The organism is Geodermatophilus saharensis (genome assembly GCF_900188205.1).
GTDB lineage: Bacteria > Actinomycetota > Actinomycetes > Mycobacteriales > Geodermatophilaceae > Geodermatophilus > Geodermatophilus saharensis.
In genome coordinates, this window is record NZ_FZOH01000008.1 from 228,880 (window position 1) to 273,476 (window position 44,597).

Sequence of the window (44,597 nt, forward strand, 5' to 3'; positions counted from 1 at the left end):
GCCGCCGGCGGCCCGGAGCTCGACCGCCGCCGCATCGAGCTGCCGAGCAGCATCAAGACCACCGGCCAGCACACCGTCACCGTGCGGGTGCACCCGGAGGTCACCACCCAGCTGGCGATCGAGGTCGTCGCCGGCTGAGGAAGGACCCCGCTGCCCCCCACCGCTCGCACGCTCGCGGCGGGACCCTGCAGCGGGGCCGTTCCAGCACGTCGCCAGGAGGGGCGCCGGACGTCGTCCGGCGCCCCTCGCGTCGTCTCCGGCCCCGGCGCCGGACCGGCGCCACCGACGGGCGCACCGCGGTCACCACGGCGCCGACGGGACCGCGCTGTCCCTCCGGGTCACTGGGGCGCCCGACGGGCCGTGGCGGCCCGCTCACGGCCCCGGCGGCGCCACTGGGCCCTCCCCTGCAGCGGCCCGGCCCACCGGTGCACGAGGGGTTCACCGGCCGCGGGGAGCGTCCGCGCGACCGTCGGCGGGCCCGCCCACCCGGTGCCGCGACGGTCCGCCGTGTGCCGTCACCGCCGGTGCTGTGACGGCTGCGCCGGGCGGGACGACACGACACGCCCGGGCGTGCGGCGCGCCGAGTTTCTCGTGTCCACAGCCGGTGGGCGGACCCGGCGCAGGTGACACCCCCAGGACCACGGGATGTCCGGCCGGTGTCCCGCCCGTCTCCACATGTCGACTCGGGCTGTCCACCGACTTGTCCACAAGTTGTGCAGAACGCGGTGCACACGGGGTGTTGGACGGACGCGCCGTCGCTTCCTACGGTCCTCTCCGGCGCCGGGAACTGCGAGAACTGTCGGTGGCTCCCGGTACCACGGACCTCGAACGGGCGTTCGAGTGCAGGCGACGCGCGTCCTGGTGCTTCCCCCACCGGGCCCCGGCCGGGCAGGCCGGGGCTGGTCAGCGTGCGCGTGAGCGGAGGGAGGTACCCAGGTGGCGGTGGCCGACGACTTCAGCCGGCCGCAGGCGACGGCGCCGGCGTACGACCGGCAGCCCCCGCAGGACGTCGCGGCGGAGCAGTCGGTGCTCGGCGGCATGCTGATGAGCAAGGACGCCATCGCCGACGTCGTGGAGCAGCTGACCGGCAACGACTTCTACCGGCCGGCGCACCAGGTCATCTACGACACGATCCTCGACCTCTACGGCCGCGGGGAGCCGGCCGACGCCATCACCGTCGCCGCGGAGCTCAACCGCACCGACCAGCTGTCGAAGATGGGCGGCGCGGTCTACCTGCACACGCTCATCGCCTCGACGCCCACGGCGGCCAACGCCGGCTACTACGCCCAGATCGTGGCCGAGCAGGCCACCCTCCGCCGGCTCGTGGAGGCCGGCACCCGCGTGGTGCAGCTCGGCTACGGCGCGGCCGGCGGGCGCGGCGACGTCGACGACATCGTCGACCGCGCGCAGCAGGAGATCTACGAGGTCACCGAGAAGCGGATGAGCGAGGACTACTCGCGCCTCGAGGACATCCTGCAGCCGACGATGGACGAGCTCGACGCCATCGCCTCCCGCGGCGGCACCGCCCGCGGCGTGCCCACCGGGATCCGCGACCTGGACGAGCTCACCAACGGCCTGCAGGCCGGGCAGATGGTCGTCATCGCCGCCCGTCCCGGTGTGGGCAAGGCGCTGGCCCTCGACACCCCCGTCCCCACCCCCACGGGCTGGACGACGATGGGCGAGATCACCGTCGGCGACCGGGTGCTGGGCGCCGACGGCCGCCCGACGACGGTCGTGGCCGCCACCGGCGTCATGACCGACCGGCCCTGCTACGAGGTCCACTTCTCCGACGGCTCGATGATCGTCGCCGACGGCCAGCACCAGTGGGTGACCACCGACCGCGCCGCCAGGCGGCTCGGCGCGCGTGGGCAGGCCCGCGTCCGCACCACGGAGGAACTGGCCCGCACCCTCCGCTGCGCCACCGCCGACCGGCGGCTCAACCACGCCGTGTCCAACGCCGCCCCGCTCGACCTGCCCGCCGCCGACCTGCCCGTCCCGCCGTACGCGCTCGGTGTGTGGCTCGGCGACGGCACGTCGGCCGCGGCGCACTACACCAGCGCCGACCCGGAGATCGCCGCCCACATCGAGGCGGAGGGCCTGGTCGTCGTGCCGACGGGCGTCGACCGGCGGTACTCCCTGCGGCTGCCGGCCCGCCCCGGGGCGGCGCAGCGACCGTGCCCGATGTGCGGCCGGCCGTTCGTGCCGCGGACCTCGCAGGTGCAGACGTGCGGCAAGACCTGCGGCGGCGCGCTGCGGGCCGGTGGGGGGATCGGCATCCAGGCCACCTGCCCCGACTGCGGCAGCCCGTCCAGCGGCCTGGCGCCGTGCCAGGGCTGCCGGGACGACCACGGCACCGTCACGGCCCTCCTCCGGGGCCTGGGCGTGCTCGGCGACAAGCACGTCCCGATCGCCTACCTGCGCGCGTCGGTGGCCCAGCGGCGGGCGCTGCTCGCCGGCCTGCTCGACACCGACGGCACCGTGACGGGCGGGGGCGCGGTGCAGTTCGCCGTCACCAGCCGCCGGCTGGCCGAGGACGCCCGCGAGCTGATCGCGAGCCTGGGCCACCGCGTCCGGATGAGCACCAGGCGGGTCCGCGGCCGGAACGAGGCCTCGTCCACCTGCTACACGCTCACCTTCAGCACCGACGACGAGGTGTTCCGCCTCGAACGCAAGAAGCTGCTGCACAAGGAGCGGGGTGCTCGGACGTTCACCGCCCGTGGCGTCCGTTTCATCACCGACGTCCGGCCGGTGCCGAGCGTGCCCGTGCGGTGCATCCAGGTCGACGCCGCCGACTCCCTCTTCCTCGCCGGCCGCAGCTTCGTCCCGACGCACAACTCGACCCTCGGGCTGGACATCGCGCGGTCGGCAGCGGTCAAGCACCACATGGCCACGTGCATCTTCTCGCTCGAGATGAGCAAGCACGAGATCACCATGCGTCTGCTGTCGGCCGAGGCGAAGGTGCCGCTGCACCACATGCGCGCCGGCACGCTGTCCGACGAGGACTGGTCGAAGCTGGCCCGCCGCATGGGCGAGGTGGCCGACGCGCCGCTCTACATCGACGACTCGCCGAACATGACGATGATGGAGATCCGGGCCAAGGCGCGGCGCCTCAAGCAGCGCAACGACCTCAAGCTCGTGGTCATCGACTACCTCCAGCTCATGACGTCGGGCAAGCGCGTCGAGAGCCGCCAGCAGGAGGTCTCGGAGTTCTCCCGTGCCCTCAAGCTGCTGGCCAAGGAGCTCGAGGTCCCCGTCATCGCCATGTCGCAGCTCAACCGTGGGTCCGAGCAGCGGCAGGACAAGAAGCCGATGCTGTCGGACCTCCGCGAGTCGGGGTGTCTGCCTGCGGGGACCCGTGTGCTCCGGGCCGACACGGGCGCCGAGACGACGATGGGTGAGCTGTTCACGGCCGGTGCGACCGACGTCCCGGTGTGGGCGCTCGACGACAACCTCCGCTACGTCCGCCGTCACCTGACGCACGTCTTCTCCACCGGCCGCAAGCCCGTCCTGGCGCTGACCACCGCGTCCGGCAAGACGGTGCGCGCCACGGCCAACCACCCGTTCCTCACCTACGACGGGTTCCGGCCGCTCGGGGAGCTGGTGCCCGGTGACCGCATCGCGGTGCCGCGGCACGTGCCCGCGCCCGACCGGATGACGGTGTGGGAGGACGAGCGGGTCGTCCTGCTGGCCCACCTCATCGGCGACGGCAGCTTCGTCCGGCGCCAACCCCTCCGCTACGCCTCGATCGACGAGGAGAACCTGCGGGCGGTCACGGCGGCGGCGCTGCACTTCGGTGTCGTGGCGGTGCGGGACGAGTACGCCGCGGCCCGCTGCACCACCCTGCGGCTGCGGTCGCCGTTCCCGCTGACCCGCGGCCGTCGCAACCCGATCGCGGCGTGGCTCGACGAGCTGGGGCTGTCCGGCCTGCGCAGCCACGAGAAGTTCGTGCCCGAGCCGGTGTTCTCCCTGCCGAAGAAGCAGATCGCGACGTTCCTGCGGCACCTGTGGGCCACCGACGGATCCGTCACGGTGAACGGGAACGGCCGGGGTGGGCGCGTGTACTACGCCTCGACCAGCCGCCGGCTCGTCGACGACGTCTCCCGGCTGCTGCTGCGGTTCGGCATCTCCTGCCGCATCCGCCGGGTCCGCAAGGCCGGCTACCGGGACGGCTGGACGCTCGACGTCAGCGGCTGCGACGACCAGCGGCGCTTCCTGGGCGAGATCGGCGTCCACGGGTCCCGCGGGGCCGCCGCCGAGCGCCTCCTGGGGATCGTCCGGGAGACGTCGGGCAACCCGAACGTCGACACGGTGCCGGTGCAGGTCTGGGAGCGGGTGCGGGCGGTCCTGGAGGAGAAGGGCATGAGCCACCGCGCCTTCGCCGCCGCCATGGACTCGGCCTTCTGCGGGAGCGCCACGTGGAAGCACGCGCCCAGCCGCGAGCGCCTCGGGCGGATCGCGGCCGTCCTGGACGACGCCGACCTGGAGATCCAGGCGGTCAACGACCTGCAGTGGGACGAGATCGTCTCCGTCGAGCAGGGCGCCGAGGAGGAGGTCTACGACGCCACGGTGCTGGGCGGGCACAACTTCGTCGCCGAGGGCATCGCCGTCCACAACAGCATCGAGCAGGACGCCGACATGGTCATGATGATCCACCGCGAGGACATGTACGAGAAGGAGTCACCGCGGGCCGGCGAGGCCGACATCATGCTGGTGAAGCACCGGAATGGTCCGACCGCGAACGTGACCGTCGCCTTCCAGGGCCACTACAGCCGTTTCGTCGACATGGCGAACTGAGCGCGCCGCACCGGGTCCGAGGGTCCGGGACCGTCACGGTCCCGGGCCCTCGTGCGCCGTGGGGACGCCGGGCCGGCGCCGCCGGACGCGCGGTGTTCCACGTGGAGCACTCCGGCCCGGTGGTCGAACCGCGGGCGGTCGAGTGACCGGCCGTGGCGGGACCGCTGCGGATTTGTGATCCGGATCTCGGTCGACTAGGAAGGGGCGTCCTCCCTCAACCTGGAGAAGCCTGTGCAGCAGCGACGCTGGCACCGGGCGACCTCGTCGCTCCTCGGTGCACTGACCCTGACCGCCGCCGTGACGGTCACCGCCACCCCCGCCCTGGCCGCCCCGGACAAGCCCGAGCCGCTCTCGGTCTTCCCCACCGACTCGCTGACCGTCCGCGACCCCGCCCAGCTGACCGGACGCCGGGTGGCGCTGCCCACGGACGGGTGCGGCGCCCCGATCGCCTGCGGACTGGTGCAGCAGCTCAACCAGCTCGACGGGTTCGACCTCGACCCGCGGATCGCCGTGCGGTTCAGCGGCCCGGTCGACCCGGCCGCGACCGCCGCCCGCATCACCCTGCAGCCGGCCGGCACCGACGCCCGCATCGGCGTCGACCGCGTGGTGTGGGACCCGGCGACCAACACGCTCTACGCCCACCCGGCCGAGCAGCTGGCGCCGTCGACGACCTACCGGCTGCGCGTCCAGGGCGGCCCGGCCAACAAGGCCACCCACGACACGTTCACCACGATGAGCGCCACCGACGGCCTGCTGGACATCCAGCGGCAGCTCGACAGCGGGGACGCCTTCGCCGCCGTCGGGATCGACGACCCGGCCCTGCAGGTGCAGGGCGCCTTCCCTGCACGGGGGACGACGGTCGCCTGGGCCACCGACCGCGGCGCCACCGACCCCGCGCCGACGCCCACCCCCGTCCCCACGGCCGCCCTCGGCGGCACGATCGTCTTCGGCTCGTTCCAGGCGCCGTCCTGGCTCACGCCCGACGTCACCATCCCCCAGACGCCGACCGGGGACGCCGGTCCGCGCCCGGTCGGGGCCGAGCAGCTGCCCTTCGTCGCGGTCCTGCCCCCCGGCACCCCGCCCCCCGGCGGCTGGCCGGTGGCCGTGTTCGGCCACGGGTTCACCAGCTCGACCAACGCCGTCTTCCTCGCCGCGGTCGAGAACGCGAGGAACGGCATCGCCACCATCGGCACCAACGTCGTCGGTCACGGGTACGGGCCCGAGAGCGGCTGGGTCGTCACCAGCGGGGGCACGACGACGACCATCCCCGCCTACGGGCGCGGGACCGACCAGAACGGCGACGACGCCATCGAGTCCACCGAGGGGTCCTCGGCCACCGGTGCCGCCGCGGCGCAGTCGTCCCGGGACGCCCTGCGGCAGACCGCCGCCGACAACATGACGCTGATCCGCTCGCTGGGCGGCACCGACGTCGACCGCGACGGGACGCCGGACCTCTCCGGCGAGGACGTGACCTACTTCGGGCAGAGCTTCGGCGGCATCTACGGCACGATGCTGACCGGCGTCGACCCGGCGGTCACCCGATCGGTGCTCAACGTGCCCGGCGGGCCGGTCGCCGAGATCGCCCGGCTGTCGCCGTCCTTCCGCCCGCTCACCGCGGCGGCCCTGGACGCGGCGGGCCTGCTCAACAGCGACGACCCGACCCGGAACGGCTTCCAGGAGCAGCTGCCGCTGCGCGGCGAGGGCCCGGTGACGGTCACCGTGCCCGGTGCGGTGGAGATCCAGGAGTACCTGGCCCGGTCGACCTGGCTGTCCCGCCCGGGCAGCCCGGAGACCTTTGCCCCGCTCATCGAGCCGGAGCGGGTGCTGGTGCAGGTGGCCTACGGCGACCAGACGGTGCCCAACCCGACGTCGTACACGCTGGTCGACGCAGGGGACCTGTGGTCGCGGACCAGTCTCTACCGCAACGACCGGGCGACGCCGCCGCTGCCCAACCCGCACTCGTTCCTGCTGGTGCTGCCGCACCCGTCCTCGCCGCAGGGGCAGGCGCAGGTGGCGGCCTTCCTCGGCCGCGGTGAGGTGGTCGACCCCGACGGGGACGGGAACGTGTGGGAGGTGCCGGTCGAGGACCCGTCGGTGCTGCTCTCGCTCAACTTCCCGCAGCCGGCGCTCCGGCCCTGACCGGCCGCTGACCACCGAGGGGCCCGGGACGATCCGTCGTCCCGGGCCCCTCGTCCGTGTCCAGCGATCAGGCCGGCGCCAGCGAGCCGGGGTCGAAGTGGTCGAGGAAGTCGCCGACCGGCCGGCCGAACCAGCGGTGCGCGCCCTGCACGGTCACCGGCGGCCAGTCCCACCACGCGACGCGCAGCAGGCGGTCGACGACGTCGTCGGGGAAGCGCCGCCGGATCACCCGGGCGGGCACCCCGCCGACCACGGAGTAGGGCGGGACGTCGGCGTTGACCAGCGCCCGCGCGCCGACGATCGAGCCGGTGCCCACGGTGACGTCGCCGAGCAGCGTGGCGCCGTAGCCGATCCAGACGTCGTCGCCGACCACCAGCCGCTCACCGGTGACACCGGGCGGTGGCTCGTCGTAGGGCTCGTCGGGCACCAGGATCCCGATGGGGAAGGTGGAGGCGGTCTCCGGGCGGTGCAGGCCGCGCTGGTCGAGCACGAGCTCCTCCCCCGCCCCGTCGTACACCCGGCCACCGGGCAGCACGATGCGCACGTCGTCGGCGATCGAGCAGTAGCCGCCGAGCTCGACCCGGTCCAGCGGGGTGAAGGTCTGCACGAGGGTGCGCTGGCCGGCGTAGGTGCCGGGGCCGGCGACGACGCCGGGGCTGCCGCCGAAGGGCCGGCGCACGCGCTCGCGCAGGCTGCCCGCGCCGGCGCAGGGCGTGACCGGCACGCCCTCGGCCAGCGCGCGGCGCACGAGGCGGGGCACGGGGTCGGCCGCCTCGGCGTCGTCCCCGGGGCCGGCCCACCGCCGCAGCAGCCCGGCGGGGGCGGCGACGTGCGGTGCGGGGTCGTCGGGTGCGGCGACGGCGACCCCGCCGGCGCGGGCGGCGGCCTCGGCCAGGGCGGTGACCGCCGTCGGGACCGCGCAGCCCTCGGTGCCGCCGGCCCACACGACGTCGCCGTCGGCGCGGTCCAGGCCCAGCAGCAGGGCGGTGGCGCGGTCGGCGCCGGGGGCGCGCACCACCTCCGCGCCCTCGACGAGGCGGAGGAAGTCGGCGACGTCGAAGCGCCCGGAGCTGTCGACGACCACCGTCTGGACCGCGTGCCCGGCGGCCTCGGCGGTGCCCACGGCGGCGACCAGCGCCTCCAGCGACGCCTCGACGGCGGAGACCCGGGTGTCGGCCACGAGGACGATGCTCACCAGCACGGGCCGACGGTAGGTGCCGGGCGTGCCGCGACGTGGCCCGGACACGCGAGAGGGCAGCTGCGCAGGCTGCGGTGACCAGGGCAATGGTGAACTTGACCAGACGATCTTCCCCGGGATCAGCGCGGCACAGTCATCGACGACCCGTAGGAGCGAAGGAGACGTGCCGGACTCGTCCGGCTACTCGAAGAAGTCCTCGTCCAGTTCAACCAGGTGGTACGTGTGTCGAGTCTGGACCCCGACGCCGTATTGGATCATCAGCCGGGCCAGTCGCTCGCCGTCGATCAGGATGACGCGAGCGTTGATCGTCGCCGCGTAGTCCAGTGCGTGCTGGGTGAACCGGCTCGTGGTGATGAAGATGCCCCGGCTGGCGTGTCGGCCGTGCAGGGCGCCGACGAAGGCCTGGATCGTCTCGCGGCCGACGATGTTGTCTGTCGCGTAGCGCTTTGCCTGTACATACACGCGGTCGAGGCCAAGTGGGTCTTGGTCGATCACGCCGTCAACTCCGCCGTCACCAGAGCCACCCAGCCGACGGACCTGCTTCTCGGCGCCGCCGTAACCCATGGCCACCAACAGGTCGAGCACGGCTTGTTCCAGGAAGGCCGGCTCTTGGGCGCGAAGCCGCTCCACCAGTTGTTCGGCGATGTCGGCGGTGTAACGAGTGACGCCCTGATCGATCTGCTCGAGCGGATCAAGATCTGTGTCCGCTTCCGCGGCAGTCTCTTGCGTGGGAGTGACTGCTGCTCGGCGGGGTGGGCGGTAGCCAGGAAACAGGATGCGTTCGGTCAGGCCCTGCGGATGCTGACTCAGGAGGGCGCGACCGTGCTCATTGATGACGTACTGCCCGCGGACGGGACGGTCGATCGCCCCCGAGCGGGCCAGCCCGGACAGTGCCCAGCCGATTCGGTTATCCACCTTGGTCTGGCCAGACGCAAGGATCTCCGCCCGCTGCTCCTCGGTGAGGCCGACTTGATCGGCGACGAGCTTCGACATCTCCCGCCGACTACGCACTCGTCCGTCCGAGAGCACTTGAAGGACAGGGACGAGGAACCCCTCCCACACTGGCATCTGCATCGGCGCACTCACCCCTTCGGCGGGCGCGATCCTGAAGTCTCGCCACCGGCTGTTCGAGTTCCACCATGGACAGACGTCGCTTGATGATTCCTTGTTACCGTATCCAGGCGACTAGCGACCTCCTGCGTCAGGGCCAGGGGACGCTGACTGGTAAGGGGCTGGGCCGACCCTCCGTAATTGTCTCCAGCCCAAACAGGAAAGGGGCCGGGTCCTTTGTGGACCCGGCCCCGGTCACCGAGGCGTACGGCGCGCGTCAGGCGGCGGCCAGGGCGGCCTGCTCACGGATGAGCCGGCGGCGGACCTTCGGCTCGCCGGTGGTCATCTTCCACAGCTTGGCCAGCTGCGACGGCAGGTTGCGGGCCGTCGTGTTCTGGAGCCAGCCGTTGGGCAGCGACAGCCGGATGATCTTGTGCCAGGCGGAGCCGACCTGCCGGGGCAGCGGCGCGGTGTGGTAGTTCAGCCCGTAGCGGTCGAACAGGTCGCGGATCTTCGGGGCGATCTCGGCGTACCGGTTGCTCGGCAGGTCGGGGAACAGGTGGTGCTCGATCTGGTGCGACAGGTTCCCGGTCAGGACGTGCATCGCCTTGGAGCCGGAGATGTTGGCCGAGCCGAGCATCTGGCGCAGGTACCACTCACCGCGGGTCTCGCCCTCGATCGACTTCTTCTCGAAGGTCTCCACGCCCTCGGGGAAGTGCCCGCAGAGGATCACCGAGTTCGACCACAGGTTGCGCACGATGTTGGCGGTGAAGTTCGCCGCCAGGGTGGCGAAGAAGTTGGGGCCCGACAGCAGCGGGTGGACGAGGTAGTCCTTGCGCGCCTGCTTGCCGATCTTGACCAGCACGGCCCTGGCGCGCTTGCGGAACTCCGGGTCGCTCGTCTGCTTCTTCGCGAGGACCGCGCCGAGCTCGAGGTCGTAGGCGGCGATCCCGTACTCGAAGAAGCAGGCGTTGATGAAGCTCCACAGCGGCTGGCCGAGGTACATCGGCGTCCAGGGCTGGTCCTCGTCGACGCGCATGATGCCGTAGCCGAGGTCGTTGTCCTTGCCGATCACGTTCGTGTACGTGTGGTGCAGCTCGTTGTGCGAGTGCTTCCACTGCTCGACCGGGCTGGCCATGTCCCAGTCCCACGTCGTGGAGTGGATCTTCGGGTCGCGCATCCAGTCCCACTGCCCGTGCAGGATGTTGTGCCCGATCTCCATGTTCTCGAGGATCTTGGCCACCGAGAGCCCGATCGTCCCGAGCACCCAGGCCGGGGGGAAGCCCGACGCGAGCAGCACGGCGCGGCTGCCGAGCTCGATCTTGCGGTGCACGTCGATGACCCGGCGGATGTAGCGCGCGTCGGACTCGCCGCGGCTGTCCATCACCTCCTGGCGGATCTCGTCGAGCTCCTTGCCGAGGAGCTCGACGTCGTCGGCGGTGAGGTGGGCGATCGGGTTGTCGGTCTTCTTCTGCACGACGGTCATGCGTGTCTCCCAGCGGTCTCGGGGGTCAGTGGTCGATGTGGCAGGCGCCGGCGGCGGCGCTGATGCAGGTCTGCACGAGGACGCCGTCGCCGGGGACGGCGGTGGTGACCTCGCCGGTGCGCAGGTCGCGCACGGCGCCCTCGCGCAGCGGGAGGACGCAGCCGTAGCAGATGCCCATGCGGCAGCCGCTGGGCATGAGCACCCCGGCCTCCTCGGCGGCGTCGAGGATCGGGGTGGCGCCGTCGGCCTCCAGCGACGTCCCGTTCTCCGTGAAGGTGACCGTGCCACCCTCGCCGGTGACCAGCACCGTCGGGCGGAACCGCTCGGTGTACAGGCGGTCGGCCATGCCCGCGGCGGCCCAGTGCTCCTCGAGCGCCTCCAGCATGCCGACGGGGCCGCAGGCCCAGGTGGCGCGCTCGGCGAGGTCGGGCACCAGCGCGGCGATCGCGGCGGCGTCGAGCATCCCGGCGGTGTCGGTGTGCTGCTCCACCAGCCGGATGCGGCCGGCCGCGGCCATCTGCCGCAGCTCGGCGCCGAAGACGACGTCGTCGGCGGTCGGCGCGGAGTGGACCAGGACGACGTCGGTGAGCTCGGGGTGGTTGCGCAGGATGCCCATGACCGGGGTGATGCCGGAGCCGGCGGTGACGAACAGCGCCTTGGCCGGCCGCTGCTCGGGGAGGCAGAACTCGCCGGTGGCCTGGTCGAGCCGGACCAGGGTCCCCGGCCGCGCGCGGCGCACCAGGTGGTTGCTCACCCTGCCGTCGGGGATGGCCTTGACGGTGACGGTGAAGCAGCCGTCGGTCCGGCCGAGGTCGGAGGTGATCGAGTAGGCGCGCCACATGCGGACGCCGTCGACGTCGATGCCGATGCGCACGTACTGGCCGGGGCGGTGCGGCTGCCAGTCGGCGCCGGGTCGGATGACGATCGTGGCGGCGTCCGGGGTCTCGGGGAGCACCGCCTCGATGCGGCCGCGCAGGTCCGTGCCGGCCCGCAGGGGGTGGAACATGTCCAGGTAGTCGGCGGGCAGGACCGGGGTGGTGACGAGCTCGGCGACGCGCAGCACGCGGTCGCGCAACGCCCGGAGAGCCGGCCGGGCCGGAGAGGGGCGAGGAACGGTCGCGGTCATGCCCTCCACGGTTCCCTGCCGAACGTCTAACTACCTGTGCCCTGGACGTGAACGTTTCGCCGGATACTGTCCCCAGCGCACAACCGAGGTCACGGGGAGGTCACGGTGACACCCGAGCAGGGGACGTTCGCGCCGGAGATCGCGGCGGCGATGGTCGCCGAGCTGCCGTCGGTGGCCGAGCGCACGGTCGCGGCGATCGTGGTCGAGGTGCCCAGCTACGCCGAGGCGTTCCGCGGCCCGATGGGCCGCAAGATCGAGAACGCCGTCCAGCTCGCCCTCGCGGGCTTCCTGGAGCTGGCGACGTCGGCCGGGGGCGCCGACGCCAGCCGGCCGGTCGACCCCGCCATCGAGGGCGCCTACTCCCTGGGCCGCGGGGAGGCGCGCACCGGGCGGCCGATGGACGCGCTGCTGGCGGCCTACCGGGTGGGTGCCCGCGTGGCCTGGCGGCACCTGAGCGAGACGGCGGTGGCCGCCGGCATGCCCGCGGGGTCGCTGGCCCGCTTCGCCGAGCTGGTGTTCGCCTACATCGACCGGCTGTCGGCGGCCAGCGCGTCCGGCCACGCCGACCACCTGGCCGCCAGCGGCCGCGAGCGCCGCCGGCACCTCGAGCGGCTGGCGGCGCTGCTGGTCACCGGAGCGCCGCCCTACGAGCTGCACGCCGCGGCGGAGCGGGCGGACTGGACGCCCCCGCGGACGCTCACCGCCGTCCTGCTGCCGGAGGCGGTGGCGCGCGGGGCGATGGGCGCGCTGGACGCGCGGACGCTGCAGGCCGGCGAGGACCTGCCCGGCGCCGAGCCGTCGACCGAGCGAGCCGTGCTGCTGGTGCCCGACGCCGACGGTCACGCGCGGGCGGCGCTGCTGACCTCGCTCACCGGGCGCGGCGCCGTCGTCGGGCCGCCGCGGCCGTGGCAGGACGCGCGGTCCTCGTACACGCGGGCGCTGCGGGCGCTGCAGCTGCAGCTGCTGCCCGACGGCGACGCCCCGGTCGACACCGAGCTCCGGCTGGCCGACCTGGTGCTGCGCGCCGACGCCGAGGCGCTGACCGACCTGCGCACGCAGGTCCTGGCCCCGCTGGAGCGGCTGGCCCCGGGGCCGCGGGAGAAGCTGCTGGAGACGCTGCGCTCGTGGCTGCTGCACCACGGCCGGCGCGAGCAGGTGGCCGCCGAGCTGTTCGTGCACCCGCAGACGGTGCGCTACCGCATGGGGCAGCTGCGCGACCTCTACGGCAAGCGCCTCGACGACCCGCAGACGGTCCTGGAGCTGACCCTCGCCCTCGGCGCCCGGTGAAGGACCCGCTCGCCCCCGTCCCTCGCGCGCCCGGGCGGGACCCTGCGAGCGGGCCGTTCCCGCACGTCACCCGGGGCGCAGCACCGCGACGAGGAAGTCCGACTCGGCGGTGAACGGGTGCAGGTGCCAGCTCGACAGCAGCAGGTCCGGCTCCAGCCCCGCGGCGCGGGCGTCGGCGAGGAAGACGGCGAAGTCGTAGTCGCGACCCGCGCCGAAGCCGACCACCGCACGACCGCCCTCCGCCAGGTGCGTGCGGAAGCGGCGCAGCACCTCGCCACGGGTCGACGGCGCCAGGAACGTCACCACGTTGCCGGCGCAGACGATCGCGTCGAACCGGTCGGGCAGGTCGAGCTCGGCGAGGTCACCCACCAGCCAGCGCGGCCCGGGGTGGTCCTCCTCGGCGGCTGCGATCAGCACCGGGTCGACGTCGACCCCGACCACGGTGTGCCCCACCGACGCCAGGTACCCGCCCACCCGGCCGGGGCCGCAGCCGGCGTCGAGCACCCGCGAGCCGCGGGGCAGCATCGCGTCGACCAGCCGCGCCTCGCCGACGAGGTCCATCCCGCCGGCGGCCAGGTCCCGGAACCGCTGCACGTAGGCCGCCGAGTGGCCGGGATCGGCCTGCGTCATCCGCACCCAGGCGCTCGGTTCGGTCATGCCCCCATCGTCGTCGGCCGCCAGTCCGGCGGGTCGCCCGGGTGCAGCGCGGGGTCGTCGGCGGCCAGCGTGCGCACCGGCCCCGGCGGGGTGAGCGGTCCCTCGAAGCGGACGGTCACCCGGCCCAGCCCGCGGCCCCACACCCAGCCCGCGCCCAGCTCGTCGTGCACGACGTCCTGCCCCGGCCACCAGCGCCGGTCGGCCGGCGGCTCGGGCACGGCCGGGCTCTCGTCGGCGGCGTCCTCGACCTCCTCGGCGGCGTCCTCGCCGGAGAACAGGTCGCCCTGCGCGTACTGCGACAGCCCCGAGACGCCGACGCCGAGCAGCCGCAGACCACCGCCCGTGCCGGCCTCGGCGAGCAGCCGCCGGGCGATCGAGGCGACCTGCCGGGCGTCGTCGGTGGGCTGCGGCAGCGTCTGCGAGCGCGTCATGGTCGTGAAGTCGTAGCGGCGCAGCTTGACCGTCACCGTCCGCCCCGACAGCGCCGAGGCGCGCAGCCGCCCGCCCACCCGGGCGGCCATCGCGTCGACGAGCCGGTTGAGCTGGGCCAGGTCGGTGAGGTCGCGCTCGAAGGTCTCCTCCTGCGAGACCGACTTGGCCTCCCGCTCGGCCACCACCGGCCGGTCGTCCTCCGCGCGGGCCAGCTGGTAGAGCCCGCCACCGTGCGCCCGGCCGGCCAGCGCCACCAGGTCCGGCAGCGACTTGGCCGCCAGTTGCGCCACCGTGCCGACGCCGACCTGCCGCAGCCGCTCGGCCGTCGCCGGGCCCACCCCGCCCAGCCGGGTCACCGGCAGCGGGTGCAGCACGTCGAGCTCGGTGCCCGGCGCGACGACGACGAGGCCGTCGGGCTTGTCCAGGTCCGAGGCGATCTTGGCCATGAGCTTGGAGCTGCCGATGCCCACCGAGCCGGTGACGCCGCCGGTGGCCTCGGCGATGCGCGCCTTGAGGTCGCGGGCCAGTGCCGTGACGCCGTCGACGGACGGGTCGGAGCGCTCACCGGCCGCGAGGTCGACGTAGGCCTCGTCGATGGACACCTGCTCCACCAGCGGCGAGAGCTCGCGCAGCAGGCCCATGACCACCTCCGACGTCCGCCGGTAGGCGCCGAACCGGCCGCCGAGGAACGCCGTCCCCGGCGGGCAGCGCCGCCGCGCCTCCGCCGTCGACATGGCCGAGCGGGCGCCGTAGGCGCGCGCCTCGTAGGAGGCGGTGGCGACGACGCCGCGCCCGCCCGTGCCGCCGACGACGACCGGGCGGCCGCGCAGCGAGGGCTTGTCCCGCTGCTCGACGGCGGCGAAGAACGCGTCGAGGTCGAGGTGCAGCACGCTCGCCTCCCGCCGCACGCCCCCATCGTCCTACGCGGGACCGTGCCGGGACGCGAGCGTGTGCGCCCGCGCCGCACTCCGGGCCCAGGAACGCGGCGCGAGCGCACACGCCCGGGTCGGTGGCCGGCCTCAGGCGTCCGTGAGCGCGGCAGGCGGCAGCCAGTCGGCGTCGAGGAGGTCGGCGATCTCCCGCAGCGAGGAGGTGTCCGCGCCGGCCGTCGACCCGCTGACCGCCAGCCGTTCGACCATCACGCGGGCGACCTGCTCCTCGACGGTGCCCTCGGCGAAGGCCACCCGCCACGGGGAGACCTGCCCGTCGCGGTGGGTGCGGCCGGTGACCTGCCGGGCCTGGATGCCGGAGAAGCGCGGCTGGTGGAACAGCCCCACTCGCGGCGTGGCCGACGCCGTCGCCCCGGAGGGCAGCAGCTCGCCGGCGTGCAGGCTGATCGACGCGGTCACGGTGAAGACGCACACCGGCGCGGCGCCGGTCTGGAAGCGCAGCCGCTCGGCCTCGACGTCGAACCGGTCCCGGCCGTAGATGGCGGCGACCGCGACACCGGAGTCCAGCAGCGCCTCGCGGATCGGGTCGGCCGCCGTCTCGACGAACTCCACCGACACCGCCACCTGCCGCTCGGCGTCGACCTGCGCGCGCACCCAGTCGACCGTGGCCTGCGCGCGGATCAGCCCGGCCTTCTGCCGGAACCGCAGCAGCGCCGCCCGCCCGCGGGCGCTCTGCCGGGCCCGGCGGGCCAGCTGCATCTCCGCGCGGAACTCCTGCCACTCCGACTCGTAGGCGCTCCGCTCGGCCGGGGTCAGCGCCACCGGCGTCCCGGTGACCGACACCGGGCCCCACGGCGCCGGGCGGTGCAGCGTCGCGGGCGGGTCGGCGTCGGTCAGCCAGGCCTGCAGCCGGGCGAGGTCGGCGCGGCGGGCGTCGGCGTCCTCGGTCCACGCCCAGCCGTACCGGCCCCGTTCCACGTGGAACCCGTGCTCGGCCAGCTTCGCCGGCAGGTCGCCCCAGGCGCGCAGCGGCTCACCGTGCCGCTGCGCGAACTGGGGCGCCAGGTAGGGCAGCTCCAGCGGCGTGTGCGCCGGGGTGGCGGTGGCCGCGATGACGAAGGGGACCCCCGAGGTCCGGCCGCCGCCCGACACCGCCTTCCAGTGCCTCCACCGCTGCGTCGTCGTGTGCCGGACCATGTGCGCCTCGTCGGCGACGACGACGTCGAAGGGCAGCTTCGCGACCTTCGCCAGCCGGTCCCAGGTGGTGACGCACCACCGCAGCCCGCCGTCGCCGAAGCCGGCGATCGACCGGCTCCAGTGCGGGACCGTGATCGCCGCCGGCCGGTCGGCGACGACGAGCACCCGCTCGCCGCCGCGCAGCTCGCAGATCTCCCGGGCGGCCATGACGGCGGTGCCGGTCTTGCCGACACCGGGGTCGTCGCCGAGCAGGAACACCCGGTGCCCGGCCGCGGCCGCGGCGACGACGACCTCGGCGCCGGTGCACTGCTCCTCGCGCGGCACCAGCGCCCGCGCCTCGGGCAGCGGGCGGGGCGTCTCGTTGAGCTCGTCCTCGAGGAAGCGCTCGAACGTGTACGGCGGCGGGTCGTAGGGCGCCAGCGCCGGCGGCAGCTCCCGGCCGACCCAGACGTGCGCCTGCAGGCCCGCGTGCCAGACGGCGCCCGGTGCCGGGGCGCGGAACGGGACGGCGAGCACCCACACCCGCTCCCCCGGGCCCGCGGTGGGCAGGTCGGGCACCGGTGGCCGGCGCGCCGTCGTCCGCCGCTTCGCCGTCCGGCGCTTCGGGGTGGTGGGGGCGGCGCGACGCCGTCCGGGCACGGGGGCCTCCTCTCGTCCCGGGCACGGTAGGTGGCCGCAGCCCGCGGATCTGGTGGAATCGCCGGATGACCGCCGGCGCGCCCTCCGACGAGCGGCTGGCGGCGCGCACCGTCGGCACGGCCGGGCCGCGGGTGGTGTTCGTGCACGGCCTGTTCGGCCAGGGCAAGAACTGGACGACGGCGGCGAAGGGGCTCGCCGACGGCCACCGGGTGACGCTGCTCGACCTGCCCAACCACGGGTACTCGCCGTGGACCGACCGGGTCGACTACGTGGACATGGCCGGGCTGGTCGCCGCGGAGCTCGAGTCCTTCGGCGAGCCGGTGACGCTGGTGGGGCACTCGATGGGCGGCAAGGTGGCGATGCAGCTGGCGCTGCGGCGGCCGGAGCTGCTGCGCGCGCTGGTCGTCGTCGACATCGCTCCCGTGGAGTACCCGGTCTCCGGCGGGCGGACCAACGACCCCGACGAGGAGGCCTCGCCGTTCGACGCCTTCATCACCGCGATGCGGGCGGTCGACCTGGGCGCGCTGCGCACCCGCGAGGACGCCGACCGGGCGCTGCGCGAGGCGGTGCCAAGCACGATGGTGCGCTCCTTCCTGCTGCAGAGCCTCGTCCGCGAGGGGGTCGCCTCGGGCCGCTGGCGGTGGCGGCTGAACCTGGAGACGCTGCAGCGCGACCTCGGTGAGCTGCGCGGCTTCCCCGACCCGCCGCCGGGCGCGACCTTCGACGGCCCGGTCCTGTGGGTCGCCGGCGCGAACAGCCACTACGTGCTGCCCGAGGACCGCCCCCGCATGGAGGAGCTCTTCCCGCACACCCGGCTGGTGAAGGTCAAGCACGCCGGCCACTGGGTGCACTCCGAGCAGCCCGAGGTCTTCCTCCGCACGCTGCAGGCCTTCCTGGCTGCCGTCGAGCACTGAGCCGGCGGTGGACTCCGTTCAGTCGAGCGGGTTGATCCACCGGACGTCGGGGAAGCGAGCGAAGTCGGTGTCCGCCGTGGCCACCGCGACCCCGTGCTCGATGGCCAGGGCGGCGAGCTGCGCGTCCGGGACGAGGTTCCCCGTGGCGCCCGTGCGGCGGAGCAGGTCACCGAGGATGCCGGCGGTGCGCTCGGTGGCCGGCGGGATCCAGACGACGTCGACGTCGAGCCACTCGGCCACGTAGGACCACGCCTCCTCGGCCGCCAGTGGCCGGCGGATCACGCGCGGGTGGGTGGTGATGCGGACGAAGGCCCCGATCGTCTGCCACGGCAGGCCCACGCGACCGGCGCCGCTGAGCGCGGCCTCCCACCAGGCGCGTGCCGTCTCGTGCTGCGGCGCGGCGCTGTTGACCGCGTACAGCAACAGGTTCGCGTCGACCAGCATCAGGAGGCGTCGTCGAGGAGGTCGAGCACCTCGCCGACGTTGGTGACGTCGATCAGGACGTCCAGGTCGGCGGTGCGCTGCCGGAACGGTCGGGCATCGCGGCGCGGGACCAACCCCGCGCGGACGAGGCGGTTCACCGCCTCGCTGAGGCCCAGACCCTCCGCGCGGCGCAGGCGCTCGACCGCTGCGGCGACGTCCTCGTCGAGGGTCACCGTGGTCCGCACGGATCGAGGTTACATCGTGATGCGCCGGGCCGTGCATCGCGATGCTCACCCGTCCAGCGGCTGGGACGTGCTGTGGGCGCCCACGCACGTGCGCGGGCCCGTGCGCGTCCGCGGGAGTGCACCGCTGGAGCCGCCGGGGGTGCGCTGCCATCCTGGGCCGGTGACCAGCCAGTTCGTGCCGCACCGGCCGCACCCGGCGCTGCGCGGCCTGGTCACCGGCGCCCTCGGCTACCGGCAGGAGGGCCTGCCGCCGGGCACCCACCGCGGGCTGCCCTCCCCCGCCCTGACGCTGGTGGTCACCCTCGACGGGTCGCTCGACGTCGCCGCCCACCCCGACCGCGCGCAAGCACCCGGCCGCTACGACGCCCTCCTCGGCGGGCTGCACACCACCCCGGCGCTCATCCGCCACCCCGGCCGGCAGACCGGCCTGCAGCTGGCGCTGTCCCCGCTGGGCGCCCGCCGGCTGCTCGGCGTGCCCGCCGGGGAGCTCGCGGCGCTCGACGTCGACCTCGCCGACGTCCTGGGCGGCACCGAGCTGGTCGACCGCGTCCGCGAGGCGGCGAGCTGGCCGGCCCGCTTCGCCGCCGCCGAGGACGTGCTCCGCCGGGTCGCCGGCCACGGCACGCCGCCCGCCGAGGTCGCCGAGGCCTGGCGGCTCACCCTGGCCGGCGGCGGGCGGCTGCGGGTCGCCGAGATCGCCCGCCGGGTCGGCTGGTCCGAGCGGCACCTCACCGCCCGGTTCCGCGCCGAGACCGGCCTGGGTCCCAAGGAGGCCGCGCGGGTGGTCCGCTTCGACCGCGCCCGCCGCGCCCTGGCCGCCCGGCCCCGCCCCGACCTCGCCGCCCTGGCCGCGGCCGCCGGCTACGCCGACCAGGCGCACCTGACCCGCGAGTGGCGCGCGTTCACCGGGCTGTCCCCGCTGCGCTGGCTGGCGGCGGAGTTCGGATTCGTCCAAGACGGCGGCGACCGCGACGCGGCAGGGTCGGCGGCATGAGCACCCCACCTCCCACCGTCTGGCCCGCCTTCCGCGCCGCCGACGCCCCCGCCCTCATCCGCTGGCTGGTCGACGTCCTGGGCTTCACCGAGACCCTCGTCGTCCGCGACGGCGACCTGGTCGTGCACGCCGAGCTGGCCTGGCCGCCCGGCGGCGGCGTGATGCTCGGCTCCGCCCGCGACGACGGCGGCTGGCCGGTCCGCCCCGGCGGCAGCGGCGCCTACCTGGTCACCGACGACGTCGCCGCCGTCTGGGCGCGGGTGCGGGCCGCCGGTGCCGAGGTGCTGCGGCCGCTCACCGAGCCCGAGCACGGCGGCAAGGAGTTCTCCGTGCGCGACCCCGAGGGCAACAGCTGGAGCGTCGGCGACTACCGCGGGGCGCCCCGCGCGTGACCGAGCTCGCGAGGTCACGCAGGTGCGCAGCACGGCCCGACACGATGCCGACGAGCGTCAGCGAGGAGGCAGCGTGACGGAGGACGACGTCCGCGCCCTGGCCCTCGCCCTCCCGGAGGTCACCGAGGCCGACCACCACGGCCGCCCGTCGTTCCGGCTGGGCACCGCCGTGCTCGCCACGCTGTGGGCACCCGGCATCCTCAACGTCATGGTCGGGGAGTCGGAGGCGCGGGCGGCCGAGGGCGGCGCGGTCGCGCTGCTGTGGTGGGGGAAGCGGCTCTCGGGCGTGCAGGTCGACCTCGCCCGGGCCGAGGAGGCCACCGTCGCCGACCTGCTCGACGACGCCTGGAGCCGCCGCGCCCCGGCCCGGCTGCGGCAGACCCGCCCGTGAGCTACCCGCGGCCGGTCCCGCTCGTCGGCGACGCCACCTCCGCCGCCCAGCGCGCCGGCGACCCCGCCGGGTGGGCCATGCCCGGCGACGCCGAGGGCCTCTACGCCGTCGTCGCCGCCCGCCGCGACGTGCGCCGGTTCCGGCCCGACCCGGTGCCCGGCGACGTCCTCCGGCGGGTGCTCGCCGCCGGGCACGCCGCGCCGTCGGTCGGGCACAGCCAGCCGTGGCGCTTCGTCGTCGTCCGCGACGCGGGCGTCCGCGACCGCGCCGCCGTCCTCACCGACCGCGAGCGGCTGCGGCAGGCCGCCCGGCTCGAGCCCGACGCCGCCCGCCGGCTGCTGGACCTGCAGCTGGAGGGCGTGCGCGAGGCGCCGCTGGGGATCGTCGTCTGCTGCGACCGGCGCACCCCGGCCGCCGGCGTCCTCGGCCGCGCCACCTTCCCCGACGCCGACCTGTGGAGCTGCGCGGCGGCCATCCAGAACCTGTGGCTGGCCGCCCGCGCCGAGGGCCTGGGCATGGGCTGGGTGACGCTGTTCCGCCCCGAGGAGCTCGCCGGCCTCGTCGGCCTGCCCGAGGGGGTGGCCACCCTCGGCTGGCTGTGCCTGGGCTGGCCCGACGAGCGCCCCCCGGCACCGGGCCTGGAGCGGGCCGGCTGGTCGCGGCGGCTGCCGCTGGACGCCGTCGTCGTCGAGGACCGGTGGCCGGCCGACGACGGCGGGCCCGCCGCTCCCCCCTCGCACCTGCGCGCCCCCGGCCGCGAGGCGGTGGTGAGCGCCCGCGACGACGCCGACCGGCTGCTGACCACCCCCGGCTCGCTGGGCGTACTCGACCGCGCCGTCGACCGGGTCGTGGCGCTGGGCCGCGGCGAGGTCACCGGCGGCACGCTGCTGCTGGCCGCCGCCGACCACCCGGTCGCCGCGCGGGGCGTCTCGGCCTACCCGGCGACGGTCACCCGCAACGTGGCCCGGGCCGCGCTGGCCGGCACCGCCGTGGGCGCCACCGCGGCGGCCGCGGCCGGGCTGGCCACCGTCGTCGTCGACGCCGGGGTGTCCGGCGACCCGCTGCCCGGGGCGGTCGACGCCCGCCCGGCCGGCCCCCGCGGCGACCTCGCCTCCGCCCCGGCGATGACGCCCGCCGACGTCGGGCGGCTGCTGGCCGCCGGGCGGGACCTCGGCGCCCGGGACGGCCTGCTCGCCCTCGGCGAGGTCGGCGTCGGCAACACCACCGTCGCCGCCGCGCTCGCCGCCGGGCTGCTCGGCGCCGGCCCGGCCGAGGTCACCGGCCTCGGAGCCGGCGCCGACAGCGACGTGCTCGACCGCAAGCGCGCGGTGGTCGCCGCCGCGCTCGCCCGGGCGGGCACCGGCCTGGCGCCCGAGCGGGCGCTGGCCGAGCTCGGCGGGCCCGAGCTCGTGGTGCTCGCCGGTGCGGTGCTCGGCGCCGCGCAGACGCGCGCCGCCGTCGTCCTCGACGGGTTCGCCGTGTCGGTCGCGGCGCTGGCCGCCGTGCAGCTCGAGCCCGGCGCGCAGGCGTGCCTGGTGGCCGGGCAGCGCAGCCGCGAGCGCGGCCACGACCTCGTGCTGCAGGCGCTGGGTCTCGAGCCGCTGCTGGACCTGCGGCTGCGGGCCGGTGAGGGCGCCGGCGCGGCGCTGGCCGCCGGCCTGCTGCTCGACGGCCTCCGCATCCGCCGCACCACGGCCCGCGTGGACTGACCCCGGACGGCGGGCCAGGATCGACGCCGTGACCGATCCCCGCGCCGGCCAGCCCGCCACCCCCGCCGACCTGGTCGACGTCGCCTCGCTGGTGACCGCCTACTACACGCTGGTGCCCGACCCGGCGGAGCCGGCGCAGCGGGTGTCGTTCGGCACCTCCGGGCACCGGGGGTCCTCGTTCGACACCGCGTTCAACGAGGCGCACATCCTGGCCACCACCCAGGCGATCTGCGAGTACCGCGCCCAGCAGGGGTACGACGGGCCGCTGTTCCTCGGCCGGGACACCCACGCGCTGTCCGAGCCGGCCTGGGCCAGCGCGCTGGAGGTGCTGGCCGCCAACGACGTGACGGTGCTCGTCGACGCCGCCGGCCGCTACACCCCGACGCCGGCGGTCAGCCACGCCATCCTCACCGCGAACCGCGGGCGGACCGGCGGCCTCGCCGACGGCATCGTGGTCACCCCCTCGCACAACCCGCCCCGCGACGGCGGCTTCAAGTACAACCCGCCCAACGGCGGCCCCGCCGACACCGACGCCACGACGGTGATCGCCGCCCGCGCCAACGAGCTGCTCGCCGCCGGGCTCGACGGCGTGCGGCGGATCCCGTTCGCCCGCGCGCACGCCGCGGCGCAGCGGCACGACTTCCTCGGCGCCTACGTCGACGACCTGCCCGCCGTGCTCGACCTCGACGCCGTCCGCGACGCCGGGGTGCACGTCGGCGCCGACCCGCTCGGCGGCGCCAGCGTCGACTACTGGGGCGCCATCGCCGAGCGGCACCGCCTCGACCTCACCGTCGTCAACCCGCTGGTCGACCCCACGTGGCGGTTCATGACGCTGGACTGGGACGGCAAGATCCGGATGGACTGCTCCTCGCCGTCGGCGATGGCCTCGCTCATCGGCAAGCGCGCCGAGTACGCCATCGCCACCGGCAACGACGCCGACGCCGACCGGCACGGCATCGTCACCCCCGACGCCGGGCTGATGAACCCCAACCACTTCCTCGCCGTCGCCATCTCCTACCTGTTCGCGCACCGGCCGGAGTGGGGCGCCGACGTCGCCGTCGGCAAGACGCTGGTGTCCTCGTCGCTGATCGACCGGGTCGTGGCGGGGCTCGGCCGGCGGCTGGTCGAGGTGCCGGTCGGGTTCAAGTGGTTCGTGCCCGGCCTGCTCGACGGCACCGTCGGCTTCGGCGGCGAGGAGTCGGCCGGGGCGTCGTTCCTGCGCCGCGACGGGCGGGTGTGGACCACCGACAAGGACGGCATCCTGCTGGCGCTGCTGGCCAGCGAGATCCAGGCGGTGACCGGCAGCTCGCCGTCGCAGCTGCACGCCGGGCTGGTCGAGCGGTACGGCGAGTCGGCCTACGCCCGGGTCGACGCCCCGGCCACCCGGGAGGAGAAGGCGGCGCTGGGGAAGCTGTCGCCGTCGGCGGTCACCGCCACCGAGCTGGCCGGCGAGCCGATCACCGCCAAGCTCACCCAGGCACCCGGAAACGGCGCGTCCATCGGCGGGCTGAAGGTCGCCACGGAGAACGCCTGGTTCGCCGCCCGGCCCTCGGGCACCGAGGACGTCTACAAGGTGTACGCGGAGAGCTTCCGGGGCGCCGACCACCTCGCCCGGGTGCAGGAGGAGGCGCGGGCCGTCGTCGGCGCCGCCCTCGGCGCCTGACCCGGACGGGGTGCCGGCGCCGGGTCGGAGGACGGCACGGGCGGGCAGCGGCCGCAGACTGGCCGCATGACCGGTCAGCCCCACCAGCAGGAGTGGGACGCCGTCCCGCCCGGGTCCGCCGCGACACCGTACGGAGCGCCCTACGGGGCGCCGTACGGAGCGGCGCCTCCCCCGGTGTACGGGCCGCCGGCCCCCTACGGTCCCCCTCCCGGCCACGGCCACGCGCCCCACCCCGGGTACGGCCCACCACCGGGGTACGGGCCGCCACCCGGCTACGGCTTTGGCGGCCCGCCGGCCTGGCCGGCCGGTCCCGGGCGTCCCGGCGTGGCCACCGCCGCCGGGGTGCTCGGCATCGTGACCGGCAGCCTGAGCGGGCTGGTGGCGCTGGTCCTCACCGCCGCCGTCCTCGCCGGGGACGGCGACGCCGTGAGCCTGGTGCTCGTCCTCGGCCTGCCCTGCGGCGCCGCGCTGCTCACCGCGGGGATCCGGCTGCTCACCCGGCACTCCCCGACGCCGCTGTTCGTCTCCGCGCTGGTCGCCGTCGCGGTGCTGTTCCTCGCGCTGGCCGTCGGGGCCGGCACGGTCGGCCCCGACAGCCTCGTCGGGCTCACCGCGTTCCTCGTGTTCGCCCTGCCCCTGCCGGTGCTCACCGCCGTCTTCGCGCGGCTCCCGGCCACCGTCGGCTGGGCCGCCGGCCGCTGAGCGGGGCTCAGGGGCGGCGGCGGGCCTTGTCGGCGTACATCGCCGCGTCGGCCTCGCGGACCACCGTGTCCTGCGCCTGCTCCGGGTCGGTGCCGCCGTCGACCGACCCGATGCCGATGCTCAGCCCCACCGGCACCGTCGTGGACCCCACGGTCAGCGTGCCCGGCAGCGCCTCCCGCAGCCGGGCGGCCAGGTGCTCGGCGTCGGTGCGCTCGGTGTTCTCGCAGACGACGGCGAACTCGTCACCGCCGAGGCGCGCCGCCGTGTCGCTGGCCCGCAGCACCGAGGTCAGCCGGCCGGCGACCGCGACCAGGACGGCGTCGCCGGTGGGGTGGCCGAACTGGTCGTTGACCGCCTTGAACCCGTCGAGGTCGAGGACCAGCACGCACGTGGGCGTGTGCTCGCGGTGGCCGCGCTCGAGGGCGTGCCGCAGCCGGTCGCGGAACAGCAGCCGGTTCGGCAGGCCGGTCAGCGGGTCGTGGGCCGACAGGTGCAGCAGGCGGGCCTCGAGCTCCTTGCGCTCGGTGACGTCCTCCACGACCGTCACCAGGTGCGGCGGGGTGCCGTCGGGCGAGCCGGCCACCCACGACGTCGTCACCTGCACCGGGATCTCGGTGCCGTCGGGGCGGAGGAACCGGCACTCCAGCCGGGCCCGTCCCTGGCTGCTCCGCAGGCCCTGGAGCAGGGCCATCGCAGCGGCGACGTCGTCGGGGTGGGTGACGTCGGACAGGGTGGTCCCGGCCAGCTGCTCCGGCGGCCTCCCCAGCAGGTCACCCAGTGCGCGGTTGGCCGCGATCAGCCCGCCGTCCGGGGTGCACAGGGCGACGCCCATGGGCGAGTTGGTGAAGGCGCTGCCCGGGTCGGGCTGCTTCACCGTGCCCACGGCCTCGGCGTCGTCCACGGACCACCTCCTGTTCCTCCCCCCGAGTGATGCGGTGTGACCAGGGTGTTCCCTCCCAGTTCCACGTGGAACCTGCCACCCGGGCAGGATGGGCCCTGGAACCCGTGTGGACCAGGAGGACGATCATGACGGCGGACTTCGACCTCGTGCTGCCCCCTGCGGTCGACGTCCGCGAGGTGGGGATGCGCGACGGGCTGCAGCTGGAGGCGCCGGTCCCCCTCGAGGGCAAGCTGGCGATGCTCGACGCGCTGGTGGCCACCGGCGTGCGCCGCATCGAGGTGACCTCGTTCGTCTCGCCGAAGGCCGTCCCCGCGCTGGCCGACGCCGACCGGGTCGCCGCCGAGCTCTCCCGCTGGCCCGACGTGCACTGGTCGGCGCTGGTGGCCAACCCGCGGGGGGCGGTGCGCGCGGTCGACGCCGGCCTCGCCCACCTCGAGCTCGTCGTCTCCGCCTCCGACGGGCACAGCCGCGCCAACGCCGGCCGGTCCACCGCCGAGGCGCTCGCCGGGGTCGCGGAGGTCGCCGGGCTGGCGCACGGCGCGGGCGGCTCCCTCGAGGTCGTCGTCGCCACCGCGTGGGACTGCCCGTTCGACGGCCGGACGCCGATCGCCCGCACCGTCGACGTCTGCCGGGCCGCGGTCACCGCCGGCGCCGACGCGCTGTGCCTCGGCGACACCATCGGGACGACGACGCCGGCGCGGGTGGTGCGCCTGCTCGACGCCGTCCGCCGCGCCTGCCCCGGGACGCCGGTGGCGGTGCACTTCCACGACACCCGCGGCACCGGCCAGGCCAACGCGCTGGCCGCCGTGCAGTCCGGGGTGACCCAGCTCGACGCCTCCGTCGGCGGCCTCGGCGGCTGCCCTTTCGCGCCGGGCGCCAGCGGCAACATCGCGACCGAGGAGCTCGTCTACTGGCTCGAGGAGTCCGACGTGCGCACCGGCATCGACCTCGACGCGATGCTGGCCGCGGCGCGGGTCACCGAGGGCGCGGTCGGCCACGAGCTGCCCAGCTCGCTGTACCGGGCCGGTGGGCGGTCGGTGCCGCGCGCGGCCGCGGCCACCCTCGCCTGAGCGGCCGGCGTGGAGGTCATCGACCCGCGCGTCATGCGCGACGTCCTGGGGCACTTCGCCTCCGGCGTCACCGTGGTGACCTCCCACAGCGACACCGGCCCGATCGGCTTCACCTGCCAGTCGTTCAGCTCGCTGTCGCTGGACCCGCCGCTGGTGGCCCTGGCTCCCGCGCGCACGTCGACGACGTGGCCGCGGCTGCGCGACATCGGCCGGTTCTGCGTCAACGTGCTCGCCGAGGACCAGTCGGGCCTGTCGGCGGCGTTCGCCCGCTCCGGCGTCGACAAGTTCGCCGGGGTGGCGTGGCGGCCCAGCCCGCACGGCTCCCCCGTGCTCGACGGCGTCGTCGCGTGGATCGACTGCACGCTCTGGGCCGAGTACGACGGCGGCGACCACACGATCGTGGCCGCGCGGGTGCTCGACCTCGGCGCCGACCCCGACCGCCGGCCGCTGCTGTTCCACCGCGGCGGCTACGGCCGCCCCGAGCCCCGCGAGGCATAGGAAGCGATCCGCACGTCCTGGCCGCGTGGACGTGGGGAGAGCTCCCTATGCCTCGTCGAAGCGGACGGCGATGAGGGCGACGTCGTCGCGGCCGTCCAGGGTGCCGCTGACGGCGGCGTCGCAGAGCTCCCGCGGGGAGGCTCCCGCCGGTGTGGCCGCCAGCCGCCCGAGCAGCGCCTCGATGCCCTGGTCGAGGTCGGACCCCGGCGTCTCCACCAGGCCGTCGGTGTAGCCGAGCAGCACCGACCCGGGGGGCAGCTCCACGGTGCGCACCGTCCGCCGCGCCGCGACGTCGACGCCGACGAGCAGGCCGGGGACGCCGTCGACGAGCTCCACCGTGCCGTCGGGCGAGCGGAGCACCAGCGGCGGGTGGCCGGCGTTGACCACCTGCGCGGTCCACGGCCCGCCCGGCCGCGCCGGGGGGATCGCTCGGACGTAGGCCATGGTGGCCATCGACGCCACGCGCAGGCCCTGCACCAGCCGGTCGACGCGGGTCAGCACGGCAGCCGGGTGCGGGTCGGGCGCCTCCCACAGGCAGGCCCGGATCAGCCCGCGCAGCTGCCCCATCGCGGCGGCCGCGGCGACGTCGTGGCCGACCACGTCGCCCACCACCATCCCCACCGAGCCGTCGGGCAGCTGCAGCAGGTCGTAGAAGTCCCCGCCGACGTCGGCGGCCGTGGAGGCGCTGACGTAGTGCGCCGCGACCCGCAGGCCGGGGATGTCCGGCAGCTCCGGCAGCAGGGACCGCTGCAGCGTGTCGGCGACGGCGTGTTCCTGCTGGTAGAGCCGCACGTTGTCCATGACCAGCGCCGCCCGCCGGGCGAGGTCCTCGACCAGGCTGACGTCGTCGGGGGTGAACGGGTGCTCGGGTGTGCTGCGCACCAGCGCGATCGCGCCCCGGGTGCGGCGGCGGGCCACCAGCGGCACGCTCAGCGCCGTCGCCGCGCCCAGCCGCCCGGCGATCTCCTGGGCCACCGGTGAGGCGGTGTCCTCGTCCAGCTGCGGCGGCAGCCGCTCGACCAGCACGGTCCGGGACGAGGTGATGCTGCGCTGGCTGGGCGAGTCGGAGGGCAGCCGCAGCCCGTGCCCGGCGTCGTGGCGGCGCAGCTCCGTGCGGGCGCGCTCGCGGTCGCGGGACACCATCGCGCGGACCTCGCCGCCGTCGTCGACGAGCGTGATGACGACCCAGTCGGCCAGCTGGGGCACGCACAGCCCGGCGAGCCGGTCGAGCAGGTCGCCGACGTCGAGGGTGGCGATGAGCGAGCTGGTGGCCTCGGCCATCAGCGTCAGCCGGGCCTGCGCCCCCTCGGCGTCGCGCTGCGCCCGCTCGGCGTCCGAGCGTGCCTGCTCGGCGACGGCGCGGGCCAGCTCGGCCTCCTGCCGGGCGGCCTGCTCCGCGGCGAAGGCGGCCTCGCGCTCGGCCTCTCCCCGCACCCGCTCGGTGACGTCGGTCTGCACGCCGACGAAGCTGACCAGCTCCCCCTCGCCGTCGAATACCGGGCTGATGGCCAGCTGGTTCCAGAACGCGGTGCCGTCGCGGCGGTGGTTGAGCAGCGTGACGGTGACCGGCTCCTGCGCCGCGAGGGCGTCGCGGATCCTCTGCACGGCCGCCGGGTCGGTGTTCGGGCCCTGCAGGAAGCGGCAGTTGCGGCCCACCGACTCCCCGTAGGCGTAGCCGGTGATCCGGCTGAAGGAGGGGTTGACCCAGACCAGCGGGTTGTCCGGCTGGCGGGGGTCGGTGATGGTGAAGGCGATGTCGGTGGCGACGACGGCCCGCTCGCGCAGCCCCTGCAGCTCGGCCTCGGCGTCACTGGTGCCGGTGGCCCCCTCGACCTCGAGCAGCACCACCAGCGACAGCTGCTGGCCGCTGCCGGGCTGGGACAGCGGGAAGCCGGTCACCCACAGCAGGCGGTCACCGCCGCCGTCGTCCTGGCGCGCCCGTGCGGCGTCGCTGCTGCGGCCGGGGGTCAGGCGCACCGCCTCGCCGGTGACCGGCTGCCCCTGGGCCACCAGCGACAGCGGGCCGCTGGTGCGGGCCAGCGGGGCGCCACCGAGGTCGGTGAGGCCGGCCGAGGCGCCCCAGGTGTCGATGTCGACCGGGAGCCGCACGTTGCCGGCCATCTCGACGGCGGCGGTGTTGGCGTAGGTGACCGCGCCGGACTCGCGGTCGATGAGCAGGACGGCGACCGGGACGTCGGCCAGGACGGCGGGCAGCGCCGCGGCCGCCGACCCGCCCTCGCCCTGCTCGGTGACGACGGCGTGGGCGGCGGTGACGATGCGGGACTGGCGGCCGCCGGCGCCGCGGCCGTCGACGGCCGCCTCCGCCACGGCCGCCCGGGCCTCGGGACCGACGCCGTCACCGGGCACGGGTCGTCCCTCCGGTCGGTCGCCTCTCGGTGGCACGCAACGAATCTAACCGGCGCCGCAGGTGGGACGCCCACGCGTGCGGTGGCCGGCCGCCCGCAGGTGTGCGGTCCGCCCGGGCGGGCACCCCTGTCCGAGCCACCCAGGGAGGGAGACCAGACATGGGACTGCTCGACCGGCTCCTCGGCCGTCGCCGCGCACCCGAGCCCGCGCCGTACGGCGGGTACGACGGGTACGTCGCGCCGCCACCGCAGGCCCCGCCCGCCCGGCCGGCGTCCGGGCAGCGCGCACCGCTCACCGACCAGCAGGCCGTCGAGCGCTACCGCTACCTGCTGCGGACCGCCCCCCCGGACCAGATCGAGCAGGCGCACGCCGAGGCGTTCGCCCAGCTCACCCCGCAGCAGCGGCAGGAGGTGCTGACCCAGCTCGCCGCCGCCGTGCCGGCCTCCGAGCGGCCCCGCACCGACGACGCCCAGACGCTCGCGCGGGTGGCCACCCGTGCCGAACTGCGCCAGCCCGGCATCCTCGAGCGCACCTTCGGCGGCGGCTACGGCCCGGGCTACGGCGCCGGCCCCGGGTACGGCCCGGGGTACGGCGGTGGGGGCTACGGCGGCTACGGCGGGGGCTACGGGCCGCGCATGGGCGGCTTCGGCGGCTCGCTGGGCGGCAGCCTGCTCGGCACCATCGGCGGCCTGGTGGTGGGCACCGCGGTGGCCGACGCGCTGTTCGACACCGGCCTCGGCGACGGCGGACTGTTCGGCGGCGGGGACGAGGAGGCCTACGCCGAGGGCTACCAGGACGGCGCCGAGGGCAACGACGGCGGCGGGGACGGCGGTGGTGACGGCGGTGGTGGTGACTACGCCGCGGGTGACGGCGGCTACGACGGCGGCTACGGCGGTGACCCCGGTGCCGACTTCGCCGGCGGTGCCGACAACGGCTACGACGCCGGCGGGGACTTCGGCGGTGGCGACTTCGGGGGTGGCGACTTCGGGGGCGACTTCGGCGGCGGGGACTTCTGACCGCTCAGCGCCCGGGATCCTCCGCGGTCCCGGGTGCCTGCGTCCCGGGCGCGTGTGTCCCGGGCGCCGGTGTCCCGGGCGCCGGTGTGCGTGCCTGGTGGCGCAGCCACAGCAGGCCGAGCACGGGGAGCACCAGCGGCACGAAGCCGTAGCCGCGGCCGAACGCCGACCACACCGTCTCGTCGGGGAAGGCCGCGCGGTCGAGCAGCGACAGCGTGCCCACCACCAGCACCCCGGCCAGCTCGACGCCGATCGCGGCCAGCGCCACCCGGCGCCCGCCGCGGGCCAGGGCCACCGTGGCCACGACGTAGACCGCCGCGGCGAACGCGGACAGCAGGTAGGCCACCGGGGCCTCGTCGAAGCGGGTGGCCAGCTGCACGGTCGCGCGGGCGCCGGCGGCCAGGGCGAACACCGCGTAGACGGCGACCAGCACCCGCCCGGGTCCGGTCGCCGTCCCGCCCGGCGCCGTCCGCTCAGGCACCCGGGGCCTCCCACAGCTGCACCAGCCGCCAGACCATGACCAGGGTGACCAGGGCGGCGACGGCGAGCACGGTCCCCGCCCAGCGGCTGGGCTCGGTGCGCGACCACAGCACCCCGGCCACCGGCAGGAGCACGACGCCGGCGAGGTAGCCGAGGAAGGTCGCCGTCTCCGGCGGCCGCTCGCCGCCGGCCAGTGCCACCCCGGCGACGACGGCCTGCACGAGCAGCACGACCTCGAGCACCGCGGCGCCGGCGAGGTGGAGCAGGCCGATCCGCCGGTGGGCGAGCGTGGAGGCCAGCCCGGCGAGGGCGACGACGACGGCGACCGCCGTGGCCGACCAGACGAGGGTGGCGTTCATCGGACCCATGATCGCGCGTCCGCCGCGAGAGGCGGTCGCGGCACGGGGTAGGAGGAGGGGCATGACCGTCCGCGACCTGGTGGTGGACCTCTGCGCCGAGCACCTCGAGGTGGTCGGCAGCGACCCGGTGTCGCTGCAGACGCTGGTCGGGCTGCTGGCCGCGTGCGGGGTGGCCGAGCCCAGCACGCGCCTCGCGGTGGCGGCGCTGCGGCGCGCGGGGTGGCTGACGGGGTCCCGGCGGGGACGGGAGACGCTGGTGGCCCCGACGGCGGTGCTGCGGGAGGCGCTGGCCGCCCGCGACGAGCGCGTCGCGCGCCGGACGGGCCCGTGGGACGGGCAGTGGCGGATGGTCGTCTACAGCGTCCCGGAGACCGACCGGGCCGCCCGCGAGAGGGTGCGCCGCGGCCTGGCCCGGGCGGGGTTCGGCCCGCTCGCGCCGGCCACCTGGGTCTCACCGCACCGGGCGGCGCTGGAGGAGGTGGGCGCCGAGCTGGCCGGCGAGCGCACCTCGCGGCTGGACCTGCTCACCGCGAGCGTCGCCGACTCGCGGTTGTCCGACGTCGACCTGGCCGCCCGCTGCTGGGACCTCCCCCGGCTGGCCGCCGCGTGGACGCGGGTGCTCGACCGGCTGCGCGCCGTCTCGGGCGCGGTGCCCGAGGGTCCGGCCGCGCTGGCCCTGCACCTGCGGCTGCACGCCGAGCTGCGCGCCGTCGTCACCGGCGACCCGCTGCTCCCCCCGGCGCTGCAGCCGGAGGCCTGGCCCGCGCGCGAGGTCCGCGCCGCGTGGGCCGACACGGGCGCCCGGCTGGCGGCCGCGGCCCGCGCGCACGTGGCCGACGTCCTCGGCACCGTCGGGATCCGCCCCGCCGTCGCCTGACGGTGCCTTTGTCGCGCTGTTGGCACCTCCTCCGCGTCCCCGACGGGTGCCTTTGTCGCGCTGTTGGCACCTCCTCCGCGTCCCCGACGGGTGCCTTTGTCGCGCTGTTGGCACCTCCGGGTCAGCGGTGGACGGTGGACATGTCCGGGTAGCGGTCGCCGACGGCGGCGCCGACGGGCGCGGCCTCGTCGAGCCGGCGCAGGTCGTCGTCGGTGAGCTCGACGTCGGCGGCCGCGGCGTTCTCCTCCAGGTAGCGCACCCGCTTGGTGCCGGGGATGGGGACCACGGCCGGGTTGCCCCCGCGGTCGCTCTGCGCCATCACCCACGCGAGAGCCAGCTGCGACGCCGTCGCCCCCTTCTCGTCGGCGATCTCGCGGACCCGGTCGACCAGGCGCAGGTTCTGCTCGAACGCCTCGCCCTGGAACCGGGGGTTGTTGCGGCGGAAGTCGTCGGGGGCGAGGTCGTCGACGCTGCGGATCTGCCCGGACAGGAACCCGCGCCCGATCGGTGAGTAGGCGACGAAGCCGATGCCGAGCTCCGCACAGGTGGCCAGCACCCCGTTCTCCTCGGGGTCGCGGCTCCACAGCGAGTACTCGGTCTGCACCGCGGCCACCGGCTGGACGGCGTGGGCGCGACGGATGGTCTCCGGCGCGGCCTCGGAGATGCCGGCGGCGCGGACCTTGCCGGCCTCGACGAGCTCGCGGATCGCGCCCCACGTCTCCTCGACGGGGACCCGGGTGTCGACCCGGTGCTGGTAGTACAGGTCGATGACGTCGACGCCGAGCCGCTCCAGCGACGCGTCGCACGCCCGGCGCACGTACTCGGGACGGCCGTTGATGCCGCGGAAGGAGCCGTCCTCGCCCCGCTCGTTGCCGAACTTGGTGGCCAGCACCACCTCGTCGCGGCGCCCGGCGATGGCCTTCCCGACCAGCCGCTCGTTGGTGAAGGGGCCGTACATGTCGGCGGTGTCGAGGAAGGTGACGCCGAGGTCGAGGGCGCGCTGGATGGTGCGCTCGGCCTCGGCCTGGTCGCCGGTGCCGTAGAACTCGCTCATCCCCATGCAGCCCAGCCCCATGGCCGGGACGGACAGGGACCCGAGGGTGCGTGTCTGCATGACCCCCCGCTGCCCGCCGGACGGCCGCTGCAACCGACCGCCGGGGAACCCGTCCGTTCCGTCGTCGACGCCCGCCGGACGGGGGTGGCCCATGACGGCGGATGTCTCGCCCCTGACCTGCGGAAAGTGTCGTACCCGGTGCGTAGGTGCGGGGTCGTGCAGGAGGTCGCGGAGTACGTGTCACCCGTCGAGCGGGCGCTCGCCGGGTGGCTGCTCGCGCGGCCGGTGACGGTGCCGCGGCTGCCGGTGGGGGTGTTGTCGTGGGAGCAGAAGGCCGCCGAGCTGCAGCGCCTGCAGGCCCGCAAGGCGATGGACGCCGCCTACGAGGCCGAGCTCGTCCTCGCCCTGGCCGACGACTCTCCCGATGACGACGACCCCGCGCCGGGCACCGCCGGTGCCCGCCGTTGCCGGGCGGTCGAACCAGGCCGGGGAGGTGAACGGGTTGCCGATCACCGCCGCCCACCTGCGCGCGCTGCTGCGCGAGTTGGACGCCCTGGGTGTGCAGGCACCCGAGGGCGGGACGGTCACCGTCGCACTCACCGAGGAGGACGGCAGCCTGCGGGCCACGGCGACGCTGGACCGGCTGCGCCGGCTGGCCGCCCGCGGCTGCCCGGAGCACGCCGACGCCGAGTGCGCCTGCCCGCTGCTCGACCGGCCCGCAGGCAGGGACGGCTACACGCCCTCCGCGCAGCAGCGGGCGTTCGTGCGCACCCGCGACCGCACCTGCCGCTTCCCCACCTGCGGCCAGCGGGTCGGCTGGGCCGACGCCGACCACGTCGTCCCGCACGCGCACGGCGGAGCCACCGACTGCGCCAACCTGTGTTGCCTGTGCCGCTCCCACCACCGGCTCAAGACCTTCGCCCGCGGCTGGCGCTCCACCATGGCCGACGACGGCACGCTCACCGTCACCACCCCGTCGGGCACCACCCGCACGACCCGCCCACCGGGCCTGCGACCACCACCACCGGCACCCGAACCGCCACCGGAAGCCGACGAACCGCCTGACCCGGACGACGACCCACCACCGTTCTGACGACCTGCCACCGTCCCGACCGGAGCGGGCAGAGCGGGCGCCGGCTCGTGCGCACCCCGACGAGCCGGCGCCCGCCGGTGCGCGCGGCCGGTCCCCGGGGGGAGCGCTACGCCCAGCGGGCCAGGGCCGTGCTGGTCCCCGGCGCCACCACGGTGAAGCCGGCGTCCACGACCTCCACCGGGGCACGTCCGCGCAACCGCGACCACCGCGCGGCGTCGGGGTGCTCCACCACCACCGGGAACCCGGCGCCGGACCAGGCGGCCAGCCGGCCGGTGGGCATCCGCAGCGCGGTCAGCTGGGTGGCGTGGCCGCAGGCAGCCGCGGCCTTGCCGAGGGGCAGGAACGGCTCCGGGCAGACCGACACCACCACCGCGCCGCCCGGTTCCGGGTCCGCCACGGGGCACGCGTCGGGGTCGTCGAGCTCACTGCCCGACAGCTGCAGCCGTGCGACCTCCGGCGGGAGCGCGTCGAGCGCGGTCGGCACCAGCGCCCGGACCTCGGCTCCCCGCGCCGTCACGGTGACGCCGGGCAGCGCCGCCACCCGCTGCCAGGCCACGCCCCGGGCCCGCCGGCAGTGCTTGCGGATCGCCCCGTCGGTCCACCGCCGCACCCGGGGCGACCACTCCCCGCCGGGCCGCGCCCGGTCGTCGGCCAGCAGCCGCACGACGGCCACCGCCGCGGCCTCGCAGACGGCGCTGCGGGTCGGCGGCGCGCTCCGCTCGACACGCGCCACCAGCTGCACGGCCCACGGCGTCTCGCCCTCCGGGTCCTCGTACACGACCCCACCCTCCCGGACCGACCCGCAGACCCTCCCCCCGGTTCCACGTGGAACCGCGAGTGTTGCGCCGGTGTGAACAACCCCCCGACGCGTCGCGTGAGACTGCCGACTGGGGTTGGATCGAACCCATGTGCGGCCTCTCCGGCGAGATCAGGTTCGACGGCTCCCTGGCCGACACCACCGCCGTGGCGCGGATGGTCGAGGCGCTGGTCCCCCGCGGACCGGACGGCCAGGGCCAGTGGAGCGCCGGCCGGGTCGCGTTCGGCCACCGGCGGCTGTCGGTCATCGACCTGTCCCCCAGCGGCTCCCAGCCGATGGTCGACAGCGAGCTGGGCCTGGAGGCGGTGTTCAACGGCTGCATCTACGACTACAAGGAGCTGCGCGCCGAGCTCGAGGGTCACGGCTACCGGTTCTTCTCCACCAGCGACACCGAGGTCCTGCTCAAGGGCTACCACCACTGGGGCGTGGACTTCGTCGACCACCTGCACGGCATGTTCGTCGTGGTCATCCACGAGCGTGACACCGGCCGCGTGGTCATGGCCCGCGACCGGCTGGGCATCAAGCCGCTCTACCTGGCCGAGACGCCGGGACGGCTCCGGTTCGCCTCCTCGCTGCCCGCGCTGCTGCGCGCCGGCGACGTCGACACCTCCATCGACCCCGTCGCGCTGCACCACTACCTGACCTGGCACGCCGTCGTCCCCGCCCCGCGCACCCTGCTCAACGGCGTCCGCAAGCTGCCGCCGGCCACCGTCCGCGTCGTCGAGGCCGACGGCACCAGCCGCGAGCACCGCTACTGGGAGCCCACCTACGAGCGCCGCCCGGAGCACGAGCGCTGGTCGGCGCGCGACTGGGAGGACGCGATCGAGGAGGCGCTGCGGGTCGCCGTCCGCCGTCGTCTGGTCTCCGACATCCCGGTCGGCGTGCTGCTGTCCGGCGGCCTGGACTCCAGCCTCATCGTCGGCCTGCTCGCCCAGGAGGGGCAGACCGGGCTGGCCACCTACTCCATCGGTTTCGAGACCGTCGGCGGGCACGCCGGCGACGAGTTCCGCTACTCCGACGTCATCGCCGAGCGGTTCGACACCGACCACCACCGCATCCGGGTGTCCTCCGACGAGCTCGCCGCGGCGCTGGGCCACGCGATCGGCGCGATGGCCGAGCCGATGGTCAGCCACGACGTCGTCGCCTTCGACCTGCTCTCCGAGCGGGTCAGCCAGACGATCCGGGTGGTGCAGTCCGGCCAGGGCGCCGACGAGGTCTTCGCCGGCTACCACTGGTACCCGCCCCTGGCCGACGTCGACCGCGAGGAGGCCGTCGAGCGCTACGCGAGGGCGTTCTTCGACCGCGGGTCCGAGGACGTGCGCGCGCTGGTCGGGGAGCGCTATGCCCTCGACGGCGACCCGAGCCTGGAGTTCGTCCGCGACCACATGTCCCGGGCCGGCGCGCAGACCGCCGTCGACGCCGCGCTGCGCCTCGACAGCGAGGTCATGCTCGTCGACGACCCGGTCAAGCGGGTGGACAACATGTCCATGGCCTGGGGCCTGGAGGCCCGGGTGCCCTTCCTCGACCACGACCTGGTGGAGCTGGCCGCCGCCTGCCCGCCGGAGCTCAAGCTCGCCGACGGCGGCAAGGGCGTGCTCAAGGCGCTCGGGCGCCGGATCATCCCGCCGGAGGTCATCGACCGGCCCAAGGGCTACTTCCCGGTCCCGGCGATCACCCACCTCGAGGGCAAGGTGCTCGGCCTGGTCAAGGACGCCCTGTCCAGCGAGGCCGCCCGCGAGCGGGCGCTGTTCCGGCCGGAGTACGTCTCCCGGCTGCTCGACGACCCCAACGGCGAGCTCACGCCGCTGCGCGGCAACAAGCTCTGGCAGCTCGGGCTGCTGGAGCTCTGGCTGCAGAGCCACGGGGTCTGAGGAGGTCCCGTGGCCCCGCCCCGGCTCGCCGGACTCCGCCGTCGCTCCGGCGCGGCGCACCCCACCCCCGACCTGACCCGCCGCAGCTGGCAGAAGCCCTCCGAGCACGAGCTCGCGGGCATGGACACCGACGTCGTCCTCGACCTCGCGTGGGGCCGCCTGGTGTTCGGCCAGACCTTCGCCGAGATGCGCCGCATCCTCGACGCCCTGCGGGACGAGGGCTCCGGCCGGCGCGACATCTGCATCTACGCCCGCGACCCGCACGTGCTCGTCGGCCTCGCCCCCGACGAGCTGTTCATCGACCCCAGCTACACCTACCGGCTCGACCTCCACCGCTACCGCGCCAGACCCGAGCTCATCCGCGGCGTCTTCGTCCGCACGGTGACCGCGCTGGAGGAGATGCAGGCGATCAACGAGATCTACGCCCGCAACGGCATGGTCACCGGCGACCCCGAGACCATGTGGGCCAACCACCGCACCCGCTGCTTCACCTACCTCGTCGCCGAGGACCGGCGGACCCGCCAGATCGTCGGCACGGTCACCGGCGTCGACCACGTCCTCGCCTACGGCGACCCGGAGGGCGGCACCAGCCTGTGGTGCCTGTCCGTGGACGCGCAGACCGCACCCGCGGGCACCGGCGAGGCGCTGGTGCGGGTGCTGGCCGAGCGCTACGTCGGCCGCGGCCGCTCCTACGTCGACCTCTCGGTCATGCACGACAACGCCGCGGCCATCGCGCTCTACCGCAAGCTCGGCTTCGCCCGCGTGCCGGTCCTCTGCGTCAAGCGCAAGAACCCCATCAACACCCCCCTGTTCGCCGCCCGGCCCGCGGGCCTCGAGCAGCTCAACCCCTACGCGCGGATCGTCGCCGACGAGGCGCTGCGCCGCGGGATCCGCGTCGAGGTCACCGACGCCGAGTTCGGCGAGCTGCGGCTGTCGCTGGGCGGACGACAGGTCCTCACCCGCGAGTCGCTGTCGGAGTTCACCACCGCCGTCGCGATGAGCCGCTGCGACGACAAGCGGGTGACCCGCCGCATCGTCGCCGACGCCGGCGTGCGCGTGCCCCGCGGCGTCACCGTCCCCGAGGACGACCCCGGCCCGGCCCGCGAGCTGCTCGCCGAGTGCGGGCAGCTGGTGGTCAAGCCCGCCCGCGGTGAACAGGGCAAGGGCATCACCGTCGGCGTGACGACGGCGGAGGAGCTCGACCGGGCCGTCGCCGCCGCCCGGCTGTTCTGCCCCGACGTGCTCGCCGAGGAGCTCGTCCCGGGCGAGGACCTGCGGGTGGTGGTCATCGACCACGAGGTCGTCGCCGCCGCGGTGCGCCGGCCGGCCGAGGTGGTCGGCGACGGCCGCCGCACCGTCACCGACCTGGTGCGCGCCGCCAGCCGGCGGCGGGAGCGCGCGACCGGCGGCGAGTCGCGCATCCCGCTGGACGACACCACCGCCGACGTCGTCCGCGCCGCCGGCCACGCGATGGACGACGTCCTGCCCGACGGTGTGCGGCTGCAGGTGCGGCGGACGGCGAACCTGCACACCGGCGGCACCATCGAGGACGTCACCGACCGGCTGCACCCCGACGTCGCCGAGGCGGCGGTGCGGGCCAGCCGGGCGATCGGCATCCCGGTGACCGGCATCGACTTCCTGGTGCCCGACGTCGAGGGTCCCGACGCGGTGTTCGTCGAGGCGAACGAGCGCCCCGGCCTGGCCAACCACGAGCCGCAGCCCACCGCCGCCCGCTTCGTCGACCTGCTCTTCCCGGAGACCCGCACCAGGTAGCGCAGACACCGGAACTCTGCTTCACTGGTTGCTGGGAGGGGAGTATCCCCGCAGCGCTCCCGTCGTCAGGACGGCCCCGTGGGAGGGGTCCGGCGGAGCGGGCCCCGCGTGGGCCGGGAGAGACCTCCGGTTGGTGCACCACCGACTGGAGGCGTGTCCGTGGACGTCCCCTTCTGGCTCTGGCTGGCCGTGCTCGGCCTCATCGTCGGCATGCTGGCCGTCGACCTCTTCGCCCACCGCCGCGCGCACGTCATCGGCGTGCGCGAGGCCGCCGCGTGGTCGGTGGTGTGGGTGCTCATCGGCGTCGGGTTCGGCGCGTGGGTGTGGGTCGCGTACGGCGCCGAGCTCGGCCAGCAGTACTACGCCGGTTACCTGATCGAGAAGTCGCTCGCCGTCGACAACGTCTTCGTGTGGGCGATCGTCTTCACGTTCTTCGCCGTGCCCCGGGAGTACCAGCACCGGGTGCTCTTCTTCGGCGTGCTCGGCGCGCTGGTGCTGCGCGGTGCCTTCATCGCCGGCGGCGCGGCGCTCATCGAGAACTTCGAGTGGGTGCTCTACGTGTTCGCGGCGTTCCTGCTGTGGACCGGGTACCGGATGCTCCGGCAGCGCGACGAGCACATCGACCCCTCGCGGTCGCGCACCCTGCGGCTGTTCCGCCGCTTCGTGCCGATGACCGACGCCTACCACGGCCAGCGGTTCCTCGTCCGCCGCGGTGGCGTCCTGCTGGCCACTCCCCTGCTCGCCGTCCTCGTGCTCGTCGAGGTCACCGACGTCGTGTTCGCCGTCGACTCCATCCCGGCGATCTTCGCGGTCACCGACGAGCCGTTCCTCGTCTTCACCGCCAACGCCTTCGCGATCCTGGGCCTGCGGGCGATGTACTTCCTGCTCGCCGACCTCATCCACCGCTTCGTCTACCTCAAGACGGGGCTGGCGCTGGTGCTGGTGTGGGTGGGCGTGAAGATGCTGCTCAAGATCGACGTCTACTACGTCCCGACCACCGTCAGCCTCGCGGTGATCACCAGCATCCTCGCCGTCTCGGTGTGGGCGAGCCTGCGCGCCACCCGCGGTCAGGGACGCCGCGCCGTCGAGCCGCCGGCTGCTCCCCCGTTCCGGGTCGCCACGGCCGACGAGCTGGCCGAGGTCGAGCCGCTGTGGCGGCGGCGCGGCCGGCGCGACACCCCGGAGCGCGACACCCCGGAGCCCGCCGGCACCCCCTGACCGGGGCGCCGGCATAGGAGGCTCTCCCCACGTCCTCGCCCCCAGGACGTGGGGAGAGCTTCCAATGCCTGCAGGGGAGGTGCCGGTGGCCTACCTGCTGGCCGCGGTCGGCGGTGCCGTGGGAGCGCTGGCCCGCTGGGGCGTGTCGGCGGCCCTGCCCGTCCGGGACGGCGGCTGGCCGTGGGCGACGCTGCTGGTCAACCTCACCGGCTGCCTGCTCATCGGCGTGCTGCTCGGTGTCCTCGCCGGCCGCTCCCCCGAGCCGGCGTGGACCCGGCCGTTCCTCGCCGTCGGCGTCCTCGGCGGTTACACCACCTGGTCGGCGTTCGCGGTCGAGGTCGTGGCGCTCACCGACGCCGGGGCCGTGGCGGCGGCGGCCGGCTACCTGCTCGCCTCGGTGCTCGGCGGGGTGCTGGCCGTGGCCGCCGGCCTGCGGGCGGCGCGGCGGGGGCGCCCGTGACGCCGCTGCTCGTCGTCGTCGGCGCGCTGGTCGGCGCGCCACTGCGGCTGCTGGCCACCCGGCTGGCCGCCCGCTCCGGCCACGACCCCGCGCGGGGCACGCTGGCGGTCAACGTCGCCGGCGGCGCCGTCCTCGGGGTGCTGCTCGGGCTCGGAGGCGTGCCGGGCTGGGTGCTCGCGCTGGTCGGCACCGGCTTCTGCGGCTCGCTCACCACCTTCTCCACCCTCGGCGCCGACGTCGTCCGGCTGGTGGAGGAGCGCACGCTCGGCCGCGCGGTGGGCTACCTCGCCGCCACCCTCGTGCTCGGCCTCGGTGCGGCCGCGGCCGGCTGGCTGCTGGCCGGGGGTGCCGCCGCGACGCCGGCTGGTTAGGGTCGGAACCGGTATGGCCGGAGCAGACGCGGGAGACGTGCAGGCGGACAGCCCGGTCGTCGTGGTGGCCAACCGGCTGCCGGTCGACCAGGTCACCGACCCCGACGGGACGACGCGCTGGCAGCGCAGTCCCGGCGGTCTGGTGACCGCGCTGGAGCCGTTCGTGGCCGGGCGCGGCGGGGCCTGGGTGGGCTGGTCCGGCACGGCCGGCGAGGCGCCCGAGCCCTTCGAGTCCGGCGGGATCTCGCTCGTGCCGGTCGAGCTCTCCGACGAGGAGGTCGACCGCTACTACGAGGGCATGTCGAACGCCTCGCTGTGGCCCCTGTACCACGACGTGGTCGAGAAGCCGGAGTACCACCGCACCTGGTGGGACGCCTACGTGCAGGTCAACAAGCGGTTCGCCGAGCGGACCGCCGAGGTCGCCGCCGAGGGCGCCATCGTCTGGGTGCACGACTACCAGCTGCAACTGGTGCCGGCGATGCTGCGCCAGCGTCGCCCCGACCTCACGATCGGCTTCTTCCTGCACATCCCGTTCCCGCCCTACGAGCTGTTCACCCAGCTCCCGTGGCGCTCGGCGATCGTCGAGGGGCTGCTCGGCGCCGACCTCGTCGGCTTCCAGCTGCCGAGCGCGGCGGCCAACTTCGTCCAGCTCGCCCGGCGGCTGCACGAGCTGCCCACCCGCGGCGCGACGATCGAGTACGACGGCCGGGTGGTGACCGCGCGGGCGTTCCCGATCTCCATCGACGTCGCCGCCTTCGACCGGCTGGCGAACTCACCGGAGGTCCTGGCCCGGGCCAAGGAGATCCGCACCGAGCTCGGCGACCCGGAGAAGATGGTCCTGGGCGTCGACCGGCTGGACTACACCAAGGGCATCAGCGTCCGGCTCAACGCCTTCCAGGAGCTGCTGGAGGACGGCGCGATCGAGGCGCCCGCCACGGTGATGGTGCAGGTGGCCACGCCCAGTCGCGAGCGGGTCGAGCACTACGTGCACATGCGGGAGACCATCGAGCAGCAGGTCGGGCACATCAACGGCGTGTTCGGCTCGATCGGCGGGCCGGCGGTGCACTACTTCAACCAGTCGATGCCGCGCGAGGAGCTCGCCGCCCTCTACCGCGCCGCCGACGTCATGCTCGTGACGCCCTACCGCGACGGCATGAACCTGGTCGCCAAGGAGTACGTCGCCGCCCGCAGCGACCTCGGCGGCACGCTGGTCCTGTCGGAGTTCGCCGGCGCCGCCGCCGAGTTCCGGCAGGCCTTCCTGGTCAACCCGCACGACATCGCGGGCGTGAAGAACCAGCTGCTCCGGGCGCTGCGCGCCGAACCGGCCGAGGCCGCCCGCCGGATGCGCGCCATGCGGCGGCACCTGGTCAAGCACGACCTCGACCACTGGGCGTCGTCGTTCTTCGACGCCCTGCGCGCCCAGGCGTGAGCGCCGTCCCGGCCGGACTCGCCGCGGCCCTGACCGAGCTGGCCGCCCGCCGGCCGCTGCTGGTGGCCTCGGACTACGACGGCGTCCTCGCCCCACTGGTCGACGACCCCTCGGCCGCGGTCCCCTCTCCCGGTGTCGACGAGGCGCTGGCCCGCGTCGCCGCGGCCGAGGGGGTCACCGTCGCGCTGGTGAGCGGGCGCGGCGTCGACGACCTGCGGCGGGTCAGCGGGTTGGCCGGGCCCTACCGGTTCGTCGGCAGCCACGGCGCCGAGTACGGCGGCCCGCTGACCGGTGAGCTGGCCGGCCGCCGCGACGCGGCCGCCGAGCGGATGGCCCCCCTGGTCGCGGCCGTCCCCGGTGCCTGGCTGGAGGTCAAGCCGGCCAGCGTCGCCGTGCACGTGCGGCGGGTCGCCGACCGGGCCGCGGCCGCCGCGCTGCTGGCGGAGGCCGGTGCGGCGGCGGATCCGTCACTGACGCACAAGCCCGGCAAGGACGTGCTCGAGCTCGCCGTCACCGACGCCGACAAGGGCACCGCCGTGACCCGGCTGCGCGAGGACCTCGGCGCCGCCGCCGTCGTCTACCTCGGGGACGACGTCACCGACGAGGACGCCTTCCGCCGGCTCGGGTCGGCCGACCTCGGGGTCAAGGTCGGCGACGGCGAGACGGCCGCGGGGCACCGGGTCGCCGACCCCGCCGCCGCGGTCGACGTCCTCCGGCTGCTCGCCGACCTGCTCGGCTGATCCGCGCGCGGCGCGTCGCGCCGCCCGCCCGGGTGACCGACGGGCCGTCGCACCGCGACCGCTCCCCCGCCCGTCGACACGTCGACGGCTCCTCCCCCACCACCTGCACGGACGCGCCCGCCGCGCCCCGCCGCCGGCCGGTCGCCGCGGCCGGCCGGTCGACCTGACGACGGCGCGGCGGGCGGTCACCGCACACCGCGCAACGATCCGTCCGACCGTGCCCCGCGCGCCGTGGCGGGACGCGGCGCGGGCCCCACCATTCCCCCTGCACGCCAGTCACACCCGTCGCAGCGTGCACAGGAAGCCCAGGAGGCCCCACGTGAACGCCGCGCCCCGCCCGCGCACCGGCCCCGCCGGCTGGTACGCCGACCGCCCGCTGTCGGTGAAGTTCGGCGCCCTCGTCGCCGTCGGCACCCTGTCCCTCGGCGGGCTGCTCGGCTCGACCGTCCTGGGCAACGCCGCCATCCGCGACGCCCAGCACGACGCCGAGGCGCTCGACCACGCCCAGGAGCTCGTCCTGCAGCTCGACACCCGGGCCAGCGAGCTCAAGGTCGACGGGTTCAAGGCCGTCGTGCGGGAGGACCCGGCCGAGCAGCTCGCCGAGCTGGCCGAGGACGTCGCCACCCCGGAGGCGATGCTCGAGGAGCTCGCCACCGTGGAGCTGACCGGGGACGCCGCGGCGGCCGTGGACGGGCTGGAGGCGACCTACGGCGACTACACGGCCGCCATCGGCGCGTTCGTCGACCGCGCCGTCGCCGACCAGGCCGGCGCCCGGGCGGACTGGGAGGGCATCCAGGCCGCCAACGACCTCACCGACGACGCCGTCGGGGCCGCGGTGGACACGCTGGCGACCGAGTCGGCCGCCGCCACCGACGCGATGGAGGCGACCGTCTCGCGGTACGAGCGCATCGGCCTGCTCGTGGCGGTCGCCGGCTTCCTGCTGCTGGCCGGCCTCAGCCGGCTGACCGCCCGTTCGGTCATCCGCCCGGTGCGCAGCGTCCAGGCGTCCCTCGAGGCGCTGGCCGAGGGCGACCTGACCCGGGCCAGCGGGGTGTCCTCGCGCGACGAGGTCGGCCGCATGGCCGACGCCCTGCACCGGGCGCAGGCCGGCCTGCGCGAGGTCATGGACGCCGTCGCGTCCTCGGCCGACGCGGTGGCGGCCAGCTCCGAGGAGCTCAGCGCCTCGTCGGCGCAGATCTCGGCGTCGGCGGAGGAGACCTCCGCCCAGTCCGGTGTCGTCTCCGGCGCCGCCGAGGAGGTGTCGCGGTCGGTGCAGACCGTGGCCGCCGGTGCCGAGCAGATGGGGGCGAGCATCCGGGAGATCGCGACCAACGCCGCGGAGGCCTCGGCGGTGGCCGCCCGCGCGGTGACCGCGGCGGAGACGACGACGGCGACGGTGGCGAAGCTGGGTGCGTCCCCGGCGGAGATCGGCAACGTGGTCAAGGTGATCACCTCGATCGCCGAGCAGACCAACCTGCTCGCGCTCAACGCCACCATCGAGGCCGCCCGCGCCGGCGAGGCCGGCAAGGGCTTCGCCGTGGTCGCCAACGAGGTCAAGGAACTGGCGCAGGAGACGGCCAAGGCCACCGAGGACATCGCGCGGCGGGTGGAGGCCATCCAGAAGGACACCGGCGCCGCGGTGAGCGCGATCGGGGAGATCTCCCAGATCGTCGCCCAGATCTCCGACCGGCAGACGACGATCGCCTCGGCGGTGGAGGAGCAGACCGCCACCACCGCGGAGATGTCCCGCTCGGTGGCCGAGGCCGCCCAGGGATCCGGGCAGATCGCCGACAACATCGCCGGGGTCTCCGGCGCCGCCGACGCCACCACCCAGGCGCTGAGCCAGACGCGGGTCGCCGTCGACGAGCTCTCCCG

Annotated in this window: 40 protein-coding genes (1 of these 40 running past the window's edge); 24 read left to right on the forward strand and 16 right to left on the reverse strand. The window is 75.4% G+C overall.

The features are described 5' to 3' along the window. The 3 genes from rplI to CHC04_RS18925 form a co-directional block, all read left to right on the forward strand. Positions 1 to 138, forward strand: the 3' end of a protein-coding gene (gene rplI, locus CHC04_RS18915; RefSeq protein ID WP_089405478.1) for a 50S ribosomal protein L9. The gene continues 318 nt to the left of window position 1, outside the view; only the last 138 of its 456 coding nucleotides appear in the window; its start codon lies off the left edge, out of view; it ends in the stop codon at positions 136 to 138. A gap of 798 nt (positions 139 to 936) precedes the next feature. Next, positions 937 to 4,794, forward strand: a complete 3,858-nt coding sequence (locus CHC04_RS18920; protein WP_089405479.1) for a replicative DNA helicase — start codon at positions 937 to 939, stop codon at positions 4,792 to 4,794. Positions 4,795 to 5,025: 231 nt separating this feature from the next. Then, positions 5,026 to 6,933, forward strand: coding sequence for an Ig-like domain-containing protein (locus tag CHC04_RS18925; protein ID WP_089405480.1), 1,908 nt, complete (start codon positions 5,026 to 5,028; stop codon positions 6,931 to 6,933). Positions 6,934 to 7,000: 67 nt separating this feature from the next. Here CHC04_RS18925 and CHC04_RS24615 read toward each other — a convergent pair whose 3' ends face one another. The 4 genes from CHC04_RS24615 to CHC04_RS18945 form a co-directional block, all read right to left on the reverse strand. Continuing rightward, positions 7,001 to 8,134 (reverse strand): CatB-related O-acetyltransferase, encoded by a 1,134-nt coding sequence (locus CHC04_RS24615; protein ID WP_217897451.1) that lies wholly within the window; start codon positions 8,132 to 8,134, stop codon positions 7,001 to 7,003. Between the two features lie 177 nt (positions 8,135 to 8,311). Then, entirely contained in the window at positions 8,312 to 9,205 is an 894-nt protein-coding gene (locus CHC04_RS18935; protein ID WP_089405544.1) for a restriction endonuclease, read from the reverse strand. Between the two features lie 253 nt (positions 9,206 to 9,458). After that, the gene (locus tag CHC04_RS18940) at positions 9,459 to 10,667 is read right to left on the reverse strand and encodes a fatty acid desaturase family protein (RefSeq protein ID WP_089405481.1); all 1,209 of its coding nucleotides are present in this window, start codon (positions 10,665 to 10,667) and stop codon (positions 9,459 to 9,461) included. Between the two features lie 25 nt (positions 10,668 to 10,692). Continuing rightward, positions 10,693 to 11,793, reverse strand: coding sequence for a ferredoxin reductase (locus tag CHC04_RS18945; RefSeq protein ID WP_089405482.1), 1,101 nt, complete (start codon positions 11,791 to 11,793; stop codon positions 10,693 to 10,695). 105 nt (positions 11,794 to 11,898) lie between these two features. On the opposite strand from CHC04_RS18945, the gene CHC04_RS18950 reads away from it, so the two are divergent. After that, complete coding sequence (locus CHC04_RS18950; RefSeq protein ID WP_245817465.1) at positions 11,899 to 13,080, forward strand: PucR family transcriptional regulator; 1,182 nt, start codon at positions 11,899 to 11,901, stop codon at positions 13,078 to 13,080. Positions 13,081 to 13,146: 66 nt separating this feature from the next. Here the strand turns inward: CHC04_RS18950 and CHC04_RS18955 are convergent, their stop codons facing one another. The 3 genes from CHC04_RS18955 to CHC04_RS18965 form a co-directional block, all read right to left on the reverse strand. Next, positions 13,147 to 13,737 carry a class I SAM-dependent methyltransferase gene (locus CHC04_RS18955; RefSeq protein ID WP_089405483.1) on the reverse strand — a complete coding sequence of 197 codons (591 nt, stop codon included), beginning with the start codon at positions 13,735 to 13,737 and terminating at the stop codon, positions 13,147 to 13,149. Next, the gene (locus tag CHC04_RS18960; protein WP_089405484.1) at positions 13,734 to 15,077 is read right to left on the reverse strand and encodes a DNA polymerase IV; all 1,344 of its coding nucleotides are present in this window, start codon (positions 15,075 to 15,077) and stop codon (positions 13,734 to 13,736) included. Before CHC04_RS18960 ends, CHC04_RS18955 begins: the two co-directional genes overlap by 4 nt. A 111-nt stretch (positions 15,078 to 15,188) precedes the next feature. Continuing rightward, complete coding sequence (locus CHC04_RS18965) at positions 15,189 to 16,895, reverse strand: DEAD/DEAH box helicase (RefSeq protein WP_245817469.1); 1,707 nt, start codon at positions 16,893 to 16,895, stop codon at positions 15,189 to 15,191. A gap of 65 nt (positions 16,896 to 16,960) precedes the next feature. Between CHC04_RS18965 and CHC04_RS18970 the strand changes: the two genes are divergently transcribed. Then, positions 16,961 to 17,809 carry an alpha/beta fold hydrolase gene (locus CHC04_RS18970; RefSeq protein ID WP_089405485.1) on the forward strand — a complete coding sequence of 283 codons (849 nt, stop codon included), beginning with the start codon at positions 16,961 to 16,963 and terminating at the stop codon, positions 17,807 to 17,809. Between the two features lie 18 nt (positions 17,810 to 17,827). Here the strand turns inward: CHC04_RS18970 and CHC04_RS18975 are convergent, their stop codons facing one another. Together CHC04_RS18975 and CHC04_RS18980 are read right to left on the reverse strand one after the other, a co-directional pair. Further along, positions 17,828 to 18,253, reverse strand: a complete 426-nt coding sequence (locus tag CHC04_RS18975; RefSeq protein WP_089405486.1) for a TA system VapC family ribonuclease toxin — start codon at positions 18,251 to 18,253, stop codon at positions 17,828 to 17,830. Next, positions 18,253 to 18,477 (reverse strand): ribbon-helix-helix protein, CopG family, encoded by a 225-nt coding sequence (locus CHC04_RS18980; protein ID WP_089405487.1) that lies wholly within the window; start codon positions 18,475 to 18,477, stop codon positions 18,253 to 18,255. The genes CHC04_RS18975 and CHC04_RS18980 overlap by 1 nt, the downstream gene beginning before the upstream one ends. Positions 18,478 to 18,637: 160 nt before the next feature. On the opposite strand from CHC04_RS18980, the gene CHC04_RS18985 reads away from it, so the two are divergent. From CHC04_RS18985 to CHC04_RS24345, 6 genes are all read left to right on the forward strand, one after another. Next, positions 18,638 to 19,471, forward strand: coding sequence for a helix-turn-helix domain-containing protein (locus CHC04_RS18985; protein WP_089405488.1), 834 nt, complete (start codon positions 18,638 to 18,640; stop codon positions 19,469 to 19,471). Further along, on the forward strand, positions 19,468 to 19,863 hold the full coding sequence (locus CHC04_RS18990) for a VOC family protein (RefSeq protein ID WP_089405489.1): 396 nt from the start codon (positions 19,468 to 19,470) through the stop codon (positions 19,861 to 19,863). Before CHC04_RS18985 ends, CHC04_RS18990 begins: the two co-directional genes overlap by 4 nt. A 73-nt stretch (positions 19,864 to 19,936) precedes the next feature. Then, positions 19,937 to 20,254 (forward strand): MmcQ/YjbR family DNA-binding protein, encoded by a 318-nt coding sequence (locus tag CHC04_RS18995; protein WP_089405490.1) that lies wholly within the window; start codon positions 19,937 to 19,939, stop codon positions 20,252 to 20,254. Further along, positions 20,251 to 21,963 (forward strand): 5,6-dimethylbenzimidazole synthase, encoded by a 1,713-nt coding sequence (gene bluB / locus CHC04_RS19000; RefSeq protein WP_245817471.1) that lies wholly within the window; start codon positions 20,251 to 20,253, stop codon positions 21,961 to 21,963. The genes CHC04_RS18995 and bluB overlap by 4 nt, the downstream gene beginning before the upstream one ends. A 28-nt stretch (positions 21,964 to 21,991) precedes the next feature. After that, positions 21,992 to 23,626: a phosphoglucomutase (alpha-D-glucose-1,6-bisphosphate-dependent) gene (gene pgm, locus CHC04_RS19005; RefSeq protein WP_089405491.1), complete on the forward strand. Its 1,635-nt coding sequence runs from the start codon at positions 21,992 to 21,994 to the stop codon at positions 23,624 to 23,626. 324 nt (positions 23,627 to 23,950) lie between these two features. Further along, positions 23,951 to 24,328 (forward strand): hypothetical protein, encoded by a 378-nt coding sequence (locus tag CHC04_RS24345; RefSeq protein WP_176450093.1) that lies wholly within the window; start codon positions 23,951 to 23,953, stop codon positions 24,326 to 24,328. 7 nt (positions 24,329 to 24,335) lie between these two features. Here CHC04_RS24345 and CHC04_RS19015 read toward each other — a convergent pair whose 3' ends face one another. Next, positions 24,336 to 25,229 (reverse strand): diguanylate cyclase domain-containing protein, encoded by an 894-nt coding sequence (locus tag CHC04_RS19015; RefSeq protein WP_245817472.1) that lies wholly within the window; start codon positions 25,227 to 25,229, stop codon positions 24,336 to 24,338. A gap of 125 nt (positions 25,230 to 25,354) precedes the next feature. On the opposite strand from CHC04_RS19015, the gene CHC04_RS19020 reads away from it, so the two are divergent. Both CHC04_RS19020 and CHC04_RS19025 read left to right on the forward strand, forming a co-directional pair. Further along, a complete protein-coding gene (locus CHC04_RS19020; RefSeq protein ID WP_089405493.1) occupies positions 25,355 to 26,299 on the forward strand; it encodes a hydroxymethylglutaryl-CoA lyase in 945 nt (314 codons plus the stop codon). 9 nt (positions 26,300 to 26,308) lie between these two features. After that, entirely contained in the window at positions 26,309 to 26,797 is a 489-nt protein-coding gene (locus CHC04_RS19025) for a flavin reductase family protein (protein WP_245817475.1), read from the forward strand. Positions 26,798 to 26,842: 45 nt separating this feature from the next. Here CHC04_RS19025 and CHC04_RS19030 read toward each other — a convergent pair whose 3' ends face one another. Beyond that, on the reverse strand, positions 26,843 to 29,164 hold the full coding sequence (locus CHC04_RS19030; RefSeq protein ID WP_245817477.1) for a SpoIIE family protein phosphatase: 2,322 nt from the start codon (positions 29,162 to 29,164) through the stop codon (positions 26,843 to 26,845). A gap of 158 nt (positions 29,165 to 29,322) precedes the next feature. Here CHC04_RS19030 and CHC04_RS19035 point away from each other — a divergent pair, with 158 nt between their 5' ends. Beyond that, complete coding sequence (locus CHC04_RS19035) at positions 29,323 to 30,180, forward strand: hypothetical protein (RefSeq protein ID WP_089405494.1); 858 nt, start codon at positions 29,323 to 29,325, stop codon at positions 30,178 to 30,180. 4 nt (positions 30,181 to 30,184) lie between these two features. Here CHC04_RS19035 and CHC04_RS19040 read toward each other — a convergent pair whose 3' ends face one another. After that, positions 30,185 to 30,661: a hypothetical protein gene (locus tag CHC04_RS19040; protein WP_089405495.1), complete on the reverse strand. Its 477-nt coding sequence runs from the start codon at positions 30,659 to 30,661 to the stop codon at positions 30,185 to 30,187. Next, a complete protein-coding gene (locus CHC04_RS19045) occupies positions 30,654 to 31,019 on the reverse strand; it encodes a hypothetical protein (RefSeq protein ID WP_089405551.1) in 366 nt (121 codons plus the stop codon). The genes CHC04_RS19040 and CHC04_RS19045 overlap by 8 nt, the downstream gene beginning before the upstream one ends. 61 nt (positions 31,020 to 31,080) lie before the next feature. Here CHC04_RS19045 and CHC04_RS19050 point away from each other — a divergent pair, with 61 nt between their 5' ends. After that, positions 31,081 to 31,896: a PaaX family transcriptional regulator C-terminal domain-containing protein gene (locus CHC04_RS19050; protein WP_176450094.1), complete on the forward strand. Its 816-nt coding sequence runs from the start codon at positions 31,081 to 31,083 to the stop codon at positions 31,894 to 31,896. A gap of 121 nt (positions 31,897 to 32,017) precedes the next feature. Here the strand turns inward: CHC04_RS19050 and CHC04_RS19055 are convergent, their stop codons facing one another. Beyond that, entirely contained in the window at positions 32,018 to 33,010 is a 993-nt protein-coding gene (locus tag CHC04_RS19055; RefSeq protein WP_089405552.1) for an aldo/keto reductase, read from the reverse strand. A gap of 180 nt (positions 33,011 to 33,190) precedes the next feature. Then, positions 33,191 to 33,463: a hypothetical protein gene (locus tag CHC04_RS24620; protein ID WP_217897457.1), complete on the reverse strand. Its 273-nt coding sequence runs from the start codon at positions 33,461 to 33,463 to the stop codon at positions 33,191 to 33,193. Here CHC04_RS24620 and CHC04_RS19060 point away from each other — a divergent pair. Beyond that, positions 33,453 to 34,043 (forward strand): HNH endonuclease signature motif containing protein, encoded by a 591-nt coding sequence (locus CHC04_RS19060; RefSeq protein ID WP_245817479.1) that lies wholly within the window; start codon positions 33,453 to 33,455, stop codon positions 34,041 to 34,043. The genes CHC04_RS24620 and CHC04_RS19060 overlap by 11 nt on opposite strands. Before the next feature lie 106 nt (positions 34,044 to 34,149). Here CHC04_RS19060 and CHC04_RS19065 read toward each other — a convergent pair whose 3' ends face one another. Continuing rightward, a complete protein-coding gene (locus tag CHC04_RS19065) occupies positions 34,150 to 34,821 on the reverse strand; it encodes an aminoacyl-tRNA hydrolase (RefSeq protein WP_089405498.1) in 672 nt (223 codons plus the stop codon). Positions 34,822 to 34,949: 128 nt separating this feature from the next. Between CHC04_RS19065 and CHC04_RS19070 the strand changes: the two genes are divergently transcribed. The 8 genes from CHC04_RS19070 to CHC04_RS19105 form a co-directional block, all read left to right on the forward strand. Next, positions 34,950 to 36,731 carry an N-acetylglutaminylglutamine amidotransferase gene (locus CHC04_RS19070; RefSeq protein WP_089405499.1) on the forward strand — a complete coding sequence of 594 codons (1,782 nt, stop codon included), beginning with the start codon at positions 34,950 to 34,952 and terminating at the stop codon, positions 36,729 to 36,731. Between the two features lie 9 nt (positions 36,732 to 36,740). Further along, on the forward strand, positions 36,741 to 38,504 hold the full coding sequence (gene ngg / locus CHC04_RS19075; protein ID WP_217897452.1) for an N-acetylglutaminylglutamine synthetase: 1,764 nt from the start codon (positions 36,741 to 36,743) through the stop codon (positions 38,502 to 38,504). A gap of 159 nt (positions 38,505 to 38,663) precedes the next feature. Continuing rightward, positions 38,664 to 39,722: a TerC family protein gene (locus tag CHC04_RS19080; RefSeq protein WP_089405554.1), complete on the forward strand. Its 1,059-nt coding sequence runs from the start codon at positions 38,664 to 38,666 to the stop codon at positions 39,720 to 39,722. A 64-nt stretch (positions 39,723 to 39,786) separates the two neighbouring features. Next, positions 39,787 to 40,182, forward strand: coding sequence for a fluoride efflux transporter CrcB (gene crcB / locus CHC04_RS19085; RefSeq protein ID WP_245817481.1), 396 nt, complete (start codon positions 39,787 to 39,789; stop codon positions 40,180 to 40,182). Continuing rightward, on the forward strand, positions 40,179 to 40,553 hold the full coding sequence (locus CHC04_RS19090) for a fluoride efflux transporter FluC (protein ID WP_089405500.1): 375 nt from the start codon (positions 40,179 to 40,181) through the stop codon (positions 40,551 to 40,553). Before crcB ends, CHC04_RS19090 begins: the two co-directional genes overlap by 4 nt. Before the next feature lie 37 nt (positions 40,554 to 40,590). After that, entirely contained in the window at positions 40,591 to 41,982 is a 1,392-nt protein-coding gene (locus CHC04_RS19095; RefSeq protein ID WP_245817483.1) for an alpha,alpha-trehalose-phosphate synthase (UDP-forming), read from the forward strand. Beyond that, on the forward strand, positions 41,979 to 42,722 hold the full coding sequence (otsB, locus tag CHC04_RS19100) for a trehalose-phosphatase (protein ID WP_089405502.1): 744 nt from the start codon (positions 41,979 to 41,981) through the stop codon (positions 42,720 to 42,722). Before CHC04_RS19095 ends, otsB begins: the two co-directional genes overlap by 4 nt. Positions 42,723 to 43,041: 319 nt before the next feature. Beyond that, a partial coding sequence (locus CHC04_RS19105; RefSeq protein ID WP_089405503.1) for a methyl-accepting chemotaxis protein occupies positions 43,042 to 44,597 on the forward strand: 1,556 nt, incomplete at its 3' end.

Excerpts from the sequence above, each read along its gene's own strand:
- CHC04_RS18970 (WP_089405485.1), top strand. The coding sequence starts at position 16,961 with ATGACCGCCGGCGCGCCCTCCGACGAGCGGCTGGCGGCGCGCACCGTC.
- CHC04_RS18945 (WP_089405482.1), bottom strand. The coding sequence starts at position 11,793 with ATGACCGCGACCGTTCCTCGCCCCTCTCCGGCCCGGCCGGCTCTCCGG.
- CHC04_RS19020 (WP_089405493.1), top strand. The coding sequence starts at position 25,355 with ATGACGGCGGACTTCGACCTCGTGCTGCCCCCTGCGGTCGACGTCCGC.
- CHC04_RS18955 (WP_089405483.1), bottom strand. The coding sequence starts at position 13,737 with ATGACCGAACCGAGCGCCTGGGTGCGGATGACGCAGGCCGATCCCGGC.
- CHC04_RS18990 (WP_089405489.1), top strand. The coding sequence starts at position 19,468 with ATGAGCACCCCACCTCCCACCGTCTGGCCCGCCTTCCGCGCCGCCGAC.
- CHC04_RS18940 (WP_089405481.1), bottom strand. The coding sequence starts at position 10,667 with ATGACCGTCGTGCAGAAGAAGACCGACAACCCGATCGCCCACCTCACC.
- CHC04_RS19055 (WP_089405552.1), bottom strand. The coding sequence starts at position 33,010 with ATGCAGACACGCACCCTCGGGTCCCTGTCCGTCCCGGCCATGGGGCTG.
- CHC04_RS18935 (WP_089405544.1), bottom strand. The coding sequence starts at position 9,205 with ATGCAGATGCCAGTGTGGGAGGGGTTCCTCGTCCCTGTCCTTCAAGTG.
- CHC04_RS18975 (WP_089405486.1), bottom strand. The coding sequence starts at position 18,253 with ATGCTGGTCGACGCGAACCTGTTGCTGTACGCGGTCAACAGCGCCGCG.
- CHC04_RS19050 (WP_176450094.1), top strand. The coding sequence starts at position 31,081 with ATGACCGTCCGCGACCTGGTGGTGGACCTCTGCGCCGAGCACCTCGAG.
- crcB (WP_245817481.1), top strand. The coding sequence starts at position 39,787 with ATGCCTGCAGGGGAGGTGCCGGTGGCCTACCTGCTGGCCGCGGTCGGC.
- CHC04_RS19035 (WP_089405494.1), top strand. The coding sequence starts at position 29,323 with ATGGGACTGCTCGACCGGCTCCTCGGCCGTCGCCGCGCACCCGAGCCC.
- CHC04_RS19070 (WP_089405499.1), top strand. The coding sequence starts at position 34,950 with ATGTGCGGCCTCTCCGGCGAGATCAGGTTCGACGGCTCCCTGGCCGAC.
- CHC04_RS19045 (WP_089405551.1), bottom strand. The coding sequence starts at position 31,019 with ATGAACGCCACCCTCGTCTGGTCGGCCACGGCGGTCGCCGTCGTCGTC.